The following is a 57,671-nucleotide window of genomic DNA, read 5'->3' on the forward strand; positions in this document are numbered from 1 at the left end:
AACATGGGCACATTCTTATGAACTCCTGTTAAATGCCTGCTTAAGTTTGAAAAAAAGTGGTGTTGATGCCATCGTATTGTGTGCAAACACAGCACATATGTTTGCCAGTGAAATTGAAAAAGAAATTGCATTGCCGCTAATTCATATCGGAACTGAAACTGCAAGAGTCATAACAAAAGAAAAACTCACAACAATTGGACTTTTGGGAACCTCGTTTTCGATGGAAATGGATTTTTATAAAGACCGTCTGAAAAGTTTTGGATTGAACGTACTCATTCCCGAGAAACAGGAAACGCGAAATTACATTCAGCATGTTCTCAAAGAAGAACTTGGAAGAGGAATTATTAATCCCGACTCCAAACAGAACTATATCAATATAGCAAACGAACTTATTTCACGAGGCGCTCAAGGCGTTATTCTGGGCTGTACCGAAATTCCGTTGCTGCTGAATCAGTCTGATTTTTCTGTTCCGGTTTTTGATACCACAAAAATACATTCAGAAGCTATTGTAGACTTTATACTGTCTTAAAATTTAAAGACATTCCCCCACACAGCCCACATTAATAATTTGATAATTGTTTTTATTTCAGAAAGTTATTTTCATAACTTAGTTAGCTTTTAAATCTTAAAACCATGACTAAGAAAGAAATCGCCCGCGACTTTTTAAAACTCGCCGCAAACGGACATTCGCATGAAGCTTTTCGTCTTTATGTCGGCGAAAACTTTAAACATCACAATGCTTATTTTAAAGGAGATGCCGATACTTTGATGCTTGCCATGGAAGAATCAACCCGAAAAAACCCTAATAAAACTTTTACCATTCACCATATTCTGGAAGACAAGAATCTGGTTGCCGTACATTCGCATTTGAAGCAGAGTCCAACAGATATTGGTTTTGCAGTAGTACACATCCTTCGGTTTGAATCGAATAAAATTGTGGAACTATGGGATTTAGGGTCTCCTATTCCCAACGAAATGGTTAATGAAAATGGGATGTTTTAGTTTTTAGTAGGGGTTTACAACTGAAACCGGAAACTACCGCGAAAACGAAACTGAAAACTGAGACCTAAAAAAACACTATAAAACCTCAAATGAAAGCTATTCTAAAATTTTCCTCCATACTATCAATCCTATTCCTATTTGCAAACTATAATCTATCTGCACAGAAAAAAGACAATCTTACTACTAAAATTGATAGTCTACTTAAAAATACTTCTCCTGTTTTTAATGGTACTATTTTGATTTCAAAAAAAGGAAAAACAATATATTCGAAAGTCCGGGGTTTCAGTAATTTTGAAAACAAAAAACCATTAAAAATTGACAGTCCATTTGAGATTATGTCAAACGGTAAACAAATCACTGCTGTTTTAATTTTACTGGAAGTTGAAAAAGGAAAAATAAACCTAAATGCCCCAATCAAAAAATATCTACCGGATTTAACCCAATCCTGGGCCGACTCCATAACAGTTCAGCAGCTTTTAAACCACAGCCACGGAATTACAAATTTGCAAAAAACTCTGGCTTTTATGCCCGGAACCGATTTCAAGTATGGAGATCTCAGTTTTAGTCTGCTTGGCAAAATTGTAACAAACACTACTAAAAAAAGCTATTCAGAAAACGCGAATTTACTTTTCAGAAAACTAAACATGAAAAACACTTTTGCCTATGATACTACTAAAAAACAGAATATAGTGTCAGGATACACCAATAAAAACGGTGTTTTTGAACGGATGAAAAACTCAAAAATCACTCCTGAAACCCTAGGTGCTGATGGGATCATCTCAACTGTAAACGATCTGGTAACCTGGAACGAAAACCTTCATAAAGGAAAAATTCTAAAACCGGAAACCTATCAATTAATGATCACTTCAAAGATTACTTCGCAGCATAATTTCTTCGGAAAAGAAAAAGAAGGTTACGGTTACGGAATTCGAATTATCGAAAAGGAGGCTATAAAATATATTGGTCACACGGGCCTGGGAGATGGTTTTTCTTCTGTAAATTTGTATTTCCCTCAAAGTGATGTGAGTTTGATTATCTTAGAAAATCAGATGAATACAGAGCCTGATCTATTTTATGCTTCTGAATTTAAAATCAAGAATATAGTACTTAAAAGTAATTTGTTAAATTGATAAAAAATGGCAAAAAATAAAACTACAGCAACGGAAAACAGTGTCATTGATTTTATAAATGCGATTGATGACGAAGTTAAAAGAAATGATGCTTTTGAACTCATTAAAATCATGCAGAATATAAGTGGCTTTGAAGCTAAAATGTGGGGACCAAGCATCATTGGATTTGGCAGCTATCACTACAAATATGACAGCGGACACGAAGGCGATGCTCCTCTTGCTGGTTTCTCACCAAGAAAAGCTGCTATATCGCTTTATGTTTATCTTCCGCACGAAAAAAGAGAAGAGCTTCTTTCAAAATTAGGAAAACACAAGTCAGCAAAAGCCTGTATTTATATCAAAAAACTAAGCGATGTTGATCTCGAAATTGTTAAAAAAATGATTGCGATATCGCTTGAACTGACACAAAAACTTTATCCACCACAATAAAAATGATCACACCCTTACTTATTATACTTCTTGTCTTAGGCATTGCAATTTACTTTTTTCTACAGCACCCAAAATTTGGTAAAGCTCCTTCAGGAGAGAGACTGGCTCTGATTCAGAAATCACCTCAATTTAAAAATGGTAAATTCGAAAATCAGAACTTTACACCGGAACTTGCAGAAGGTTATGGATACTCTAAAGTACTTTATGATTTTTTCTTCAAGAAAGTAGACCGAAAGATCCCATCCGACTTCATCCCATCAGTCAAAACCAATTTATTAGCATTAGCTCCTGAAGAAGATGCGCTAATTTGGTTTGGGCATTCTTCCTATTTTATTCAGCTTGAAGGAAAACGTTTTTTAATCGCCCCTGTCTTCAGTGGCAATGCCTCCCCTATTCCGGGTACCACAAGAGCATTTAAAGGAACCGATATTTACACCGTGGAGGATCTTCCCGAAATTGATTATTTACTGATCACACACGATCATTACGACCATCTGGATTATGAAACCATCATGCAATTAAAACCAAAGACCAGAAAAGTAATTTGTTCCCTTGGTGTGGGATCTCACTTTGAATTTTGGGGATTTGCAAATGAAAACATCATCGAGAAAGACTGGTTTGAAAAAATAGAACTCGATCAGAATTTAACGCTTTACACTACTCCTTCAAGACATTTTTCAGGCAGGAGTTTCAAGCGCTGTAACACACTTTGGAGCTCGTTTGTTTTAGAGACCAGAGACTTTAAAATGTATTTGGGCGGCGACAGTGGTTATGATACGCACTTTAAAGAAATTGGGACTCAATTTGGCCCTTTCGACATTGCGCTTATCGACAACGGTCAGTATAATCCTGCATGGAAATACATTCATAATTTACCCGAAGATGTAATCCAGGCCATGCAAGATCTAAATGCAAAAAGAGTATTTCCGGTTCATTCGTCCAAATTCTCACTGGCTCTTCATTCCTGGGATGAACCTTTGAAAAAAGTGACTGAATTAAATGATTTATCTGAGAATCCAATTCCGTTAATCACTCCAATGATTGGAGAAATTGTTGAACTAAAAAATGAAAAACAACCTTTTCAGCAATGGTGGAAAAGCATAAAATAAACCTGTCCTTACAATTAATACAATAAAAAAATGACTTCTTCAGTTTATATCGTACGAAATGCTTTTCCTTCAGAGTTTGAAGAAATTGGAAAATTACTCATCAGCGTTTATTCGCAATTAGAAGGTTTTCCAAAAGAAAATGAGCAGCCCAACTATTATAAAATGCTGGGCAATATTGGCGATTTTACCAATTACCCACAAACAGAACTTTTAGTTGCGACTGATGAAAACAATGCCCTCGTCGGTGCAGTAGTTTATTTTAACGACATGCAATACTATGGCTCGGGCGGAATTGCTACTCAGGAACAAAACTCAGCCGGATTTCGATTATTGGGTGTTGCTACCGCTGCAAGAGGGAAAGGTATTGGTAAACTTTTAACTCAGGAATGCATTAAGAAAGCAGCTTCTGACAAACGAGAGCAAGTGATCATTCACTCGACTTTAGCCATGAAAACAGCCTGGGAAATGTACGAGAAACTAGGCTTCACAAGATCTGAAGATTTAGACTTTATGCAGGGAGAATTGCCCGTATTCGGCTTTCGTTTACTGCTTCTTTCCTAAAAACTATTATGTAACTCAAAAAACAACTCAAAAATGAATACTGCTCTTTTAAACCTACAGCCCGAAATTTTAGAAGATGATTTGACCCAATTAATTCCGCTGCAGGAAAATGATTTTGAAAAACTATATCAAGTTGCTTCAGATCCTTTGATTTGGGAACAGCATCCAAATAAAAACCGCTACGAAAAAGAAGTCTTTCAAAATTTCTTTGAAGGTGCCATGGAAAGCAAAGGCGCTTTTCTTATAGTAGATAAAACTACAGGCGAAATAGCCGGAAGTACCCGATTTTATGAGTACGACCCCCAAAATAAAACTGTTTTTATTGGCTATACTTTTTACGGAAGAAAATTCTGGGGTACCGGATTTAATACGCAGGTGAAGAAAATGATGCTGGATTATGCTTTTAAAGCAGTTGACAAAGTTCAGTTTCATATTGGAGCAGAAAATTACCGTTCGCAAAAAGCCATAGAAAAACTTGGTGCCGTAAAAGTAGAAGAACTAGAAGTCGCCTATTATAATGAGCCATCCCGTCATAATTTTGTCTACGAAATAAAAAAATAATGAAAAGAATAACTGTATTCTGCGGTTCGAGTTTTGGAACCGATGAAATTTACAAAGAGCAAGCAAACCTACTAGGAAAAATTTTAGCCAAACAAAATTTAGAACTGGTTTACGGAGGAGCAAATGTAGGGCTAATGGGAGCTGTGGCCGATGGCGTTTTAAGCGAAGGCGGAAAAGCAATCGGTGTTCTGCCTAATTTTTTAAGATCGAAAGAAATTGCACATTTAGGTTTAACCGAACTAATTGTGGTAGAAAGCATGCACGAGAGAAAGACCAAAATGAATGATTTATGTGACGGTGTCATTGCATTACCGGGTGGCTTTGGAACCCTAGAGGAGCTTTTTGAAATGCTTACCTGGGGACAATTAGGTTTACACAAAAAACCTATCGCCATCCTGAACATCAATGGCTTTTATGATTCACTGATTGAATTAACAAAAGTCATGGTAGAGAAAGGTTTGCTAAAAGAAGTCAATCAGCAAATGCTTTTGGTAAGCGATAACATCGAGGATTTATTAACTCAAATGAAAAATTACGTCCCGCCGACCACCGGAAAATGGATTGATAAAACGCAATCCTAGCGATTTAATTTTTCTTACCTCAAAAAGAACCTGAAGAATATTTCAAAAAAAACTTTTCAGACAAATCATAGTGCTTTTCGAACAAGTATCAGATAATCAATATTTCTAATTTTACAGTATGAACTAAAACACAAAATTATGGATACTTTTATTGTAGATACTAAAACAATTACACTACTACTGGCGACATTATTTACAGGTTTGCTAGCCGGTATATTATTTACCTGGGGCAACGCTGTGACGCCGGGAATTGGAAAACTTGATGACATCGGTTATCTCAGGGCTTTTCAGAACATGAATCGTGCTATCCAAAATCCTTTATTTTTTCTGGTCCTTTTTGGTCCATTATTGTTTTCTTTTGCAACCGCTTATGGTCATAAATCAGATACTATTCTTTTAAAACTGACGATGACAGCTGCAATTATCTATCTTGCCGGTGTTATTCTGGTTACCATTATAGGAAACGTCCCACTTAATAAAATTCTTGATAAAACAGATCTGCTTCATATTTCAATCGAGCAGGCGGCCATTTTAAGAAGTAAATTTGAAGCAAAATGGAACAATCTCCACCTGATCCGGATCATTGCTTCCTTAATTTCTTTTTCACTTTTGATCATTAGCTGTTTACTAAAAAACAATACAGTTCGTTAACGACAAACAAAACCATAAATTTTATAAATTAGAAGTCGGGGAAAAATGAAATTGGAAGTTCTAAATTTCAGCTTTCGCAAGACTCATTTCACATCTAACATCTCACAAAAAAATGAAAACAGAAAACAACCACTTTGCAAAAGCCGAAATGCTGATTAAAAAGCCTGTCTCAGAAGTTTTTCAGGCTTTTACCGATCCGGAAATTACCAGTAAATTTTGGTTTACAAAAGGCTCCGGAAAACTAGTGCAGGACACCACAACCGAATGGACATGGGAAATGTATGATTTTTCACTAACCGTAACCACTCATGTTTTAGAGGAGAATAAAAAAATCGTAATCGAATGGGGAAATGCTAACGAAACAACAACCGTCGAATGGATATTTAATTCGTTAAACGAAAATGAGACCTTTGTTAGTATTACAAATTCAGGTTTAAAAGGAGATACTGATAAAATCATCGATCAGGTTCGAAATTCAACCGAAGATTTTACATTAGTTCTTGCCGGCGCAAAAGCCTATTTAGAACATAATATTCAACTGAATTTAGTTTTGGACAGATTCCCGAAAGGGCTGGAGTAAAGGCAAGAATAAAATTTCAAAACTCAAAACTCAAAACTCAAATTCCAAAACCTGAAACTTGAAACATGAAACAATAAACACGTCCCTATGGAAACAAAGAAACCCGAAAACATTAATGCATATATTGGCAGTTTTCCAAACGACGTACAGGAGATTCTGGAAAAAATTCGAATAACGATTCAGAAAGCCGCTCCGGATGCCAAAGAAAAAATCAGTTATGCAATGCCGGCTTTTGAGCAAAACGGAATCGTAGTTTATTTTGCTGCTTTCAAAAATCATATTGGGCTTTATGCTTTACCGAGCGGACATGATGCTTTTAAAGAAGAACTGTCCAAATACAAATCCGGAAAAGGTTCTGTGCAATTTCCTTTAAACGAACCTGTGCCTTATGATCTAATTGCGAAAATTGTAAAATTCAGAGTGAGAGAAAATCTCGAAAAAACAAAAAAGAAATAACGCCGTACAAACGTAACAGATTTTATTTTACTTATTAAACTTCCCGAAATGCCACAAAACGCCCGAAGGATCATGTAAAAAACATTCGCTTCCCCAGTCTAAATGAACCGTGGGTGTTAATTTTACTCCGTATTTTTTGGTTAGATTAAGTGCTAAAAGCTGATTGTAATAATAATCAACATCTTCAACTTCCAAAAAAATCATAGTGTTTTCATTCCAGCTTTTATCATAGTAATCCTGCAGATAAAAGGCTAAATCGCCAGTTTTGAAAACAGAAAACTTCGGATCTAAAACACCTTCTTCAAAACCTAAATCCCGATAGAAACTTCTGGAAATTTCAAAATCTTTGGCACCAATAAAAGGCCGAATAGATGTTGCTTTGTGATTCATTGTCCTAAATTTTATAAATGAAGTTATAATTTTTGACGAAATAAATTTAAGAAAACCATTCGATTCTATTATCCAACCGGATGAGAAAGTCTGTAAATGATTTCCCAATTTCAGTATTGTATTTACTGTTCAAATCCACAAAAGGCGAAAGAATTATTTTTGTATTACCAAATTGATCTATTTCAATCCCAATAAACTCTCCGCTTCCATTTGAACCAATTCCAATAGTTCTGGTCATTTTTTCAATTATATGGTAACCTTTATTGGTTTCGATAATTTCTTCTAAACTCCACAGATTTATAAATTCTACGCCAATAAATTGATCAATCCCAAAATAGTTTTTAAGATAAAAAACATAATCTTCCGGAAGTTTCAAATTGGCATAAAATTCAACATCATCGATTTTAACATGACTATTTATACTTCTCTTCGGAAAACTATATTTTGCAATTATTTCTTCTAAGTCTTCCATAAGCCAAATTCTCTTTTAAAAATCTATATTATTATAATAAATCGAGAAGGATTTATTATAATGAATTTGAAATTATTCACCAGTCTAAAACAGGTCTCTATTTGTCAAAACCGAGTTGTTTGCGCAAATCCAGATTTAACCCATATTGTTCCTGAATTGAAATTACCTTACGTGAATTTTTATTGATATCACTTCCTGCATTGGTCCACAGAAACGGGTAAAAGTTAAAAACATCGTCTCCTTTTATTTTTGAAACTTCTTCTCTCCATCCTTTCCATCTGCTTCCTTCATAAAACTTATCCAGGTCATTATTAAAACAGAATTCTAAAAACTCTGAGTAAGTAACGTCCAACTGCTCATATTCGAGACTATCCGGAGAAAAATAATAAATCTTACCTAAATCGCTTCCCAGCCCGCCACTATTCAACAAATAAAAGCCTCCTATTGCATCATCTGCAATTAACAAAAAACCGGGTTTCTCGCCAAACTCTTTAAATGACTTTCCTTTGTTCCAATCCGGTAGTGTGCGATTAAATTTAGAACTTCCTGATCCCAAAATCCGAATCCAGCCGTCATCGATTAAAAGTCCGCCCGTCATAAAAACAATTGCCCCCATTGGCGAATGTGTGGTCACCTGCGTTTTATACAAGGCTTCCTTTGCTTTTAAAGCATCGACAGGTAAAATCTCTACTTTATTTTTTGCCTTTTTAATCCCTGCTTCTACCATTGTCCAGCCGGGTTCTTTTTTATCTATAAGTTCTTCTGCACTTTTCATTTTGTTTTGTGCACCCGCGAAAAAAGTGATCAAAATCACAGTACTCATTAACAGTTTTTGTGTCATCTCCTCAATAGCTATATACTTACTTTATCTCTTATCCTTTCTTCAAAATATTCCCCAGACCACGACCAATTTGCTCAATGGCTTCAAGACCTTTTGTTAATGGTGTCGCCGTAAAATCCTCGTAGGCATCCATGGCAGTCTCTTTACGATCGTCTTGCGCATAAACTAAAATCAAATTGTTATTGTCGAATGATTTTTCGAATTTCTGTGGTAGCTTATCAAAAATCGACTGGTACGAAACAGATCCTTTTCTGGACAAATTGAAAACAATCAAATCGGTTGGTTTAATTTCGTCCGAAATCGATTCAAAATCTTCCCAGTTCAAAATACTTTTAAATCCTAATTTGGCATTTAACTTCAATTTGCCTGCAATCTGTAAAATAGCCTGATGCGTTTTATATTCAGAATAAATCACAATTGGAATACTTAATTCTTGTGATAATCTACAGATTTTTTGCAACAATAAGTGAAACCCAACCCCTCTTTCAGAGAAAGGCGGACAAATGAAAACCAATCTTTTTTCCTCAATAAAAGTCTTTTGAAACCTGCAGATAAACAAACATTTATCGACATTATTGATAATCGAATCTACATTTTCCCCGAAAATTTTATCCAGAAACCCAGTTTTTTTTGGCCAGCCTACAATCACGATATCCGACATAATTTCTTTAGAGGTTCTTGCAATTCCACTTGCCGGATTATGATCTATTCGGGCAATGGTATTAATTTTTACTTCGGAAGCCGAGCCCTGAATTACGAATTTATCTACCGCTTTTCGGTAATTTAAAATATTAATTTCCGCCTGATCATTATTCGGAACAATTGTTAACAAGGTCACCGGATTGGATGATTTTTTATCTTTTATCAAAAGTGCAAAATCCAATAAACTGGCTGTAGCCGAAGTTTTGGCTAACGGAATTAAGATATGCTCGTCTAAAATCTGATCGCCATTGGCATCTTCACTTGAAACTTCTTCTTCGCAGATAGCAATCTTTTTAGCCGCTTTCTCAGTTGCAAAAGAGGCTACAATACAAGTTATCAGAATTAAAATAATAGTCCCGTTCAGAATGTTTTCATCTAATATCTTTGCCTTAAATCCTACCAGAATAACAGCCAGTGTTGCCGCAGCGTGCGCACTGCTCAATCCAAAAATAAGCTGTCTTTCTGTTTTTGTATATCTAAAAACGATTTGAGTAAAAAAGGCAGCGATCCATTTTCCAAAAATGGCGACAACGCTTAATGTTGCGGCCACGATCAAAGCAGTTGGCCCACTCAGGATCACACTTATGTCTACAAGCATCCCCACTGAAATCAGGAAAAACGGAATGAACAATGAATTTCCAATAAACTCAATTCTATTCATTAAAGCTGACGAATGCGGAATTAATGGATTTAATGCCAGACCCGCAACGAATGCACCAATAATAGGTTCTACCCCTGCTACTTCTGCCAGAAATGCCGCAAAAAACACCACTGAAAGTACAAAAATGTAATGAGCATGTTTTTCGCTTTCTAATTTCTTGAAAAACCATTTTGCTATTCTCGGAATCACCAAAAACATAATGGCCGAAAAAATGGCTAATGAAACCGTTAGTTTAATCCAGAAAGCCTGATTTAAATTTCCCTGACTGCTTCCCATAATCACCGCCAAAATAATCAAAACAGCAGTATCTGTCAAAATAGTTCCTCCAACCGTTATGGCCACGGCCTGATTTTTTGCGATTCCCAGCTTGCTCACAATCGGATACGCTACCAGAGTATGCGTGGCAAACATACTTGCTGTTAAAAAACTTGCGTTAAAATCGTAATTCAGCAGATAAAAACAGACTGGAAACCCAATCGTTAACGGAAAAATGAAGGTAAAAAAGCCAAATAATAAACTCTTATTTCTATTTGCTTTAAACTCATTCATGTCCAATTCAAGACCGGCAATAAACATGATATACAAAAGTCCGATAGTAGAAAACAAATCAACAGCCGAGTTTTTTGCCAGAATATTCAATCCGTGAGGCCCAATAATTACTCCTGAAATTATAAGTCCAATAATCCCGGGGATGTTTATTTTTTTTAGTAAAATAGGTGACAACAGAATAATAAAAAGTATCAAAGAAAAAATCAATACTGGATTGCTAAGTGGTAATTCGAATTCTTGTAAAAAATGCCTGAAAAATTCTATCATAATGTAATTTTATCTTCTTTATACTCTATTTAATTTTTCGCAAAAAAAAAGCTAAAACTACAATAAAATCTCAGAAGTTATTATTTGCCGATTCTTCTAAAAGCTCTAAAAACGGCTTCTTTAGTGATTGTTTCATTACAAAAATACCTAAAAAAAACACGAACTTTCTATGAAAATGGGATATTACGTAATTAATTTTGTTTCGTTGCCAAATTATTAATATTTAATATTTATTTTAACAAAACTGCAACATTAACAATAGAAAATTAAACGACTTTGCATTATTCAATTATCTTTGTCTTAATAAAAATTGCACAATGGAAGAATGTATCTCTGTTTTTGATATGCTTAAAATTGGCGTTGGTCCCTCAAGTTCACACACTTTAGGGCCATGGAGAGCCGCTGAACGTTTTTTGGAAGAGCTGAAAGACGAATCAATTTTAGACCAGATTAAACGTGTAAAAGTCGATTTATACGGATCACTTTCCTTAACCGGAAAAGGTCATGCCACCGATTTATCGGTGATGCTGGGATTAAGCGGGCAAGACCCCGAGTATATTCCGGTGGAAAATATTGCAGGAATTATTAAAAACATCGAAGAACAAAACGAAATCATTCTGGCGAATGAATATAAAGTTCCATTCTACTTTCTTCAGGATATTGTTTTTAATAAAGACTTCCTTCCTTTTCATGCCAACGGATTAAAATTTACGGCCTATAAAGCCGACGATTCGGAATACGAATCTACTTTTTATTCGATTGGAGGAGGTTTTGTTGTTAAAGAAGAACGTACGAATGCTAAAATCAAGGAAGTTATTAAATGTGCCTTCCCATTCCCGATTCAAAATGCAGTCGAACTTTTAAACTATACCGTTTCAGAGAACAAATCTATTTCGGAAATTGTTTATGAAAATGAAAAATCGATGCGTCCGGAAGCAGAAATTCACTCTGAATTAATGCGCATTTGGAACACGATGTTAGAATGTATGTATATTGGCTGTCATACTGGAGGAATTCTCCCGGGCGGATTAAACGTTCGCAGAAGAGCCTTTGATATGCACCAAAATCTAATAGGTTTATCCAATTATTCGAACCCGCAAACGTGGCTGGAAGAAATTAGAAAAACCGAAGTTAAATTTCGTCAGATCCTAAAATGGGTAAGCTGTTTTGCACTTGCCGTGAATGAAGTAAATGCTTCTTTAGGCCGCGTAGTTACTGCGCCAACAAACGGAAGCGCTGGTGTAATTCCGGCTGTTTTAATGTATTATCTGGTAATTGAAAACCATGATGCAGGCGAAAAAGAAATCAAACAATTCCTAATGGTTGCCGGAGAAATTGGAAGTATTTTCAAAAAAGGATCAACTATATCTGCAGCAATGGGAGGCTGTCAGGCAGAGATTGGCGTTTCATCATCAATGGCCGCAGCAGCACTTTGCGAATTAATGGGCGGATCTCCTGCTCAGGTTTTAATGGCTGCCGAAATTGCTATGGAACATCACTTAGGGTTAACCTGTGACCCAATTGGCGGTTTGGTTCAGATTCCGTGTATTGAAAGAAATACGATGGGCGCCATAAAAGCTATTAATGCTGCCGAACTGGCTCTCGAAACTGATTCTAAAAACGCAAAAGTGCCTTTAGACAAAGTCATCAATACCATGTGGCAAACGGCAAAAGACATGAATTCCAAATACAAAGAAACCTCTGAAGGCGGATTAGCAATTGCCGTAAACATGGCAGATTGCTAAATCTTAATTAGTTGCCACTAATTACACAAATTTCCCGAATTTTAATAAGCATAAGTTAAACACTAATTAATGCGAATCCGGGAAATTTGTGGAATTCGTGGCAAAAATCTAAAGTGAACTTCATGAAAAAGCACTTCTTACTTATAGCAATACTATTTTGCTCTGTTTTCATTCATTCACAGGAACGTTATTTCCTTAATTCAGATACACGTTTGTATACTACAACCAATGAAACTGGTGATTTTCTAGGTTATTTTAAATATGGAGCAGAGATTCAGTTACTTTCGGAAAATAAAAATGGATGGTACAAAGTAAGATCCGATAATTTCTCCGAAGGTTATGTTCCTGAAAAATTTATTGCGACCAGATTAAACGCAAAAGATGTCAAAATAAAAGACCCTGAAAACCCAATTATTGAAGGCAACGACAATTACTATGGCAGCAATCATCTTTTTGTTTTAGTAGCCGGTTTAAAAGCAAGAGCTCTTCCTGACAAAAATTCAAAAATCAGAGAAGTCTTATTCACCGGAGATCCTGTAGCGGTTAATTATCTTCCTAAAAACCAAGACGAATGGGTGAACATACAAGGCCAAATCGACAATAAGTATGCAAAATATACACTTAGAAAGTTCCTAGGAAAAAGACCTGATTTTAATTCTTTACTAAAAGAATTTGACAAACTGAATGTCAATGCAATTACAGAGCGAAAAACGATTGGTGAAAGAATTATAGAATTAGCTTGGAACAGTGACAATACTACACTGGCTCTTGCTTATCAAAGATATTATGAAGTTGTAAAACAACTCAACGACCCTAAACTTCTTGCTGATACCGAACTGAATATCGCGATTACCAAAGGACTTGCCAAACACAAGACACCGGAAGAAATTACAGCTTTCAGCAAAAAAGCCGAATTTGTTTTGAACGGAATAAAAACAAAATCACTCTACTTCTCGCAAAAAGATTTAGTAAAAGCATTTGGAAAACCGCCCAAAAAAGGAACGGTAAGCGATGAATGTGGCATTTACCTGAGTGAGCTTTTTTATTATTATCCAGATTTTGAAGCTTCTGTAGACGAAAAACAAAATAAGGCCGAAATCACCAAGGTTTTTATCAATGCAAACAACAAACTTGTTTTTAGCCCAACGGCCTCTTTAGACCACACCTTATCCGAAAAAGCATTTATCGAAAAATATGGAACTTATATCGGAGCTTCCATAAAAAGTCCGCATTTGTATTCTATCCAGGTGGAAGACAGCGAATTTAGAATTGAATTCAAAGATGGAAAGTTATTTACCATTGAAATAATCATCTATTGCTGATTTCAATCTATAATTATTCAATACTTTTACACATTCAAAAAAACTCAAAAATGTCAGTAGCAAAAAAAGATTATAAAAGAATCACAACAAAGTCATTAATCGAAATGAAAAGCAACGGAGAAAAAATCTCAATGCTTACGGCTTACGATTACACAATGGCTAAAATTGTTGACACCGCAGGAATTGATGTAATTCTGGTTGGCGATTCAGCATCAAACGTTATGGCGGGTCACGAAACGACATTGCCTATTACTTTAGATCAAATGATTTATCACGCCTCCTCTGTAGTTCGTGCTGTAGACAGGGCCTTAGTAGTAGTAGATTTACCTTTTGGAAGTTACCAGTCGGATCCAAAAGAAGCTTTGCGTTCAGCTATCAGAATCATGAAAGAAAGTGGTGGACATGCTGTTAAACTAGAAGGAGGAAAAGAAATTAAAGAATCTATCAAAAAAATATTAAACGCAGGAATTCCAGTAATGGGACATTTGGGTTTAACACCACAATCGATCTATAAATTCGGAACTTACAGCGTTCGTGCAAAAGAAGATCAGGAAGCCGAAAAACTAATCGAAGATGCCAAATTATTGGAGAAAATTGGTTGTTTTGGTATTGTTTTAGAAAAAATTCCCGCACATTTAGCGGAGCAGGTTGCCAAAAGCATCTCCATTCCGGTAATTGGAATTGGAGCCGGAGGCGGAGTAGACGGACAAGTTCTGGTAATTCACGACATGCTGGGAATGAACAATGAATTCAGCCCTCGTTTCTTACGTCGTTACTTAAATTTATACGAAGAAATGACTAAAGCAATCGGTCAATATGCTGCCGATGTAAAATCTGCGGATTTTCCTAACGAGAGAGAACAATATTAATTTTTTTTAAAAGGTGCTAAGGCTCTGAGTTGCTAAGGTTCTAAGATTTTTCTTTAAAAGGCTCAAAGATGCAAAGCGGCAAAGGTTCAAAGGTTTCTTAGTTCCACTAAATAAGCTATTATAATTATTTCTTACAAAGACGCAAAGTCACGAAGAATCAAATTTAAACTTTGTGACTCTGCGTCTTTGGGAAAGATTTAAATGCTACAGGTTTGAATCTAAAATCAAAAATTACCCACAGTCTAAAAATGAAAATTCTTTCCAATAAAAACAACCTCCAAATCCTGCACGAAGACAACCATATCATTGTCATCAACAAGCGTGTGGGTGATATTGTACAAGGCGACAAAACGGGCGATAAACCTTTATCAGATATTGTAAAAGAATATATAAAAGACAAATACAATAAACCCGGAGATGTTTTTCTGGGGGTAATTCACCGTTTGGACAGGCCTACAACAGGAATTGTGGTTTTTGCCCGAACCAGTAAGGCATTGTCGCGTATGAACGAAATGTTTAGCAACCGTGAGACTCAAAAAACGTATTGGGCAGTTGTTAAAAATAAACCTCAGGAAACAAAAGCCAAATTAGTTCACTATCTGAAAAGAAACGAAAAAAACAATACTTCTAAAGCTCATTTAAAAGAAGTTCCGGACAGTAAGTTAGCTAGTTTAGATTATACTGTTTTTAAAGAACTCCAGAATTATGTGGCGCTCGAAATCAATTTGCATACTGGTCGTCATCATCAGATTCGTGCTCAGTTAGCTGCGATTGGTTCTCCTATAAAGGGGGATTTAAAGTATGGTTTTGACCGAAGTAATCCCGACGGCGGAATTCATCTTCATGCCCGAAAATTAGTTTTTGTGCATCCGGTTTCTAAAGAAAATATCACGATCATCGCCCCTACTCCCGACGAGACAATTTGGAATGCCTTATGATTTTATGATTTAATTGTTAAAATTCTAAGTTTTATCGATTAACTTGCATTGGCAAAAAATCAATCGGATTATAAATTATGGACTATAAAAACGACATCGCATACAGGAAAGAAACGTTAAAAAAATTATTGTACAACATTCAAAAAAGCGAGGATCTAATTGTAAAAGCTTTGTACGATGATTTTAAAAAGCCCGAATTTGAAGCTGTTTTAACCGAGACCAATTATGTGATTTCAGATCTGAAAGATACAATCAGAAACATCCATAAATGGGCTGGACGAAAACGCGTTTTACCTTCCCTTCTTAATTTCCCTTCTACCGATTATATTTTTAAAGAACCTTACGGAAACGTTCTAGTGATTGCTCCCTGGAATTATCCATTTCAACTGGCTTTATGCCCTTTAATTTCGGCCGTAGCAGCCGGAAACAGGGTTGTTTTAAAACCTTCAGAACTTACTCCCCATACTTCAGCCGTAATTGCTAAAATTATTGAAAAAACATTTCACGTGAGTCACGTTGAAGTTTTTGAAGGCGGTGTAGAAGTTTCCAACAAATTACTCGCACAACGCTGGGATTATATTTTCTTTACAGGAAGTGTTGCTGTTGGTAAAATTGTCGCCAAAGCCGCTGCCGAAAATTTAACTCCCATAACTTTAGAATTAGGAGGGAAAAATCCTTGCATTATAGATGAAACGGCCAATTTAAAACTGGCTGCAAAAAGAATCGTCTGGGGAAAATTCATTAATGCCGGTCAGACCTGCATTGCTCCGGACTACATTTTGATTCAAAAAAACATGAAAGTCAATTTTATTTCTTTTTTAATAGAAGAAATTCTAAAGGCCTACGGTAAAAAAATAGAGAAATCTCCCGATTTTGCCCGAATCATCAATACCAAAAACTGGGTGCGTCTGGACAGCATGATCGAACGTGAAAAAGTTATTTTTGGAGGAGAAACGGATGCGGAAAACAACTACATCTCTCCCACCCTAATAGAAGAACCTGCCTTGGACAGTCCAATCATGAAAGAAGAAATATTTGGTCCGCTACTACCCATCTTAACTTACGAAACAGAGGCCGATATTCATAATGTAGTCAGTCGTTACGAAAAACCTCTTGCGTTTTATGTTTTCAGTGAGAATAAATATTTTGCAAAAAAACTAATTACCTCCCATTCTTTCGGAGGAGGTTGTATCAACGACACAGTGGTTCATTTCTCAAATAAAAGGCTACCGTTTGGAGGAGTTGGTCACAGTGGTATTGGCGCTTATCACGGTCAGCTTAGCTTTGATGTTTTTTCGCATCACAAAGCTGTCGTAAAAAAAGCAAACTGGCTTGATTTACCTATGCGCTATGCTCCTTACAAAGACAAACTAATATCATTGAAACGGTTACTAAACTGGTTGTGATGATTAAAAACAATTTCGTAATGTTTTGCAGATTTTTATAAGGAATTGATTTAAAATATTATATTTACGCCTCAAATAATCATCTAAAATTTCGGCGATATAAAATAATTCTACCCAGTTAAAATGAAATCTACATCCGATCAGATCAAAGACATTAAAAATCATGGTTATACCTTAGATTTTTCAACTGTTTTCAATCATGCATTTGAAAATTATAAAAAAATAGCTGTTTACGCCGGATTAATGCTACTGGTTTTTTCAGTATTTTTTGGAGCTATTGTTTATTTAGTACTCGCTACAGCTTTTGGTATCGACAAATTAACGAATGCAAATTTCCTTAACATTCAGCCCCAAAATCTATCGCAAATTCAATTGCTCCTTTATATTGTTGGAACGGCATTTACATCGGCAATAATAAGTCCTTTTACAGCCGGATTTTTAAAAATGGCCGATTGTGCAGAAAGAGATGAGGAGTTCAATGTCTCAACCATCTTCTCCTATTACAAAACCAGTCATTTTTCACAAATTTTTCTGGCCACCTTTCTAATTTCATTGTTTAGTGTTATCATCACAACCTTGCTGGAAATTTTAAAATTAAATGCAGTAGGCTTTGTCTTTTCACTGCTCCTTTCCTTTTTCACGTTTTTAACCATTCCGCTTATCGTATTTGGAAATTTAAAAGCGATTGAAGCCATCAAATCCAGTTTCATCATAATAACGAAACAACCTCTGGTATTAATAGGGCTGATAATCACTATTCTTGGAGCCATACTGGTTGGTTTCTGTGCATTTTGTATTGGAGTACTTTTTACCATTCCGTTTAGTTATTCCATGACTTATGCAATATATTGTTCCATTTTTAATATTGATAAACAAGATCCTATTGACTCTATCGGTCAGTCTGATTTTTAAAAAAATAGAAAATTCCTTCAAAAAAGAGCCTAACCTACTCTGATGAAATTTTCAAAAGCTATTTACTAAACCAAACATACCCCCGAATTCTATGGTAGCAAACTATAGTCTCTTCAATTCGTTGATCTCAGGACTTGCCATACTTGGTAGTGCCCTGAAATCAATTATTACGAAGTGGTATGTACTTAATTCCGATATTATATTTTACAACAATCCTAAGCTCATCATGTTAGGATTATCTCTATTTGCTTTCCTGGCACTTCTTGTGTATCAATTTTTTCGGATCAAAGCCAGAATTGGTTACTTCATCGAAAAAAAACCAGAAACAGAAACCCTAAACAAAGAGTATCAACTCTACATATTGTTCTTTGGTATTGCGGTAATTGTAATCGAAATTATCAATGAAATTTTTAAAATAAGACCCAAAAGCTTACTCGTCGTAAATCTATGTATTGGTTTCTCCGTGCTTCTAGTTTACGTTATAATCGACAAAATTCAGTTTTTACGGGAGCGGGTTCAATCCATATTCATTTCTTTTTTCTTTATTTACGTTTTTTATCTTGGGCACAATATCATTTACCACGAAGATGATATTATTCCTCTAATTGTTTTTCTAATTTCCTTTTACTTCTCTTACAGCATCTTAAAACCCATAAAATTATACTGGCTTTATATTGCGTTAGTTTTTACATTTCTTATTGCTACTATTATTTATCAATTGGTTCCAATAAAATCCTCCATTTTGTTAATCAATTACTGCATCCTGATTTTCATTCTTAATCAGGTCAAATATGCTGTTTTACTGAATAACAGTGATAATTTCAGATTCACCAATGAAATTGTACACAAAGGGAATTCACTGACAATTGCCACAAACGATAAAAATGAAGTTTTGTTTTGCAGTGAAACTATCACTTCTATACTAGGATATCTTCCAGACGAAGTTATGGGTTCTAAATTTTGGGAATTAACTAACGAAACCGACTATCCCGATAACCTTAGCAACATAACTCACGAAGAAGATAAACTCTACATCCGCAAATTAAAAAGCAAAAACGGCGAATACAAATACATTCAGTGGAAAGATAAAAAATTTTCTCAGGGCTTAATCATTAGTATTGGTCAGGATGTTACAGAGCAAATTGTCGTTCGGGACCAATACAAAAACCTTATTCAAACTGCCACAGATATTATTTTTGAAATTGATTCTGATGGTTACTTTACCTTTATGAATGACTTTGGTTTTTCGATATTAGGCTATTCTGAAAATGAAATTATTTCACAGCATTATTCTAATTTCATTCATGAAAATTACCAGCGAAATGCCGTAGATTTTTATGAGAATCTGGAACTGAATGAAAATAATTTTCCCACCATTGAAATTCCAATTTTAAAGAAAAACGGAAGAAAATTATGGATTTCACAAAAAATCATTGTTCGAAAAAATGATCTTGGACAAACAATTGGTTTTGCCGGAATAGCTCGTGATATTACTGATATCCGAAATATCGAAAACGAGAAAAAGAAACGTCTCAAGAAAATTGAGTCCTACAACAATTCTACTAACAAATTATCAACTACTGACTTTAGTAAATACAATAATTTAAACACGGTTATAGATTATATCATAAAAGAAGCCGCCACCGTTACCAAAACTAACAGAGTAAGTTTCTGGAAGTACCATAAAGATTTAATTACCTGCAAGAATCTTTTCAGCATCGACAATCAGCATTGTAATGACAAAAATATTCTGGACAAAGGATCCTATCCCATTTATTTTGAGACACTTAAAAACAAGACCATCATAAATGCGCCTGACGTCTTTGATAAGTTCGAAACATCTGAGTTTCAAAAACTTTACTTTACGAAAAACCAGATCAAATCGATGCTGGATGTTCCCATTTTTCTAAACGGACAACTAGCAGGTGTAATTTGTTTTGAAAGCACAGAAGAAAAAAGAGACTGGGATAATGAAGACATCAATTATGCCCGCACCATTTCGGATGTTATCTCCTTGGCCATCTCCTCACAAATGCGTTTAGAGGCCGAAAGAAAATTAGAATTTAAGAGTCAGCTATTGTCTGCACTTTCGCTATGTACCGAGAAATTTTTGATGAGTAAATCGACTCAGGAAATGTTTCAGGAGACCTATAATTTAATTGGTAAAGCTGCCAAAGTAGATCATATGTACTACTATGAAAAAGATTTCACAACCAATACCGTAAGTCAGAAATACAAATGGTCCAGACAAGGTATCGAGCATCAGATTACAAAGTTACAGCGACTTACAAAAGATCACTTACGTGAAATTTATGATGCTGCACAAAATAAAAAAATAGTCAACACACTTACCCGGAAACTCGACGACACCTTTTTCAGACAATTACTGATGGCAAACGAAATCAAATCGATCCTGATTTTACCTTTGTACATCAACGATATTTTTACAGGTTTTATAGGTTTCGACGATTGCACCAAAGAAAGAAAATGGTCTGAAGAAGAAATCTATATCTTTCAGGTTCTGGCAAATAACATCTCATCGGCACTGGAAAGAAACCGAAACGAAACCAGAATTCTTGAAAGTGAAGAAAAGTTCAAGTTAATCGCCAACAACATCCCAGGCACCGTTTACTTGTCAAAATTTGATGCGTTCTCTACCAAAATATTCCTGAATGATGAGATCTTAAACCTTACCGGCTACTCCAAATCTGAATTTATAGAGAATAACTTATCTTTTTTATCTCTTATTCACCCTGATGACAAAGACGAGGTTATCAACAATCAAATCGATAATCTACAAAACGGAATGCCACTGCACAACGTGTATCGCATCAGAAGGAAAACCGGCGAATATATTTGGGTAGAAGAATTTGGAGACGTTATTAAAAAAGGCGATGAAATTGAATTTGTTGGTGGTATCTATTTTGACATTACCAACAAAAAAGAAACCGAAGATGCCATAAAAGCCAAGCAACTGGCGGAAGCCGCCAATAAATCCAAGTCAGATTTTCTGGCTAATATGTCCCATGAAATCAGAACCCCTTTAAACGGAATTATTGGTTTTACACATTTACTGATGAATACGGGTCTGGAAGAAATTCAGGAAAAATACATGACCACGATCAATCAATCAGCACATTCGTTGTTAGATATTATAAATGACATTCTGGATTTTTCTAAAATCGAAGCGGGTAAACTCGAACTTTTTATCGACTTATACGACATTAAAAAAGTACTCGGGCAGGTTTTTGATTTAATCGTATACGAATCCAATCAAAAAAGTCTTCGCTTAGAACTAAATGTTGCACCCGATGTTCCGAAATACATCTGGACCGATATTGTGAGAATCAAACAAATTTTAATCAATTTACTTTCAAACGCCGTTAAATTCACCAATGAAGGTTCAATCAAATTGAATGTTTCTGTTTTAGAGAAAAACAAAAACAACAATTGCACCATCCGGTTTTCGGTGGTCGATACGGGAATTGGAATTCTCGAAAAAAACCAGAAGAAAATTTTCAAAGCTTTTTCACAGGAAGATAGCTCTACAACGCGAAAATTTGGCGGTACAGGTTTAGGACTGACCATTTCAAATCAATTGCTTGCTTTGATGGAAAGCCGTTTACAGCTGGAAAGTAAAATCGATGAAGGAAGTAATTTTTATTTTGATCTAAATTTAAAAACCAGTAATCAGAGCATTAACGACAAATATAAGGCCGAACTTCAAAGTATCAACCTTGAACTAAGTTCAGAAAATCTAGCTTCTAATCATAAAAATATTACCTTTTTGATCGTAGAAGACAATAAGGTCAATATGTTGCTTTTAAAAACAATTATCAAAAATTTGTATAGCGGCGCATACATACACGAATGCGAAAATGGTTATGAAGCGGTGAGTCAGTTTGAAAGTATCAATCCTGACCTGGTTTTTATGGACATCCAAATGCCAATAATGAATGGCTATGAAACCACAAGAGCCATCAGAAATACCATTATCGGAAAAGATATTCCGATCATTGCAGTAACCGCTGGCGCTGAAAAAGACGAACGTAATAAATGTCTGTCAGCAGGGATGGATGATTATATTTCTAAGCCAATAATGAAAGGCAGTGTCGAGGAAGCTTTAGTAAAATGGCTAAAATAGTTTAAAACTAAATCAAGTGATTACTGCGTTATTCCTAAAAAAAATATAAATTCGTACAACACAAATCCTAATCAACTAAAAAACAATTTACTATGAAATGGAAAGGAACACGAGAAAGCGATAATGTTGAAGACAGAAGATCAATTTCTGGCGGAAAAGTTGCCGTTGGTGGTGGAATTATTGGTATTATTATCTTATTACTAAATGTTTTTGGTGGCGAAAATGCCCAAATGATCACCCCAATACTGGAACAAATGCAAGGAGGACAGCAACAAACCGAAGCTGCTGCTCCATTAAGCAAAGAAGACGAAGAGATGGGACATTTTGTTAAATCTGTTCTAGCAAAAACAGAAGACACTTGGGAGAAAATTTTCGCAGCAGAGGGACTTACCTATAAAAAACCAAAATTAGTGCTTTTCAAAGGAGCTGTAAATACAGCATGTGGAGGCGCATCGTCAGCATCGGGACCCTTTTATTGTCCGGGTGACCAAAAAGTATATATGGATTTAGGTTTCTTCGAAGAGCTAAAAAACAAATTTGGTGCAGAAGGAGGTGATTTTGCCATTGCGTACGTTATTGCACATGAAATTGGACATCACGTCCAAACCTTACTCGGAACCTCAGCAAAAATGCATCAGGCTCAGGAAGGAAAAAGCCAGGCCGAAGCCAATAAACTTTCGGTAGCCCTGGAATTACAAGCTGATTTTTATGCCGGACTATGGGCCCATGATAACCAGCAATATATAGAAGCCGGAGATATTGAAGAGGCTTTAAGTGCCGCCAATGCTGTTGGAGACGATGCCATTCAAAGTAAAATGCAAGGACAGGTTGTCCCGGATTCCTTTACCCACGGTACCTCTGAACAAAGAATGTATTGGTTCAAAAAAGGTTTTACTTCGGGAGATATCAAACAAGGAAATACTTTTAATGAAATATAATATTCATAAACCAACCTATTAATAACCAAGTTAGCATGACTTAATTGTCATGCTTTTTTGTTTCCTTTTCTAAACATTTAAACAAATCAACTACAACTAATTGATTTTAAAAATTTTTAGAGGCTCTTAAAAAGCCTTTTTTATTCTGTTCAATGATGATTCTAGCAACTGTAAGCATATTAACAAACTCGACAAGCTGTGTTGTTATTTTTTGCTTTTTGAACAGTAATGCTACAGCTAACATTTTCATCGATTCTATTTTAGCTACTATTTCCTCAAAATCAAAACCTCTGCCGACATAAAAAAAAGTCATCATTGTTTGAAGCTCCTTTTTTAATTCCAAAAAACAATCGGGATCCACACTCATCAGAGAGTCATTGAATTTTAACATAAACTTTTTAGAAGAGAAAGCTACCTCATCAATGTTACTGTTAATATGATCTGAGGCCTGATGAGCGAAAACCAAAGCTTCCAACAAGGAGTTTGATGCCAGTCGGTTTTTTCCGTGCAAACCCGTTCTCGAGCATTCCCCTATCGCGTAGAGATTCTTTATGTTTGTCTGTGAATTTTTATTCACATCAATACCCCCGCATTGGTAATGAGCAACAGGAACAATAGGAATTAAATCTGTTTTAGGATGTAATCCCATTATTTTACAATATTCTGCGATAGAAGGAAAATGGCTGTAGAATTCGTCAAAGTCCAAATGTCTGCAATCTAAATAAACGCAGTCTTTTCCAGAGATCTCCAACTCTTTACTAATCGATTGTGATACAATATCTCTTGTAGCTAATTCCCCTCTGATATCATCTTTGAATATAAAGCGTTTTTGATTTTCATTAATAATATACGCGCCAAAACCTCTAACGGCTTCTGAGATTAAAAAGAATGGATTTTTATTTTCTTCATATAAAGCCGTTGGATGAAACTGTATGTATTCCATATCCTTTATTAAGGCTCCGGCCCTTGATGCTATTGCAATTCCGTCACCAGTTGCGATTTCGGGATTTGTAGTATTCTTAAAAACCTGACCACATCCTCCCGTACTTAAAACAATGATTTTTGCACCTATGTATTTTACCTTATTATTGATTTTATCACAATAAAAAGCACCTGTACATCTCGTCTGTCCCTTTTTTATTTTTGTATTTACATCAATAACCAAATGATCTTCCAAAAGTGTAATGTTGGACAATTGTTTTATTGTGTCAATCAGTTTCTTTTCTATTTCTGCCCCGGATAGATCTCTATGGTGCAAAATGCGATGTTGCGAATGCCCGCCTTCTAGACCCAAATCCCATATTCCGGATTTATTTTTATCAAAAGAAACACCAATAGAAATAAGTTCCTCTAATCGGTCAGGAGCCTGATGTACAACCATTTTTACAATTTCTTCATCACACAGTCCTCCACCTGCTTGTATTGTATCTTGAATATGTTGTTCAAAACTGTCCTTTATACAATCTGTAACCACAGCGATACCTCCTTGGGCCAATTGCGTATTAGAGCTTTGAACTTTATCCTTAGTCATAACTGCAATAGATAAATCCGGTCGTTTTTTTCCAATTTTTATAGCAAAAAACAAACCTGCTATTCCGGAACCAATTATAAGTATATCTATTTTTTTCATTTTGACTGACTTAGATGTTTACGATAAATTGAGCATTCTGTTTATAGGTTTTATGGCCTGCAATCTCAGCTCTTCCTCAATAGTAATTTCCGGACTTTCGTTTTTCAGGCATAAATAAAGCTTTTCTAAGGTATTTATTTTCATAAAAGCACATTCGCTGCAAGCACAGGTATTATCCACATAGGAAGGCGCTGGAATAATTGTTTTTTCCAGTGTTTCTTTTGCGAGCTGATGCAAAATTCCTGCTTCAGTCGCAACGATAAAAATGGTCGCCGAATCATTCTTGATAAAATTGAGCATTCCGGATGTCGATCCAATATAGTGTGCAGTCTCGAGAATATGTCTTTCTGACTCAGGATGGGCGACAATTTTGGCAGTCGGATTTGCATTGTAAATCTCGATAAGCTTATCAAGTGAAAAAGCTTCATGAACAACGCACGAGCCTTCCCAAAGCAGCAAATCGCGGTTTGTTTCTTTTTTAAGATACATTCCTAAATTTTTATCAGGAGCAAAAATTATCTCCTTCCCTTCCGGAATTGCTTCTATAATTTTTTTTGCATTAGACGAAGTACACACCCAATCACTCAGTGCTTTTATCTCTGCTGAAGAATTAATGTAGGTCACCACAACATGATCGGGATAAAATTCTTTTAACGCCTTAAAACGACGGGGATCACACCCATCAGCAAGAGAACAGCCTGCATTGATATCAGGCAAAAGCACTTTTTTATCCGGATTTATAATTTTTGCTGTTTCTGCCATAAAATACACTCCTGCAAAAACAATAATAGCAGCATCAGCAGTAGCGGCTTTTTTAGATAATTCAAGACTATCACCTACAAAATCGGCAATATCCTGTATTTCTTTTTCCTGATAATAATGAGCGAGGATAATCGCATTTTTTTCCTGCCTTAGACGATTTATTTCAGAAATTAAGAATAACTTATCCATAGAGTTACTTTTTATCGATATTCTTAAATTTTGCATTTAGAACACCCTGATTATATTCTTTTGCATTTAACAAAACTGATCTTTAAATTAAAAACTCCTAAATCGAAACTATTCTCTACAATTTTCTTTGCTTTTTATTGGGGTTCATTACAAATTATTCAAACTCTAAATTTTGTATTCGACCTAGGAGAAATCCGTGCTCTACTCTGCAGTACAGCTATTTTATAATTTATTAAATCCTGTTTTTTCTAAACTAAACATCAATTTTGAGTTGTAAAGATATTATTGGACTTCCTGTTATTTCATGATTAAAATCATAGAACGTTATCTCTTTTTAGTTTAACACTACGCTAATTAATTACGTCACAGGAGATTCAGAATTACAATTACCCCACAGTTGAAACTGTAAACTATGATATAAAACAATAAAATCTCAGCGATTTGATAAACACTGAAGGCCTTCATGCCAAACTCAACAGTATCTGAGCTTGATCTTTTCTCCTTCATAAAGACAAGAAAAGTCCCAATAAAAACATTGCTTGTGGTTTCAACCACAAGGACACAATAATAGAACACGATACAGAATCACAATGCGCAATAACACCACTACCCCACAGTTGAAACTGCGGGCTACGATATACAAACAATAAAATCTCCAGGATTTCCACAATTGAATAAAGTGGAATTTATAAAAATTGACGTTTTCAGTTAAACGCACAAAAAAAGCCTTGAATTACTTCAAGGCTTTAAATTTCTGGGTGGCTGACCGGGTTCGAACCGGCGACCCGCGGCACCACAAACCGCTACTCTAACCAACTGAGCTACAACCACCATTTTTCTGCTTGTGCATTTCTGCTTAGCGAGTGCAAATATATAACTAATGTTGAGTTCTACAAAGAAAAAAATGAAAAATTTATAGTAAATTTTCTAAACTATTGACAGCCAAACACCTTTCAACAGTAAAACCTTCAGCAAAATCTTTACCAACAAGCCTTCCTAAATCCTTCGCACGATAATCTAAACTTTCAAAAAAGTTTTTACTCGTAATTGGCGTTGCAGGTTCTTTCGAATTCGGATCATAAAACTGCGTTTTGTATGCCGAAACAGCCTCTACCTTTTTCTTTTCAAAACCTGTAATATCCACTACAAAGTCTGGCACGATGTTTTTCCACTGTATATAATGGTACACCACCTTTGGTCTCCAGGCTTCCTGCCCTTCTCCATCTACCGAGGTTTCGATTTTTGCCAATCCAGACAAGAAGCAGGCATCTGACACTAATTTACTGCCTTTGCCATGATCAATATGACGGTCGTCAATTGCATTACACAATACAATCTCCGGCTTGTACTTTCGAATCATTTTGATTACCTCCAGCTGATGTTTTTCATCATTCGTAAAAAAACCATCACGCATACCTAAGTTTTCACGAACCAGAACCCCTAATATTTTTGCGGCTTCTTTTGCCTCTGCATCTCTAGTTTCAGCTGTACCACGCGTTCCTAATTCTCCACGTGTTAAATCGACAATACCCACTTTTTTACCAAGTGATATTTCTTTTAAAATTGTCCCGGCACAACCCAATTCTACATCATCCGGATGTGCCCCGAAGGCTAATATGTCTAGTTTCATAATTTTTAATATCTATGTCAAAAATCAATTTCAATTACAATTCTGAAAATCAAAACTGATCTTTCATCTATTTTCTTTACTCTATTCTCTTTTTTCTTTTTTAATTATGCTTTGTTTCAGGTTTAAAGTTTCAAGTTTAGTTGCAGTCGCATTATACAGTCTCAGTAACTGAAAACTGCGACTGAAAACTCATAATTCATAACTTCTAACTCATCACCCTCAACACTCTTTTCATCGTCATCGATTTGTTCACGCTTTCCTCCCATTCCTTTTCGGGAACACTTTCTTTGGTAATACCGCAGCCCATATATAAAATTGCAGTATTCTCCTGAATTTGCATGCTTCGTAAATTTACGTAGAAATCAGAACTAATCTCATCGTGAGCAAAACTGCTGTTTAATTCTCCCAGAAAACCAGTGTAGAAAGTCCTGTTGTAATTTTCATTTTCTATAATAAATGCTTTTGCTTTTTTCTTTGGCAAACCACAAACTGCAGGGGTTGGATGCAGCGTATCGATTACTTCTTCCAGAGTCGAATTATCTTTTAAAACTCCTGAAATATCTGTTTTAATATGCCAGATAGATCCTGCTTTCACGCTATAAGGTTCTGTAATATCAACTGAAGAAGCGACTTCCCGCAATCTCTTGACAATAAAATCGGTTACATATTGCTGCTCATCTTTTTCTTTTTGCTGCCATAAGATATCCGTTTCCAATGCCGCTTTCTGAGTTCCGGCCAAAGCCATCGTTTCAAAAACATTTCCATTGGCTTTCAGCAATCGCTCCGGTGTTGCTCCCATCCAGAAACCAATTTTTGGATGAAAAAAAACATACGATAAAGTCGTGGGATACAATTGAATCAAATGCTGAAAAGTAGTGACAAAATCAAATTCAGCTAAGGTCACCTTTTCACTTCTGGACAGTACTACTTTCTTAAACTCATCATTCTTAATTGCCTGAATTCCTTTTGAAACCAAAGACTCGTATTGTGTTTTGGCTTCAATATCAAAACCTGCCCCTTCTATTTCTGTATTCTCAAATGCAATTTCTTCCTGCTCTGTTGTTAAAATTTCAGACTCATTCTCCGGAATCAGAATCAATTGTTTTTCATCAAAAGAAGCAAAAACAAAACCTTTTTCTTTATAATCTGAAATTTTATGTAATGTATCATCATGCTGTAAAAGCGCAAAAACACTATTGGAATTTGGTTTAGAATACATCACAAAAGGCAGACGTTTTTCGTGCTGTACTTTAATTTTAGAAAAAAAATCATTCATATTTCCTATACTGTTTTCTTTCTGTCCAAAACCATATTCGTCAATTTGCAAAGCGAAATCAAATTTCCGGCTTCATCAGTAATTTTAATCTCCCACAGATGAATACTTTTCCCTTTATGAATGATTCGCGCTGTTCCGAAAACCCACCCTTCTCTAATACTTTTCAGATGGTTGGCCGAAATTTCTATTCCGCGTACTTCTTGTTCGTTTGGATTGATAAAAAAGAAGGATGCTGCACTCCCGACACTTTCAGCCAGAGCAACCGAAGCACCACCATGTAACAAGCCCATTGGCTGATGAACAGAAGGATTTACAGGCATTTTTGCAGTTAAAAAATCAGTTCCTGCGTCAACATATTCTATTTTCAGCGTTTCCATCAATGTGTTTTTCGAAAACTCATTACAGTGCGCTAAAATCTGTTCTTTCGTATAATTCATTAAAATAGACTTTAAAATCGTAAAATTAAAGAAAAGATGAGATACAAATTCGAAAATCACATTCTAAAATTAAAATTCAACTTCAAACATGTAAGTTTTTTGCTATTTTTACAAAAACATTAATATTGATCTGTTGCAAAGATTTTTTTATGCCACAGATTTTCACAGATTAAAATATTTCTTCAAAGAGTAAAAAAGCTTTTTAATCCTTTTAATCTGTGGTAAAAACGAACCCATTCAAATGCGTCAATACTTTATACTTCTTATTTTCGGATTACTTATAACTTTCAGCTCTTGCCGAACTGATTTTGATACCGTTGCCAGTTCCGGAGATTTGAAGTTTTCAAAAGACACCGTTTATCTTGATACTGTTTTTAAAAATATTGGCTCAGCTACCTATCAGCTTAAGGTGTACAATAAAAGTAAAAATGACATCTCGATTCCAATCATCCAACTCAAAAATGGTTTGAATTCAAAATATAGAATGACGGTTGACGGAATGAGCGGAAACAATGGAAAAATCTTCAAGGACGTCACACTTTTGTCCAAAGACAGTTTGTATATTTTTGTAGAAACAACCGCAGATATTACAGATGCAAATCCAACCGATTTTTTATATACAGATAAAATTCAGTTTGACAGCGGCGCTAACCTTCAGGAAGTAGCTTTGGTCACGTTGATTCAGGATGCTGTTTTTCTTTATCCAAAGCAAAATCCCGACGGAACAAAAGAGAAAATCAAAATCGAAGGCAAAGAAGTTGATGGTTTTTATCTGGATGACAATGATCCTGTAAACGGAAATGAATTGCTTTTTACCAAACAAAAACCTTATGTTATCTACGGATATGCAGGAGTTCCTAAAAACAAAACCGCCACTTTTGAAGCGGGAGCACGTGTATTTTTCCACGCCAATTCAGGACTTTATATTGATGACAAAGCTTCTTTACACATTAACGGAACAACATCCGTAACTCCTAAATTAGAAAATGAAATTATTTTTGAAGGCGATCGCTTAGAATCACTTTACGATAATATACCTGGGCAATGGAACTCGGTTATTTTTGCAAACGGAAGCACCAATCACACTATAAATCATCTTACCCTTAAAAATGCGATCATTGGTTTAAATTTTAAAAATCCTGACGCCGCTTCGACTATTGAAATCAAAAATACGCAAATTTACAATTCTGCCGAATACGGGATACTAGCCCAAAATGCCCGTATCAACGGAGAAAACATCGTGATTAACTATGCCGGTCTTGCAAGTTTGTCCTGCGTATATGGCGGGAGCTATAAGTTCACGCACTGTACTTTCAACAACAGCTGGTCAAACAATTCGCAATTTGCAGTTAACCTCAGCAACAGTCTTGCCAATGCTGTTCCAGCAACAAATCCGCTCACACAGGCAACTTTTAACAACTGCATCATTTATGGATCGGGTACCAACGAATTTAATCTGAGTAAAAATACTACGACTGCTTTTGTCTATCAGCTTAACAATTGCTTAGTAAAATTCAGCAGTTCTACGACCAATCCCGATTATCAATTTAAAACAGACACTGCACACTACAACCAGATCATTCTAAACGAAAATCCAAAGTTCTTTAATGTATCTAAGAACCTGTTCAATATTGACAATACTTCTTCCGCTTTCGCGAAAGGAAATCAGATCTATAACACTCCTTTGGATATTATTGGAAAAACCAGAACTTCTCCACCAGATTTGGGAGCATATCAGAGTGCGGCATTTTCGAAGTAAAGACGATCCAAAAAAACATTTTCTTCGCTCGCAAAGTCGCTAAGACGCATTTTTTTTTTTACTTTATGCATCTCCTTTTTAATTTGCAGCTGTTTTTTATGTAGCTTTTTTTTTAATGTCTAAGGATTTTAGCCAGACTTAACAAAACTAATCCGCTTACATTCGCGGGCAAAAAAAGTAAAAAACTCAGGGCCTTTGTGCCTTCGTGGCAATTTCCCCAACCGTAAGAAAAACTATCTTAATTTAAACATCCCTTAACGCAACGTATTCCATAAAGTAGTAAATTTGAGACAATTAATAAATTCAAACAAAAAACATCCATTTATTAAAAACCAAATTTAACTACCGCTATTTATGAAAAAAATCTACTCTTATGTATTATTATTCTTTATTACAGCGACATTTGCTCAAATCCCTACCGGCTATTACAACACAGCAACAGGCACGGGTTACACTTTAAAGACACAATTGTACAACATCATAAAAGGACATACCAATAATGGATATGCCGGTTTGTACGTCACTTATCAAACTTCGGACGTTGATAATTTTTACGAAAACGACGGAACTGTTTTAGACATGTACTCTGAAAATCCATCCGGAACCGATCCTTACAATTACAGCACAGGAACTACACAAAGATGCGGGAATTATGTGGTAGAAGGTGACTGCTATAACAGAGAACACATCATTCCGCAATCTGTTTTTAACGAACAATCACCAATGGTAGCCGATGCACATTTTATCACTCCAACCGATGGAAAAGTAAACGGAATCCGATCCAACTATCCTCACGGAACTGTGGGTACTGCAACTTATACTTCTCAAAATGGCGGTAAATTGGGTTCAAGTTCAGTATCCGGATATTCAGGAACCGTTTTTGAGCCTATAAACGAATTCAAAGGCGATATTGCCCGAATGTATCTCTACTTTGCTACACGTTACGAAAATACCGTTGCAGGTTACTCTTATCCGATGTTTGACGGTTCAGGCGACAAGGTGTTTACCACAGCATTTCTAAACATTCTTCTAGCATGGAACGCACAAGATCCGGTAAGTGCGAGAGAAATTGCCCGAAACAATGCTATTTACGCCCGTCAAAATAATAGAAATCCTTATATCGATCATCCGGAATATGTCAATCAAATTTGGGGAGGAACACCTTCTTCAGATACTCAGGCCCCGACTGCACCGACAAGTTTGGCTTCCACTTCAAAAACAGCTACTTCCATTACGCTTTCGTGGACTGCCTCTACAGATAATTTAGCCGTTACCGCTTATGATGTTTATGCAAACAGCGCTCTAAAAACAACTATTTCCGGTACAACCGCTACAATTACAGGCCTGACTGCTGCAACAGCTTATTCTATTTATGTAAAAGCAAAAGATGCTGCGGGAAATATTTCTGCTTCAAGCAATACCATTTCAGTAACAACCGACAGTAACGGAACCGGAAGTACGACAGATCTGCTTTTCTCTGAATACATCGAAGGATCCGGAAACAATAAAGCACTTGAACTTGCTAACAATACCGGAACATCAATAAATCTATCGGCATATACCATAAAAAAACAAACTAACGGTGCAGGTTCCTGGAGTACAGGTTTGGCTTTAAGCGGAACATTAACTACTGGAAGCAAATTTGTTATTGTATACAACCAGATCTCTTCAAGCTGCTATGCAACCGGTTCGGCTAATATTTCGACAACAGCAACTGAATTGGCTTATAACGGAAACGATCCTATAGGCCTATTCAAAAATGGTATTTTGATCGACATCATCGGAACTTTTAATGGCGGAACGGCCAATTTTGCAGCCGATGTTACTTTAAGAAGAAAAGCAACCGTAACCGCACCAAGCGCCACTTTTAATCTGAGTTCGCAATGGGATTCATTTGGAGTGGATACCTGTTCGGACTTAGGGGCCAAATCAGGAAACGACGGTACTCTTAAAGTATCGGAAGAAGTTTTCACCGAATTAAAAAGTCTTACTATATATCCGAACCCGTCTCAGGGTAACTTCACGGTTTACTTTAATAATTTAGAAGCACCCTATTCTATCGGGATAATTTCAATATTAGGTCAAAAAGTGTTTGAGAAATTAAACACTACAGATTCATTATCAACGATAAATAATATACCCAAAGGTGTGTATATTGTTCGTATTAGTAAAGGTTCTGAAAATTTCAGTAAAAAAATCGTAATCAACTAATTAAACACGAGTGCTTACTAAATAAAGCAGCGGCAATATTGCCGCTGCTTTTTTGTTATAACATTTTTTTTATACTATGCTCGCAAAGTCGCTAAAATGTAAAGTTTTGTATATATCGAACTTAAAAAATAGACTTTACACCTTACCGACTTCGCGAGATTAAAACACTAATAACAATTGCACCGACTTCTAAAAGGAACTCACCTCATTTATATGGTTTAAAAAGCACCTTCATTTTTTTTCAAAAGAGTTTATTTTCAAATTTGCGCTTGCTATTTATTTACACTAAATTTGCACTTCAATACAACAAACTACACATCACAATGATCCATTTCTTTGAAAACCAAAGCAAAACTGTTTTTGCAGTACAAACGCAAAACGAAATTTCGGCTCAAGACATTTCAAAACTAAACTGGCTTTTTGCCGACTCCAATAAGATCGAAAAATCCGCACTGACGGATTTTTTTGTTGGCCCTCGTGCCACTATGATCACTCCATGGAGTACCAATGCTGTAGAAATCACTCAGAACATGGGTATTACAGGCATTATCAGAATTGAAGAATTTCATCCGGCAACAGCTGATTTTTCAGATTTTGACCCAATGCTCTTTCAAAAATTCAGCCAATTAGATCAGGAAATTTTCACGATCAATGTGCAACCGGAACCTATTCTGGAAATTGATGATATTGCCACTTACAATAAAATAGAAGGTTTAGCTTTAAGCCAGGAAGAAGTAGATTATTTAGACAATCTTGCTGTAAAACTTGGAAGAAAACTAACCGATTCTGAGATTTTTGCTTTCTCACAAGCCAACTCAGAACACTGCCGTCACAAAATTTTCAACGGAACTTTTGTAATCGATGGAGAGGAAAAAGAAACTTCTTTATTCAAATTAATTAAAAAAACATCACAGGAAAACCCTAACGATATTGTTTCTGCTTACAAAGACAACGTTGCTTTTGTAAAAGGACCAAAAGTGCAGCAGTTTGCACCTAAAACAGCTGACAAACCAGATTTTTACGAAATCAAAGAATTCGATTCTGTTATTTCATTAAAAGCCGAAACACACAATTTCCCAACCACTGTAGAACCTTTCAACGGAGCAGCAACAGGATCAGGAGGAGAAATTCGTGACCGTTTAGCCGGTGGACAAGGTTCATTGCCATTGGCAGGAACTGCGGTATACATGACTTCATATTCTCGTTTAAATGACGAAAGAAAATGGGAAAATGCGGTTGAAGAAAGAAAATGGTTGTACCAAACACCAATGGATATTTTAATCAAAGCTTCAAACGGAGCTTCTGATTTTGGAAATAAATTTGGTCAGCCGTTAATTACAGGTTCAGTTTTGACATTCGAACATTCAGAAAACGACCGTAAAATTGGTTACGATAAAGTAATCATGCAGGCGGGTGGAATTGGTTACGGAAAACTGGATCAATCAATCAAAAAGAAACCACAAGAAGGCGATAAAATTGTAATTCTTGGTGGAGAAAACTATAGAATCGGAATGGGTGGAGCTGCAGTTTCTTCTGCAGACACCGGAGCTTTTGGTTCAGGTATTGAATTAAATGCCATCCAACGTTCGAATCCTGAAATGCAAAAGCGTGCTGCCAACGCCATCCGTGGTTTGGTAGAAAGCGATCACAATCCAATTGTTTCGATTCACGATCACGGAGCGGGAGGACACTTAAACTGTCTTTCAGAATTGGTAGAAGAAACGGGAGGTTTAATCGATTTAGATAAATTACCGGTTGGAGATCCAACACTTTCAGCTAAAGAAATTATCGGAAACGAATCTCAAGAAAGAATGGGATTGGTTATTGCCCAAAAAGATATTGATATATTACAAAGAATTGCCGACAGAGAGCGTTCTCCAATGTATCAGGTGGGAGATGTAACGGGAGATCACCGTTTTACATTCGAATCAAAATCAAATGGTTCTAAACCGATGGATTATGCTTTGGAAGATTTCTTCGGAAGTTCTCCAAAAACGGTAATGACCGATAAAACGATCGACAGAAAATATGCCGACGTTGCTTACAACGCAGGAGATTTTGAAAGTTATTTACAAGACGTTTTACGTTTAGAAGCGGTTGCATCAAAAGACTGGTTAACGAATAAAGTAGACCGTTGTGTGGGTGGAAAAGTGGCTAAACAACAAAACGCAGGACCGCTTCAATTGCCTTTGAATAATGTTGGGGTTATGGCTCTGGATTATTTAGGTAAAGAAGGAATCGCAACTTCTATTGGCCACGCTCCTATCACCGCTTTGATTGATCCGGTTGCAGGAAGTAGAAATGCTATTGCAGAATCGTTATCAAATATTGTTTGGGCACCAATTAAAGACGGTTTAGGCGGCATTTCATTATCGGCCAACTGGATGTGGGCTTGTAAAAACGAAGGTGAAGACGCTCGTTTGTACGCGGCTGTAGAAGGCTGTTCAGAATTTGCAATCGAATTGGGAATCAATATTCCAACAGGAAAAGATTCACTTTCGATGAAACAAAAATATCCAAACGACGAAGTAATCGCACCGGGAACGGTAATTATTTCGGCTGGAGGAAACTGTATCGATATTAGAAAAGTAGTAGAACCTGTTTTACAGAAAAACGGAGATTCTATTTATTATATCAATTTGTCTCAGGATGATTTCAAATTAGGAGGTTCTTCTTTTGCACAAATCAGAAACACGATTGGAAAAGAAACTTCTACAATTAAAGATGCATCTTTCTTCAAAAATGCTTTTAATACAATTCAGGAATTAATTGGTGACAACCAAATCTTAGCCGGACATGATATCGGAAGCGGTGGTTTAATTACTACTTTATTAGAATTGTGTTTTGCAGATGTAAATCTTGGAGCGAAAATTGACTTCTCGGCTTTCGCGGAAAAAGATTTATTGAAAATCCTTTTTGCGGAAAACATCGGACTTGTTTTCCAGGCAAAATCAGATGCAGCGGTTGAAGCTAAATTAAATGCTAATAATATTGAATTCTTCAAAATTGGTTCAGTTCAAAGCACACCAAGTTTGGAATTTGGAATTTATAATTTGGATATTGCGAAGTACAGAGACATCTGGTTTGAAACTTCTTATTTATTAGATCAGAAACAATCTAAAAACGGAAGAGCTCAGGCACGTTTTGAAAACTATAAAAATCAGGTTTTACAATATACTTTCCCAGCCCATTTTACAGGAAAAAAACCGGAAATAGACAATTCTAAACCAAGACCTAAGGCAGCGATTATTCGTGAAAAAGGAAGTAATTCTGAGCGCGAAATGGCAAATGCAATGTACCTCGCTGGTTTTGATGTAAAAGACGTTCACATGACCGATTTAATTTCTGGTCGTGAAACTCTTGAAGACATTCAATTTATTGGTGCTGTTGGAGGATTCTCTAACTCAGATGTTTTAGGTTCTGCTAAAGGTTGGGCCGGAGCTTTCTTATACAACGAAAAAGCAAAAACGGCATTGGATAATTTCTTTAAAAGAGAAGATACTCTATCTGTTGGAATCTGTAACGGTTGTCAGTTATTTATGGAATTAGAAGTTATCAATCCAGAGCATGAAGTTCATGGAAAAATGCTTCACAATGAAAGTAACAAACACGAAAGTATCTTTACCTCGGTAAAAGTACAGGAAAACAATTCGGTAATGTTATCGACATTGGCCGGAAGTACTTTAGGAGTATGGGTTTCTCACGGAGAAGGTAAATTCAAATTGCCTTTAGCTGAAGAAAACTACAACATTGTTTCTAAATATGCTTACGAAGGTTATCCTGCTAACCCTAACGGATCTGATTACAACACGGCAATGCTGTGTGACAAAACCGGAAGACATTTAGTTATGATGCCACACATCGAGCGTTCAACCTTCCAATGGAACTGGGCACACTATCCAAAAGACAGAAACGATGAAGTTTCGCCTTGGCATGAAGCTTTTGTCAACGCCAGAAAATGGATTGAGAAAAACTAAAAAATATATTTTTATTATGAAAAGCGCCCGAATTGATCGGGCGTTTTTTTTTGCCACGAATTTTCACGAATTTTTTTTTAAAAAATTATTTACTAATTACAAATAATTGAGTCCACTTTTAAAATCATTTCAATCCTTTAATCTGTGGCAAAGAATTACTTTCCCACAATCTTGTCATTCCGAGGAACGAGGAATCTTCGCGAGAAACTCGACAAAGATTGTCAACTATTCTGGGCGGAACTACTTGCGAAGATTCCTCGTTCCGAAATGACAAACTTTGCCTAAATTGTTGTTATACAATAAATCGAGATTATTTAAAACGTCTCTAAGACTAATTTAATAGTATCTTAAGGTACTTTAATAAACTGTTTTTACTGCGATAAATATCTTTGTGTCATGAAAAAATGGACGCCAAAATTATCGCTTTTACTACTCTTATTCTTTATAAGCCAAGTTACGTTTGCACAAAATTCTTCTGTAAAAGGAACTGTTTCTGACGGAAAACTAGCCATCGAATTTGTCGATGTCGTTTTAAAAAATACCGCCGACTCTACAAAAGTAGCCGGATATGCCGTTACAGATGCTTTGGGAAACTTTTCCTTAGACCATCTTGCTTCCGGCGAATATCAGCTTCAATTCAAGCTAATAGGGTTTAAAACGGTTACTCAAAAAGTAAAATTTACAGGTGCTCCACTTTCTGTTGGAACCATAACTTTGCAAACCGATGCTAATCTATTAAACGCCGTTGTTGTAAATTCTCAAAAAAAACAAATCCAAAAAACCGACGAAGGTTTTATTTTTAATGCAGTTTCCAATTTGACGCAAGCAGGCGGAACTGCAACAGATATGCTAAAAAACATTCCAACAGTTGCTGTTGATGCAGACGGCGGAATCACTTTGAGAGGAAAATCTCCAATGATTTTAATCAACGGAAAAAACTCCGCCATTACCAATATGGATCAGATTGCAGCAAGCAGTATTGAAAGCATTGAGATCATAAGTAATCCTACAGCCAAATACGATGCAAATGCAGAAAGCGGTATCATCAACATCAAACTCAAAAAAAACAATCAAAGCGGTATGAATGGCGCAGTGGTTTTGGGAAGCGGATTTGGAGCCAAAGGAAGATTAAACAGCTCTGTGCTCTTAAACCATAAAACAGACAAATGGAATTTTGGACTGGGATATGACAATCGTTTTGCCGGAAGAACTAAAAAAATAAAAGGCGAAAGAACCAATTTCCTGATCGATGACGAGCATTACATCAATCAAAACCGAAGTGACCAGCGTACAGAAGGTTTACAAAATTTAAAATTCAACATTGATTTTTCTCCTAACGAAAACAACAGTTTCGCCTTTGAAGCTTTGGGAAATATGGAAAGCCAGGACAATGACGAAACTTTATACACGCAGGTAAACAACAGCGCCAATCAGTTTTTCTCGAGCAATAAAAGACATTCTCTGGAACTCGAACGTTCTAAGGTGGCCGAACTTGCTTTTAACTATGACCGAAAATTTGCCGATGACCGAAAAAGCCTGAATGCCAGTATTACCTCATCTTTCAACAAACACAGAGAAAACACTGATATCGATACCTATCAATTCGATCAGTACTACAACCTGATTGGTGATGCTGCATGGCAAAGAACACACAATTACGAACACGAAAATATCTCGAACGCTATTATTAATTATGCGCTTCCGGTTTCCGAAAAATCAATCTTAGAGACAGGCTACAAAGGAACTTTTCGATTTTTTGATTCCGATTTTCAAAGTGCCGATCAGACTAATGGAGAATACATTGTAAATCCTCTGGCCAGTAACGGTTTTAAATTCAACGAGCAAATCAATGCGGTTTACGGAATGTTAAACTCTTACATTGGCAGTAAAGAAACTCCTAAATGGAAATACAATCTAGGATTGCGTGCAGAACAGGTTTCAAACAATGGAAAAACCCAAAACAACAGCGACAACTTCTCGAATCATTATATAAAGCTTTTCCCTTCTGCTTCGTTACAGATGAATTTAGCTTCAGATGAATTTCTAAAAATGGGATACAGCAAACGTATCAATCGTCCGGACTTAGATAATTTAAATCCGTTTATTGATATTACTGATGCTTTGAATCCGCATGGAGGAAATCCGTATTTAAAACCGGAAATCATTCATATCATCGAAACCGGCTATTCCAAAGAATGGTCTAAATATTCATTTTCAACCAATGCTTTTTACCGAAACGCAACCAACACCATTAGACAATATGCAGAACTTCAGGACAACGGAGTGGTTCTACAGCAGCCCCGAAATATTGGAAGCACCATTACTTACGGCCTTGAAACTATTTTCAGCTTAAAACCAATTGGCTTTTATGATACCAACATTAGCATTACTGCTTTCCAACAAAATATAAACGCTTCTAATCTGGCTCAGGATGTGGTAAACAATGCCTTTAGCTGGTACGGAAAAATGATCAATAATTTTGTTCCATGGAAAGGCGGAAAACTGCAAATCATCGGAAATTACAATTCGGCTCTCGCTACCGCACAGGGAAAAAGGATTCCGATTTATAATGTTGATATGGGCTTTCAGCAAAAACTGGGCAAAGGCAACGCCCGTTTAGGTTTAGTGGTAACCGATATGTTTAACACGCTCGAAAGCGGCTTTAAAAACAACACGGCCCTGTTCAGCAACCATCGTACATCAAAATCAGATACCCGTGCTTTGATGGTGACTTTTGCCTACACTTTTAAATCCGACTTTAAGGAAAAATTACTGGAAAATCAGTTTTCGACAGAGTAACATTACATTAAAGTAAAAAAGTTCATTCTTGTAATTTGGATTCATTTTTCTAGTAAAAATTGAACTATATTCGCCAAAAAATTCGTGCCCCGGATTTTTTGGCAGCTCCAAAACCCTTAAACCTACATAGAATGAAAACCCTAAAAGTATTTCTTTTTACTTTATTATTTATTGCCGTAAAATCACATTCCCAAATTCAGGTAGACCGAATCACGTACAAAGTTCGCGATCATTTTATCACTACTACAATTGGTTACCCGGTTCCGGGAACTTTTTTGGTGACAGGACAAAAACAACCTTCTACAATATTAAATCCGGACGGAACAGGAATTATTCAGTATGAAGATTTAACCCAAAAAAAGATCAACTGGGGAATTGAATGTACCGAAGAGGGTATTCCGATTTTTAAAGAAGGTTTCAACAGTGCTTCTTATACTTTCTGGTACCGCACCAATGATAGTGAGGAGTGGAATTACACTCAATTTTCCATCCATTTTGCCAAGAAAAAAATGTTTCTGATGGGAGAAAGAGTAAAAGAATATGCCGATTATAACGTGCAGTAATTACTACACAAAAAATCAATTTTTCTTGATTTTTCTAAATTTTACTACAAAAAAGAAAACGTTTTCGTAAATTTTCTAAAGTAGTTATAATTTTTCCCATAAATTTCCATAAATATAAAAATTATCCCTAATTTTTATTTAATTTGCGATAAAATTCAACATTTTAAACATGGTTTCAATCACACGCCTTTTTGATTTTCCCTATTATCAACAAGAAACTTATAACCTTCAGGTTGCCTTAGCAACTAAAAAAAACGGAGTCTGGGAAAAAACATCTAGCCAGGAATATATCGCAAAAGCAAATGCTATTTCAAGAGCATTATTGCGCATGGGTGTTCAAAAAGATGATAAAATTGCATTAATCACTTCTAACAATCGTACGGAGTGGAATATTATGGATATTGGTATCCTGCAAACCGGTGCACAAAACGTACCTATTTACCCAACCATTGCCGAAGAAGATTACGAATATATATTAAACCATAGTGGAAGTATTTTCTGCTTTGTATCGGATACAGAAGTACTTGAAAAAGTAAATGCGATCAAAGCAAACGTTCCAACTCTAAAAGAAGTATATTCTTTTAACGAAATTGAAGGCTGCAAACACTGGTCTGAATTATTAGAGCTTGGAAAAGACGATAGTAATCAGAGCGAAGTTGAAGCTAGAAAAGATAGCATTCAACCAGAAGATTTAGCAACTATTATTTACACTTCCGGAACAACAGGAAGACCTAAAGGAGTTATGCTTTCTCACAAAAACATTGTTTCTAATGTTTTAGACAGTGCACCAAGAATTCCGTTCGATCCGGGAAAAAGTTCTGCATTGAGCTTCCTTCCTATCTGTCATATCTTCGAAAGAATGATTCTGTACATCTATCAGTATTATGGTATTTCAGTTTATTTTGGTGAATCGATTGACAAGATTAGCGATAACCTGAAAGAGGTTCGTCCAAATGTAATTACGGCTGTACCAAGGCTTCTGGAAAAAGTTTACGATAAAATTTATGCAAAAGGGACTGAATTAACAGGCATTAAGAAAAAACTATTTTTCTGGGCTATTGATTTAGGACTAAGGTACCAACCTTACGGAGCCAATGGCGCCTGGTACGAATTTCAGTTAAAAATTGCCCGCAAACTTATTTTCAGCAAGTGGAAAGAAGGTTTGGGAGGAAACTTAGACTTAATGGTTTCAGGAAGTGCTGCATTACAACCGCGTTTAGCGAGAGTTTTTGCCGCTGCTGAAATTCCGGTAATGGAAGGTTATGGTTTATCTGAAACATCACCGGTAATTGCTGTAAACGACCAAAGAAACAGAGGCTTTAAAATTGGAACTGTTGGAAAACCAATTCGCAACGTAGAAGTTAAAATTGCCGCAGATGGTGAGATCCTTTGCAAAGGACCAAACGTAATGTTGGGTTACTATAAAGATCCTGAAAAAACGGCCGAAGCTTTACAAGACGGTTATTTTCATACAGGAGATATTGGAGAAATTGACAGCGAAGGTTTCCTTAAAATTACAGACCGTAAAAAGGAAATGTTTAAAACTTCGGGAGGAAAATACATTGCCCCTCAGTTGATTGAAAACGCCATGAAGCAGTCTCGTTTTATCGAGCAGATTATGGTAATTGGTGAAGGCGAAAAAATGCCTGCTGCTTTCATTCAGCCTAACTTTGAGTTTGTAAAAGAATGGGCTAAAATTCACAAAATAACTTTAGGAAGTACCGACAAAGAAATTAGTACCAATGCGCAGGTTATCAAACGTATTGACGAAGAAGTAGAAGGAATCAACGAAAAATTCGGACACTGGGAAAAAATCAAACGTTTTGAATTAACTCCTGATGTTTGGTCGATCGATGGCGGACAACTTACTCCTACCCTAAAATTAAAACGTAAAATCATCAAAGAAATTTACAAAGATCTTTACACTAAAATATACGGCCAGAATTAATAAATCAAAATAATAATAACCAAAGCTAAACGGCTGTCTCCCAAAGACAGCCGTTTTTTATTTTTGATCAAAATCTATCTTCATACCCATTACTACTACCTTCCTTTACTCTCCATTTTATATGGTAAATTCTCAAACAGAAACTGTATCAATATACCTTTTTAAGCTTTACCATTTATACGAATAACAACCAGTTATTCGGTCATTCGACCAGTTATTTCATCGTTCTGCCAGTTATTTAAACCTCCTGTTACTATCTATAGCAGTGGGTTAAATTCGCGTAAATTTTACATGCAAAAATGTAAAAATACATATAACGTAATTACTTTTTTCAAGCATTAAAAAATTACACATCTTTTAAAATATGACAAAGCACTTTTTAAAATAATCATAACTTCTAAAAATAAAGCGGAATGAACACTCCAATATTACCCTTGACAATTAATGTAAAAAAGAAAACCGTCTATGGTCTTATAATCTTTTTTTGTCTTTTGTTACTTCTCAGCATCAGTTTCTTTTGGGAAGGATCCAGGCATCTTTTCACAGAAAACTACTACTGTCCCGAACTTCTAATCATTGGATTAGTGGGTACTATTCTCCTTTTAATCCAATTATATCGTCTTATTAAAATCTTACAATTAACTAATGGTTTTGCAAAATTATCTGATTCAGGCATTGAATTTTTTGAGAATAAATATTCAGGAATAGGTTTGGTTCCGTGGAATGCCTTAAAAGGGTATAGTGAAGAAAAAAAAACATTGTGCATTTATGCCAAAGAATCAGAGATTTTCATCAATAAAATTACTGATATAAGAACTCGCAAAAAAGCCATTAAAAAGAGCATTGGTAATCGTCTCTTATTTTCCCTAAATCTAACCTTAATAGAATATGATGAAATAACATTAAAAAAAATATTGCACAAAAAAATTGAAGAAAATAATATCGAAAAAGATTCCATATCGATTCATGATTAACTTATAAAATACATTGTTTAAATCTAATACATAAAAAAAGATGATATATTATTACCAAATTAAATATACACCACTGACAGCTAAACTTATACCTAACGAAGAATGCCCGGTATGTGGTAAAAAAAATAGTCTCGAAGTGGTACTTTACATGAGATACCTGAGATCATTAGTTCCTTTTTTTGGAATGGGAAGGGCAACTGAAGTTTATTGTACCTCATGTGATCATGTCATAAAAGATCCGAGTGCTCCATTTTATGCAAAAAAGAACTACTCGCCTGCAATTATTGAAGCCATCAAGAATATCAGAACTAACCACAAACGAACATGGTGGCAGTTGATATACCCATGGACCGTTTGCTGGGCAATCCTCGGAATTGCAACCTATGGGTTAATAAATCAGGAAATCAGAAAGAAAAACACTCTAAACAATGAAGAATTTTTAGAGCATCCTATGGTTGGTGATATTTACAAAGTAGCTATTTATCCCCAATTTACAGATATAAAAACTGTCGGGCAACAGCAAGTATTGACCTTGTTTAAATTAAAACAGATAAATGGAGATACCCTTTCGATGGTTTGCAACAAAGAACATGCTATAAATTATGGTCTTGAGGAAAGTGATTGGGAAAACTTATCCAGAAACGATGATGCATTTGAAACTAGAATCTATAAGATTAGTTTTAAAAAACTTATGGACACGATCTCAGAAAGACCGATTTGGCAATACTACAACAAAACTACTCTGGATTCTATTCGTAAAAGTTCCCGCGGAAATGCTGCAGTCAGTCAATATATCGGTCAATTACACCGTTCGGGTGGCGAAGTAAATATAATTGAAAGACCTTAACCAATAATTAAAAATAAAGTTATGTACGAAAAAAACAACGTTGCTGTCGCAATATTAAATGGTAAACTGGAAGAAGCTCATGAGCTTATGAAAAACGGAGAACAACTATCAGGTCAATATGTAAAAAATAATACTTCCAGAATATTTGAGATCCTAATCGACAAAAATGCGATCGATCTAATAGACCTTTTAATTGTAAACGATTTTATAAAGACTGATATTTATGAATATGATAGTTTTGAAAATTCAATCTTTTCAAGTATTGCTTACCTATCCAACTCTGGTAATGTTGCTATAAAATTTGTAAATGAACTTCTAAAAAGATTCAAAAATATTAACGACGAAGTAAATGACCAAACACTTTTAGGATATTGTCTTATGGAGGGTACTGATCCAGCTATTATCGAAGAACTGATTGAAGGAGGCTGCAGGGTTGATTACAAAAATAATGCAAACGAAAACTTTATTTATCAGGTAATCAATGAGTACAGACTGAGTTCTGAAACAGGAATGAATTATTTAGAAATTCTCACGAGAGAAGGTGTAGATATAAATCAAAAAAACATAGCTGGAGTAACTCCACTTATGCTTGCTGCAAAAAAACGGAAAGAAAGCTATTTAGAAATTCTGTTACAGAACGGAGCAAGTGCAAATGAACAGGACAACAACGGCAATAATACTTTTTACTACGCTGTAAACGAACAATTTGATTATGAAGCACTAACAAAATTACTTGAGTATGATTCAATTGACTTTGACATTCAGGACAAAAACGGCAACAATCTATTTTGTGAATTTTTACGCATGATGGAAAATGACGATAATCAAATAAAAATATTAGAAAAATTAATTGAGGCTGGCGCAAATTTTGAACAATCTGGTTCATATTACGGAAACACAAAATCGGGATACGACTGGCTAGCTGAAAAAAAATCATCAATATTAGAATTCGCCTTAAAATTAAATAGTTTAGACCTGGATTTTCAAGATAACTTAGGAAATACTTTACTACATAAAGTCTGTTCTTATGACTTAAACTATGATAGAGAAGCTGCAAGAGAATTATACAAAAAAACGAAAGTGTTATTAGAAGCAGGCGCAAATCCCGATATCACAAATAATAACAATGAAACGCCTCTTACACTAGCACAACAGGACAATTTGAAAATTAAAACTGTAGAATTACTAATGTCAAATAAGTAATCTTAGTAACAAAATGTAAAGTCTACTCTAATAAAAATTGAATTAAAAAAATATAAGAATATGTCAATGTCATTTGTAATTGCTTGCGAAAATGGTAATAGAAAGATAGCAGAATTATTACTGCAAAATAATGAAATAGATGTAAAATATACTGATGAAAAAGGCCGTACAGCTTTACATTATGCCGCATATAACGGTTATCAGGACATAGTAAAAATTTTAATAGAAAAAGGTGCTGATATAAATTATGAAGATCATGACGGAGAAACCCCAATTTATTTTGCCTGTTTGCAAAAACAAAAGTCTGTCGTGATTTTTTTGCTGGACAATGGCGCTAAAGTCGATATCAACGATAAACTGGGAAATAGTTTTCTACATCTTACTGCTCAAACAGGTCAATTAGAATTAATTCAAAAACTGATTCTTAAAGGGGTAACAATTGATGCTGAAAACAATGCAGGCGATACTGCTCTTTTAATTGCTTCCGGTTTAAGAAACAAGGAAATTGTACAAACATTAATTAATGAAGGAGCAAATATAAATGCTACAAATAAAAATGGGAGCACTCCTTTGATCTACGCAGTTAGAACCAAAAACATTCCCATAATTACAATATTATTAGAAAGCGGAACTGATATTAATTACGTCAATCAATCTGGCGAAAGTGCCTTATTAATTGCCTGCTACGAAACCAACCGAGCAATTGCTAAATTATTAGTTGAAAAAGGGGCTGATTTATTCACCGTTTCTAAAAATGGCCTTTCCCCTATTTGGTATGCCTGTTCTAATAATCAAAAAGAAATAGTTAGTTTGTTTTTAGAGAACGGCCTAGATGTTAATTTTAGTAAACCAATTGCCGGAAACGAGGATTCAATGAATAGTTATTTAGATTGGGTCATCTCAGCAAATAATCTGGCTTTTGACGACGATTTAGCACTAAACAATTACGAATACGGAGGAGAAAGTTTATTGCATATCGCTGTAAAAAACGGTAATCTAAGCATGGTAAAGTTGTTAATCGATAACGGAGCTTCTATAAATATTCAGGACGAATCAGGAAATACCCCTTTGCATTATGCTGCCGCAAATGGTAAAAAAGACGTTGTTAAATACCTATTAGACAACAATGCTGACGTAGGCTCTGTAAACATAAAAGAACAAAAAGCAATAGACTATTCTAATATAAAAGGCTTTAATGAAATTACTGAAATGCTTTTAAAACTAAGCCCTTCAGGTACAATTCTAACTTCAGAAAAGCCAACTGCTTTGGAAACAAATCCAATTCATACAAACGATCTGGCTTCGAAAAAACAAGCTTTGATGGATTTAAAGGAATTATTAGATGCTGAAATTTTATCACAAGAAGAATTTAACTTTGAAAAAGAAAAAATTCTGAATAGAAGTAACTAAAAACTGTTGGGATCTTTAATTAAAACAAAAATTGCCCCGCTATGGCGGGGCAATTTTTTAATTCTGAATTATTGTATATATAAGCCTTGTACAAAGCGGACTTACGTTTAAGCGTTATGGTTGAATTACGATCTCTTTTGAGATATTTTACTCCTTTTCGCATTTAAAACAGCCAATCCATATTCGGTTATTGTACTTTCCTGTTCTTCAAGAACGGTGTTCTTCCAATGCTTTGTCACTAAATTGATACTACTTATTTTATCCATAAATTTCATTTTTATCTCTTTTAATTTAATCTTCTCTTATAACGAGATTTCATTTCACGAAAACTTTCTTCAATTGACCAATGCCGTTTTCGCCCATCGGAATCCTGATTCATTTTCTTTGATAAATCTTTAAAATTGAAAAAAAGATTTCCTGATTTAGAATGTTTCATTGGCTCTTCATTTTGTTTTTCTGCAAAGCGCTCTGCCTTTATGATTTCTTTCTTCAATTCAACAAGCACCTCAGCTTTATTAGAACATTCAATCTGTATTGCCTCTTCAGTTCTACAGTATTCGTTAAACTTTTTAAAAGGACGTGGCTGAAAATCAACCATAATCGCCGCCAAATTTATCGCATCAATATTCGATAGATTTGTTTCTCCTTTAAAGAAGGTTTCGATAGGTCTGAACTTATCTTTTTGCTCCTTAAACTTATTCTTTTTGGTGTGATCGAAATCTAAAGAGAATAAATTTCTAAAAACATTTAAATCATCCTTTGTTGGGTTGTTCTCGAAAATAAGCCAACAAAAATCACGTAGCTTTCCACGAGAAGGATTGTACAAATAATCAAAGTTTTCTCCGTTTTTTTCTATCTCATATTTTATTCGAATCGCTTTTTTATACTTTTCTAATGTATTCGTTTTCATAATATTACTTTTTTTTAGGAATTTTCGAGAATCTCAAAAATCTACTGACCAACTATCACCTGAATGATATACAGCGTTCCTGGACTCTCGCTCCGTTCCTTCGTCTAGTGAACTCTGATTCTATTTCTTTTACTAAAGCAAACAGACGCTCCTTAGACCTATTTATAGTTGTACGACCAAAATGATGGTCAAACGTATTTTTTTTACTCATTTGCTAGAATTATTCAAATTATACAATTTTGCTTCTTCGACTAATTCTAAACGTTTAATTCCAAAATCAGATTTTCTAACTTTACACATTCTACCATCTGAAACATGATGAAAAACAATGCCTTCAATATCATACTCCGATAAGAAGTTCTTCAAATCCTCGAACTCGAAATTTGGATTTGGAAAATCAAAAACTTCACTTCCGTGTTTAATCAGTGTATGCTTTTCTAATTTTTCAGGATTCCCCTGTACCTTAGGTCCACATAGTTCGAATGTTCCATCTGTTTTGATCTTTAAATTATCAAAACCTTCAAAGAAAAATCGATCTTCAGATTTCGAACGATCGCATTTTAGCCAATGCGGATGATGTCCTGTAATGGTATCTGCTTCCTGGCATGCAATCGCACCGAAGGGAATTACACGTCCTTTTTTGGCGTCAAATCTTTTAAATAATTCTCCGTTAATAATCGCAGCAGCCGAGCCATCAAACTTTCTTGTAGCAATAGCCTCTCCGGTTATAACCCATTTGTTTTCATCACAAATTTTATTAATCACTTTTGCCAAATCCGTAGGGTCTTTTGCAAATAATGTGCCTATCTTTTTCATTTTTTTTGTTTTTTAAATTAGACTTGTTTTTTTCTTTTCTCGCAAAGTCGCTAAGCCGCAAAGTTTTATTTTTTGCTCCTTTGTCCCTCTGTACCTTTGCTCCTTTGCTCCTTAAAAACAGACACAAAAAAAGCACCCGATTAAAGGTGCTTCATGAGATCTAACAAGATATGACTATCCTATTGCCTGTATTCATGCACCTGTATGATCAAACGTTCCGAGTAAAAAACGGCGTTTGATAATTTTGTGATATATGTGTTTTTATTAAAGTCCATTTTGTGTATTGTATTATAAAATCATTGTTATTAATCGAAACTCGTTCTCCGTGTTTTCTTCGGCAAAGATAATGTCAAAAAAATCATACTTCCAAATCCTTCAATCATGCAACTACTTGAATTACAAATAATTAAACACTTAATTTGAGCCATAAAAATCCCTGTCCGCTTATCGAAGCAGCTCTTTTTTCAAACCAAATGACTGTTACTCATCAGATTATTTTTCAAGACTATATTTTGGTATTTTTATAATTCATTAAACATTTAATGTGTTATTTTTTTAATTATTTTTTCGTTCATACTTATTTGTACTTATTTTCCGTTATTTTACACCTTACTGAGTTCTCGCTAAAAACAAAAAAAGCGCCCTGATGAGGACGCTTTTATATATTTATGTTGACTTTGTAACTACCATTTACACTTCAATTCATTAAAATACATATCACATCCAGAGCCTTTAGCAGGGGCAAATCCCGCCAAACGATCACTGTATAGTCCTACCGACCAATTGATATTTATATTTTTCATTTCCATTTCAGGAGCAAAAGTAAGTGTTTTTATTAACATAATTTAACATTTGTACCTTGTTAGTACTAAAATTTTTATCGCATGCTAACAATTTTAGTCTGAATCTTCGTTTAAAAAAACCAACAAAACGGAATCGTTTTATGCGTAGGTTTTATCAATCTGACTTAAAACGGTCGGATCCTGTATTTCATTGTCTTTTGCAAACATTAAAACTTTAGACATTACTTCTGCTGATTTTGGATCATCGTCTGCAAATGGAAGGAACAAACGACCTCTATGCTGCGAGTGAATTGGCAACACCGACAAATATTTGCCCGGAAGCTGATGCACTACCGCACTTCCTAAATGTATGCTATATTCTGCCATTTCCCCTTTTACTATGGCATAACTTCCTGTGATTTCTACATTTTTCACTTTAAACAAACGTAACGTTTCTCTCAATAAAACAGCTCTCATTTCGATAGAAGAATGACTGGCTTCAGGATCAACACCTCCTACGTGTGCTACACTAACCACCAAATCGATATCACGCATTACTTCAGAGAAAATCCTTGGATTTATGTCTTCAAATGCAATGTTTTTATAGTCCTTTAACGAATGAAATTCAATGGTTTCTAAAGTTGCGCCCTCTACATCTGCCGGCGAAAACCAATCGGCCATAGCATACATCTTTACCTGATAGCCTTCTTTATGAAAAACTTTCTGCAGACCTTCTTCATAATCTACTTTCCATCCTCTGGTTTTCAATAAAGCCAAGGTTTGCTTAGGCTGTACCTGATGTCCGGCATAACGTCTCGAAATTGCTTTTTCTTTTAATTCATCCGGAGTTGGAACATACAATTCTCTGAATACTTGTTTAAAAGGCTGCTGCAATTTGTTGTCAAAACAGTAGCTTTGATAATCAATCCAGGCGTTATTTTTATGCAAATCATCACAATGCGCAATTCTAAAAGTCTGCTTCTCATTTAGTGCTATAACTTCACCTAAAGCTGTAACCAGATTCCCATCAATATAAAAACCTATTTTAGCATCATTTGACACAAAAACTAATTTTTCAAGATGTTTGGAAATGATTGGATGCTCAAAAAGATTCTGCATTTCGGCAAACAAAAATTCATCGCCACGAATCATACTTTCTTCCAGTCCTTTTCTTGAGCGTGTCCATTGCTCACGCATGGTTTTTCTGTAATTGGTTAATTCCAGAATCGCTTTGTCTTTTTTATACTTTGGCGGAATTGCTTTTATCTCTTTATCTCCTTTAAAGGTAACCAGATCTGCTTTTCCTTCATTATTGATAACTAAACTTACCGTTACATCATCTAATTTAATCTCTGTTTCTTTTGATAAGATGTTCTGCACCTGTTTTGTCTCCATTGCCCAGGTTAGACGAACAGGGTCCGGATAGCCTGCATTTCGAGCCAAATTTTCAAGTGCAACTCTTATAGCCAAACCTTCGCTGGCTTGTTTCATCGAACCAAATTCTTTGCTTTCTTTTTTAAATTGCTGCAAATATTCATAACGTGCCAGAATATCTTTTTCAGGGCCTGTTTTGCTTAAAGGCACTAATCCGTAGACTCTTAAATAATCCTGATCTCGTTTGTCTTTTACTTTGGCCGTCACCTCTCTAATTTTCAAATCTCCTGTAATGGTATCAGCATACAATCGTGCACGTCTGTGTCCGTTTCCGTCTGAAACATATTTCGCTGATTCGTATAAAAGTTCCCATTTGGCTTTACCCAATTGTTTGTAAGCCGATACGAACCAATCTTTATCTACCGCACCATCTTTAAAATCCTGCAAATCAATTGAGGAGAATTTCGCCATTTCGCTTTCCAGTTCCGCATTTACGGCATTGTAGCTTGCCGTTTTGGTATGTGCATGAAACCACCAGATTCCTTCATCAAGACCTTTCCAATCTAGATAATTACTGATTAATTTTTGCCATTGCGGTGCATATATAGCTGTTTGAATCAATCGTTCTTCTGATATTTTGGCTTTTTTAATAGCTTCATTAAAAACCTCCTGTGTATCTGATTCTATCGGATAACATCTTTTCAATAAATAACTAAACAATTTTTGTTTGGTTAAATCGGTGTAACTCCACGAATAAATATATCCTTTGTACAAACTTGCTTTTCCGAGTGCAGTAAGCATTTCAACCAAGCGGTTGATTCCAAAAATTTTCTGAAAACTTTGAACCAAATGAGTTACAGCAGTGTTGGAATCTCCCCTTTTAACCTCGATATCCAAAAATGTTTCGCGAATTTTATCAACCATCGGAACTAAAAACGGGAATTTTTTAATGAGTTCTTCGCTTCCAAAATGTCTATAATGTCTGGTTTCACCAGTTAAAACCGAAATTCTTTCACTTTCTAAAATACCTTCGTACAATTCACCTTCGGTAATTATTTTTTGTTCGAAAGCCACGGCATACAAATAAATTGGCGGTTTGTTTAAACTTATATTTTGTTCTAATCCGTTTAACTGTCTCCATCTGTACAGATTCCAAATCTTATCATTTTGCTCCTGTGTTAAATCATCTAAATTGATTTTATTCAAGTAAATATCAAAAAAGTTCTGGTTTTGCCAGCCATTCCCACGATCTGAACTGTAATAATACTCGTCTTTTGCAGGCTTGTACTCAAATTCCAATACCGATTTTGGAAGATCAGCATACAAAGTACTACAGGCATCAATTAAGAAATCTGTTTTTTCTTTAAAGGAGTATTTTAACTGTAAAGCATTCAGAATATTTAAGATTGCATTGTCCCAATCATAGCCTCTTTTGTTTTGGTGCGGCAATAATTCTTTATAATAAAAAATATGTTTTTCGAGAAAATCACGCCATATTTTTCTGTCGGAGCTGCTTATTAACGTAAGTAAAAATAAGTCTCTTTCGGCCAGACCTGAGTTTTCAAACCAGCCGGACCAAACCTCATACAAAGGGTAATTTGTTGCTGCTAATTCTGAATTCTTTTCGTCTTTTAGATTTTTTATTGGTCGGAAACTATTCCCCAATAAAATTGTCAATTTGCTGTTGTCGTAGTTTTCGACTTCGTATTCGTAATTTTTGTTGTCTTCATACAATTGGTACAACTTCGAAATTTCGGTCTTAATGTGCGACATCGATTTAGAAAAACCGTATTGTTCTGCCTTAACCGCTTTGGCATACAGGGAATCTGTCTCTACTTTTGGTAGGCCATAAGGAGAAAGGACATTTGGCGTGTAAAAACCATATCCGTTTTCGGCACTTAAAATACTTTTCTTTTTTGACGGTTCAAGCTGTTCGATAAATTTGGTTTCTTTCTCGGTGATTTTTGGTCTTGCCGAGTAAGCTGTAACCCAATCGTTAACTTTATCTGTCAGTTTGCTATTTTTCTGAAGTTGCAACATAATGTCTAAAGCCGACATACGTTGCTCCATATCACCTTTTTCTAAAATTTTATCTACAAAAGAAGTCACTTTTTGATCTTCTTGTTTTAACAATATTGCTGTTAGGTTCTTCTTTAAATTAGAATTTTTACGTTTATACAATTCCTGAAAAATTGCCAGTTCGTCTTCTGTTAACGTCAAATTACTTAAAGTTGAGATAGCCGAAGCGACCAAAGATTCTCCTCTGTCTTTTAAGATTCTCAATGCAAAACTTCTTTGGAAATCTGTTGGTGCCTTTTTTTCTTTTCCGCTATTGCTTTTAAAACTGTAAAATGAATAGCAGTAATAATCCCCCAGAATCTGACGGGTTAATTTCTCTCTTAAATTAATAGAAAAACCTTCAAACTGATTTAAAATAAGTTCTAATCTTTCGTTATTGTCTCCTACCAAATTAATCGCTGCAGAATACAAAGTATCTTTTTCGAATTTTACATTTAACCATGAAAATACTTTGCCTTCAAATGTTTTTTCTTTTACGGTTATCGTCTGCGCAAGATTGTACACCTTATTAAAGAAATCAGGATAATCTGTATTCGCTGTATAATACTGCGACTTAACATTAGCCTCCAATAATGCGTTCATTCCTGGCACTGCAAATGCCAGTACCTGCAGATTTTCGTCGTCTAAAGCTTTAAAATAAAGAGGCATTTCGATGTAAGGATCGCCCGTTTCTCCTGCAAATTTTAGCGCCAGAGATTTCTTTTCGATCGAACCTTTCTCTAGTAATTCCTTTAGATACGGAACTGTTTTTTCGACATCAAAAACACCCTGAACCCAAAGTGCCATATAAACCTCGTTATTATTCTTGCTTTGAATACCGGCCGGAATCGTTTCGGGATTAGAGAAATACCCCGAAGCGAGATTGATGATGTTTCGAACTGTGGTTTCTTTCTCAGAATCCCACCCCAAGCCAGTCCAGGTATCTATTCCGCGAACAACAGATGAAAAACGGGTGAGTTTATTGTCGATGATTACTTTGATCATGTATTGCAAAGCACCAATACTGGTTTCATCAAGAGCTTCTAAAACGGTCTGACGTAATCCTTCCTGACGCTGTGCCGCCAATAATAGTTTTTCGACCAATTCCCAGCTTTCTTTTTTCTCACTATTTAAAAGCGCTTTGATAATATTACGGGAAACCTTTCCTCTTGAATCTTTGTTGAAAATGATATCTTCAAAAAGCTGAAACAGGTTTTCTCTATCCAAATCAATAGCAGCAGAACAAATCGTGTACTGATTTTTAGAATTTGAGACTTCGGTATCAAAACGAATTTGTTCTTCGATACTCAAATCATAATAAACGGTATCACCATCCTGATAACTATAGATTTGTGAAGGATGAAGCAGAGATCGCAGAAAATTTACCCGATTAATTAATAAGTGTTTTTTATTATTGGGTGCTCTGAAAGAACGTCGGGTATAACCGTCCTGATACATTTTCATTGGCAGTCGGTTCCAGGCTTCTTTAACATAAACAGTGATTTCCTTTCCAAAAAAGTAAACCAAAAGTTCGTGGTAAGTATTATCTTCCCACATATCGTCTTTTACCCATTTCTCAAACGCTGTAGCTTCTTTCGAACCTAAAGAAATATAGGTCCCGTAATAATTGTCTTTGAGTTTTAAAAGTGCCAGACCAAACTCGGCTGCTTCTTTTTTAAGTTTTGTTTTTGATAATAATTTAGAAACCAGATTGCTGTTTGCTATTTCTTCCAGTTCCTTTTTGAATCGCTTAATTGGATTCTCAATTATCTTACCCTTGATAAGATCTTCTATTTTCATACTGTATTATTTTAGATTATTATATTGTGAGTTGTGAAATGTGAAATGTGAAATGTGGAATGTGGAATGTGGAATGTGGAATGTGAAAAGTGAAAAGTGAAAAGTGGAATGTGAAAGGTGGAGGTAGAACTTTATTCACTTCTTACTTTTCACTTCTTACTTTTCACTTCTTACTTCTCACTTCTTACTTCTCACTTCTTACTTCTTACTTCTTACTTCTTACTTCTTACTTCTTACTTCTTACTTCTTACTTCTCACTTCTCACTTCTTACATTTAACATTTAACATTTAACATTTAACAACTACCAGTAGCTTCCCGCCAGGAACGTAAGCCTGATAAAAGTGACGGATTTGTTTTTGGATAAATCGATTTCCTCGGTTAAAGTTTCCAACTGATCGTCGTCATAGAAAATGGCATATAAACCGTCTTCAAAAGCTACGATGGCATTTTCCTGCGCTTTGACCAAATCAACTTTGTTGTGGTTGTAAAGTGCTCCAAAACCAACTTTTCCCGTATCGGTTAAAATGGGAAGGTAATTTTCTTTTGGAAGATGGATTTTGTCTTCGTCCTCAAACTCAAAGGAAGAAGAATGAAACAACTCTACCTGATGTTTTACGATTAGTTCTAAGAAAGTACGAACAGTAACGATTGAAGTGGTAGTATCTAAACTGATAGTTTTTTCCTGAAGTATAGGATATTTTTTCCCTAATTGCCTGACTGATATATTTATATTCATTTTTTACTGGCTTTTATTTGAAAGTGTAAAATAATAAATTATAAAATATGCCGGCTTAAAAACAATGTATTTTATTGTTAAAAAAAGTATTTTAACATACTTGTGCATTTAATTTAAAAAAAAATACCCTGCGAATTAAAACTCGCAGGGTTTGGGTAATTATTACTGTATTTTTCTTAAGTTTTTTTACTTTAAAATTACAAACGGACTTTAATTTGCTTTTATCACACTAATTTTTTCAAGCGTAACTTTAGCATCTCCGCCTCCGATCTTTTTGATAATAATATCATAACTAGAATCTGAATTAATTAAGTCATCCGAAATGTAATAAGAGTAGTTAAGTTTTACACCATCTGATCCAATTTCGTGGCTATCTCCGGTTCCATGATCATGAGCTACTCCGAAGAAAGTCATTGTTCCTACGTACTGATCTTTTTTTCCGGGATAACGCAAATAAACCGTATAATAATCTTTTGGTTCTTTGTAAACCACTACATCAAGATTCAGAATTATTTTAGAATTGGCAGTTTTAAAAACTCTATTGGTGTTTTTCGCAAAGGTATTGCTTACTTTATGGGTAAAAGCCGAAGTGCCTAATACTTTGCTCACTTTTTGCTCCCAGATCACTTCTTCTTTTGAATCCTGAAATGAAATTTTAGCTTTTGCTGCTTGATTAGCCGCTACAACCGGAGTTTTAGATCCGTAAAGTAAATCATCGTATTTATAATCTAAATTGTAAACTGTATTGTATACTTCCTCCATGGTATACGTCACACGACTTCCGTCGGGATTTATAAACTGATACTGCCACGGATCTGCTTTTAGTTGCTCTAAGGTAGGGCGCTGTCCGTAAATCGAAACGTCCCAGGAATCCCAAATACGGTCGACCATACTGTGATGCAGCCAGAAAACAGGATCAAATCCGGCCGACTCTACATTGGCCATTAAACCTGAAGTAACTTTTTGGTAGATTTCGTTGTAATACGTTTCACTTGGCTGTGCATATCCGCCCCCAATAAGATTGTGCATATAACCATGAGGGGCGCCCTCAAGGCTTCTACTAAATCCCGCATCGCCTGTAAAAGAAGGATTTGTTTTTAATTCTTCTAAAGCCAGCTGAATCTGATTGACCTGATTCGGCAAAATTGGTTTTCCATTGTTCAAAATGCTGTATCGCGCCGCAGTATAAAGAGAACCGGACTGTTCTCTTAAAGGTTCTGCCATCACATTCTGAGACACCGACTTACTGCCATAATTCCAGTACGGAAGCGCAAAATCTGCTTTTCCGGACAGGTCGCGAATAATTTTTTCTAAATGCCAAATGTAGAATCTGTGCCATAATAAGAAATGTAGTTTCGCATTTGGTGTTCCGTTATGCGTACAATCGGCCCATGCCCATAACTTATCATTGATGGTCTGATATTGCGGACAAAGCTTATTGGGACCTGTAATCTCTTTGGGAACACTGTGAATCGCTCCCTGATAATACCAGGAAATTCCTTTTTCGCAGCCTGCTTCACGCATTTTCTTAAAAGCCACATTCATCGCTTCCAGATTCGCTAATCCCTGAGGCGTATTAACGTTCCATCGAATGTATTTCGCATTATTTCTATTTTGACCATAGGACATTCCCATAGTCAAAATAATACAGATTAAAATGGTAATTTTTTTCATTTTTTTTGTTTTTGGGTTATTAATAAATTGGTAGTTCGCATTAAAGCACTTCGACTTCAAAAGTTAAAATCTGAGCGTACTTGGGGTTTGCTTTGTCGTAGATTTTAAATTTCACCGTTCCGTTGCCTATTTTGTTGGCAGGAATTACATGGATGGCAATAAACCCCTGCTGATCCGGATTAAGTTTATTAAAAGAGGATCCTTTTGGAATCCCAATCTGGCAGGCGCCGTGCTGACACATCGAGCAATCCCACTCCTTTGGGAATGTATTCGATACGGTTTCCCAAACCAGATAAATGGGTTTATTTGAAATATTTTCGACCTTGATTTTCGAAATGTCAAGCCGTTTGTTTTTCAGCACACTTTCTTTATTGACAGCAGTTCCTACTACAGAAAACGTAGGTTTGTTTTGCGCAAATGAGATAGAAACCGAAAAAAGGAGTATCAAATAAAAGTGCAGTTGTTTCATAGCCTTTGGTTTAAATTTTAATTAAAAACAGCAATAGCCGTTTCGTAAACTTTCTTTTTTGAAATAGGATCAGTAAAATAGTATATCAATTGTTCTGTATCTCCCACATTTTCCAGGGAAACGAGTATTTCCAGACTTTCTCCCGCATGAAGTGCGGCTGTGCATCCGTTAGCCGATTCTGTTAGAGCGGTCTCACTTCCAAACCTCAGCTTCAGTTTTG

46 protein-coding genes and 1 tRNA gene (2 of these 47 running past the window's edge) are annotated in these 57,671 nt (G+C 35.5%); 29 read left to right on the forward strand and 18 right to left on the reverse strand.

Annotated features, from left to right (window positions below):
- From AC3IS6_RS20275 to AC3IS6_RS20325, 11 genes are all read left to right on the forward strand, one after another.
- Positions 1-529, forward strand: partial view of an aspartate/glutamate racemase family protein gene (locus tag AC3IS6_RS20275; RefSeq protein ID WP_489162026.1) — the 3' portion only. It extends 152 nt beyond the left edge of the window; the window shows 529 of its 681 coding nt (coding positions 153-681); its start codon lies beyond the left edge, outside the window; its stop codon occupies positions 527-529.
- 104 nt (positions 530-633) lie between these two features.
- A complete protein-coding gene (locus AC3IS6_RS20280) occupies positions 634-1,002 on the forward strand; it encodes a nuclear transport factor 2 family protein (protein ID WP_489162028.1) in 369 nt (122 codons plus the stop codon).
- Between the two features lie 89 nt (positions 1,003-1,091).
- Complete coding sequence (locus tag AC3IS6_RS20285; RefSeq protein ID WP_489162029.1) at positions 1,092-2,132, forward strand: serine hydrolase domain-containing protein; 1,041 nt, start codon at positions 1,092-1,094, stop codon at positions 2,130-2,132.
- Between the two features lie 6 nt (positions 2,133-2,138).
- Entirely contained in the window at positions 2,139-2,561 is a 423-nt protein-coding gene (locus tag AC3IS6_RS20290; protein ID WP_489162030.1) for a DUF1801 domain-containing protein, read from the forward strand.
- A gap of 2 nt (positions 2,562-2,563) precedes the next feature.
- Positions 2,564-3,670, forward strand: a complete 1,107-nt coding sequence (locus AC3IS6_RS20295; RefSeq protein ID WP_489162031.1) for an MBL fold metallo-hydrolase — start codon at positions 2,564-2,566, stop codon at positions 3,668-3,670.
- Positions 3,671-3,700: 30 nt separating this feature from the next.
- Entirely contained in the window at positions 3,701-4,231 is a 531-nt protein-coding gene (locus AC3IS6_RS20300; RefSeq protein ID WP_489162033.1) for a GNAT family N-acetyltransferase, read from the forward strand.
- A gap of 33 nt (positions 4,232-4,264) precedes the next feature.
- On the forward strand, positions 4,265-4,792 hold the full coding sequence (locus AC3IS6_RS20305; RefSeq protein ID WP_489162035.1) for a GNAT family N-acetyltransferase: 528 nt from the start codon (positions 4,265-4,267) through the stop codon (positions 4,790-4,792).
- Positions 4,792-5,373 (forward strand): LOG family protein, encoded by a 582-nt coding sequence (locus AC3IS6_RS20310; RefSeq protein ID WP_489162037.1) that lies wholly within the window; start codon positions 4,792-4,794, stop codon positions 5,371-5,373. The genes AC3IS6_RS20305 and AC3IS6_RS20310 overlap by 1 nt, the downstream gene beginning before the upstream one ends.
- A gap of 138 nt (positions 5,374-5,511) precedes the next feature.
- Positions 5,512-6,024: an anthrone oxygenase family protein gene (locus tag AC3IS6_RS20315; protein ID WP_489162039.1), complete on the forward strand. Its 513-nt coding sequence runs from the start codon at positions 5,512-5,514 to the stop codon at positions 6,022-6,024.
- 112 nt (positions 6,025-6,136) lie between these two features.
- On the forward strand, positions 6,137-6,604 hold the full coding sequence (locus tag AC3IS6_RS20320; RefSeq protein WP_489162041.1) for an SRPBCC family protein: 468 nt from the start codon (positions 6,137-6,139) through the stop codon (positions 6,602-6,604).
- A gap of 87 nt (positions 6,605-6,691) precedes the next feature.
- On the forward strand, positions 6,692-7,060 hold the full coding sequence (locus AC3IS6_RS20325; RefSeq protein WP_489162043.1) for an iron chaperone: 369 nt from the start codon (positions 6,692-6,694) through the stop codon (positions 7,058-7,060).
- A 27-nt stretch (positions 7,061-7,087) separates the two neighbouring features.
- Here the strand turns inward: AC3IS6_RS20325 and AC3IS6_RS20330 are convergent, their stop codons facing one another.
- From AC3IS6_RS20330 to AC3IS6_RS20345, 4 genes are all read right to left on the reverse strand, one after another.
- Complete coding sequence (locus AC3IS6_RS20330) at positions 7,088-7,450, reverse strand: VOC family protein (RefSeq protein ID WP_489162045.1); 363 nt, start codon at positions 7,448-7,450, stop codon at positions 7,088-7,090.
- Positions 7,451-7,496: 46 nt separating this feature from the next.
- Positions 7,497-7,922, reverse strand: coding sequence for an SMI1/KNR4 family protein (locus AC3IS6_RS20335; protein ID WP_489162047.1), 426 nt, complete (start codon positions 7,920-7,922; stop codon positions 7,497-7,499).
- A gap of 97 nt (positions 7,923-8,019) precedes the next feature.
- Positions 8,020-8,697 carry a DUF2625 domain-containing protein gene (locus AC3IS6_RS20340; RefSeq protein ID WP_489162048.1) on the reverse strand — a complete coding sequence of 226 codons (678 nt, stop codon included), beginning with the start codon at positions 8,695-8,697 and terminating at the stop codon, positions 8,020-8,022.
- Between the two features lie 97 nt (positions 8,698-8,794).
- Positions 8,795-10,942, reverse strand: coding sequence for a cation:proton antiporter (locus AC3IS6_RS20345; RefSeq protein WP_489162049.1), 2,148 nt, complete (start codon positions 10,940-10,942; stop codon positions 8,795-8,797).
- Between the two features lie 317 nt (positions 10,943-11,259).
- Here AC3IS6_RS20345 and AC3IS6_RS20350 point away from each other — a divergent pair, with 317 nt between their 5' ends.
- The 8 genes from AC3IS6_RS20350 to ypfJ all read left to right on the forward strand — a co-directional run bounded on the left by AC3IS6_RS20350 (position 11,260) and on the right by ypfJ (position 23,216).
- Positions 11,260-12,687, forward strand: a complete 1,428-nt coding sequence (locus AC3IS6_RS20350) for an L-serine ammonia-lyase (protein ID WP_489162050.1) — start codon at positions 11,260-11,262, stop codon at positions 12,685-12,687.
- A gap of 122 nt (positions 12,688-12,809) precedes the next feature.
- Positions 12,810-14,009, forward strand: a complete 1,200-nt coding sequence (locus tag AC3IS6_RS20355) for an SH3 domain-containing protein (RefSeq protein ID WP_489162052.1) — start codon at positions 12,810-12,812, stop codon at positions 14,007-14,009.
- A gap of 50 nt (positions 14,010-14,059) precedes the next feature.
- A complete protein-coding gene (gene panB / locus AC3IS6_RS20360) occupies positions 14,060-14,878 on the forward strand; it encodes a 3-methyl-2-oxobutanoate hydroxymethyltransferase (protein ID WP_173964950.1) in 819 nt (272 codons plus the stop codon).
- Positions 14,879-15,126: 248 nt separating this feature from the next.
- Positions 15,127-15,816: an RluA family pseudouridine synthase gene (locus AC3IS6_RS20365; RefSeq protein ID WP_489162053.1), complete on the forward strand. Its 690-nt coding sequence runs from the start codon at positions 15,127-15,129 to the stop codon at positions 15,814-15,816.
- 77 nt (positions 15,817-15,893) lie between these two features.
- A complete protein-coding gene (locus AC3IS6_RS20370; protein ID WP_489162054.1) occupies positions 15,894-17,222 on the forward strand; it encodes an aldehyde dehydrogenase in 1,329 nt (442 codons plus the stop codon).
- A gap of 123 nt (positions 17,223-17,345) precedes the next feature.
- The gene (locus AC3IS6_RS20375; RefSeq protein WP_489162055.1) at positions 17,346-18,134 is read left to right on the forward strand and encodes a DUF2189 domain-containing protein; all 789 of its coding nucleotides are present in this window, start codon (positions 17,346-17,348) and stop codon (positions 18,132-18,134) included.
- Between the two features lie 91 nt (positions 18,135-18,225).
- Positions 18,226-22,278, forward strand: a complete 4,053-nt coding sequence (locus tag AC3IS6_RS20380; protein WP_489162057.1) for a PAS domain S-box protein — start codon at positions 18,226-18,228, stop codon at positions 22,276-22,278.
- Positions 22,279-22,370: 92 nt separating this feature from the next.
- Positions 22,371-23,216, forward strand: a complete 846-nt coding sequence (gene ypfJ, locus AC3IS6_RS20385; RefSeq protein ID WP_489162059.1) for a KPN_02809 family neutral zinc metallopeptidase — start codon at positions 22,371-22,373, stop codon at positions 23,214-23,216.
- A gap of 106 nt (positions 23,217-23,322) precedes the next feature.
- On the opposite strand, the gene nadB is transcribed toward ypfJ, so the two are convergent.
- The 6 genes from nadB to AC3IS6_RS20415 all read right to left on the reverse strand — a co-directional run bounded on the left by nadB (position 23,323) and on the right by AC3IS6_RS20415 (position 29,140).
- Complete coding sequence (gene nadB, locus AC3IS6_RS20390; protein WP_489162061.1) at positions 23,323-24,846, reverse strand: L-aspartate oxidase; 1,524 nt, start codon at positions 24,844-24,846, stop codon at positions 23,323-23,325.
- 18 nt (positions 24,847-24,864) lie between these two features.
- Entirely contained in the window at positions 24,865-25,797 is a 933-nt protein-coding gene (gene nadA / locus AC3IS6_RS20395; protein WP_489162062.1) for a quinolinate synthase NadA, read from the reverse strand.
- A 757-nt stretch (positions 25,798-26,554) separates the two neighbouring features.
- A tRNA-His gene (locus AC3IS6_RS20400) sits at positions 26,555-26,628 on the reverse strand.
- An 82-nt stretch (positions 26,629-26,710) separates the two neighbouring features.
- The gene (gene bshB1 / locus AC3IS6_RS20405; RefSeq protein ID WP_489162064.1) at positions 26,711-27,427 is read right to left on the reverse strand and encodes a bacillithiol biosynthesis deacetylase BshB1; all 717 of its coding nucleotides are present in this window, start codon (positions 27,425-27,427) and stop codon (positions 26,711-26,713) included.
- A gap of 205 nt (positions 27,428-27,632) precedes the next feature.
- A complete protein-coding gene (locus AC3IS6_RS20410) occupies positions 27,633-28,703 on the reverse strand; it encodes a chorismate-binding protein (protein ID WP_489162065.1) in 1,071 nt (356 codons plus the stop codon).
- 5 nt (positions 28,704-28,708) lie between these two features.
- Complete coding sequence (locus tag AC3IS6_RS20415; RefSeq protein WP_173964940.1) at positions 28,709-29,140, reverse strand: PaaI family thioesterase; 432 nt, start codon at positions 29,138-29,140, stop codon at positions 28,709-28,711.
- A gap of 241 nt (positions 29,141-29,381) precedes the next feature.
- Between AC3IS6_RS20415 and AC3IS6_RS20420 the strand changes: the two genes are divergently transcribed.
- The 10 genes from AC3IS6_RS20420 to AC3IS6_RS20465 all read left to right on the forward strand — a co-directional run bounded on the left by AC3IS6_RS20420 (position 29,382) and on the right by AC3IS6_RS20465 (position 46,831).
- Positions 29,382-30,899: a hypothetical protein gene (locus AC3IS6_RS20420; protein WP_489162067.1), complete on the forward strand. Its 1,518-nt coding sequence runs from the start codon at positions 29,382-29,384 to the stop codon at positions 30,897-30,899.
- A gap of 354 nt (positions 30,900-31,253) precedes the next feature.
- A complete protein-coding gene (locus AC3IS6_RS20425; RefSeq protein WP_489162069.1) occupies positions 31,254-33,110 on the forward strand; it encodes an endonuclease in 1,857 nt (618 codons plus the stop codon).
- Positions 33,111-33,433: 323 nt separating this feature from the next.
- The gene (purL, locus tag AC3IS6_RS20430) at positions 33,434-37,087 is read left to right on the forward strand and encodes a phosphoribosylformylglycinamidine synthase (protein WP_489162071.1); all 3,654 of its coding nucleotides are present in this window, start codon (positions 33,434-33,436) and stop codon (positions 37,085-37,087) included.
- Between the two features lie 396 nt (positions 37,088-37,483).
- Complete coding sequence (locus AC3IS6_RS20435) at positions 37,484-39,886, forward strand: TonB-dependent receptor domain-containing protein (RefSeq protein WP_489162073.1); 2,403 nt, start codon at positions 37,484-37,486, stop codon at positions 39,884-39,886.
- 131 nt (positions 39,887-40,017) lie between these two features.
- On the forward strand, positions 40,018-40,449 hold the full coding sequence (locus tag AC3IS6_RS20440) for a hypothetical protein (protein WP_489162075.1): 432 nt from the start codon (positions 40,018-40,020) through the stop codon (positions 40,447-40,449).
- Positions 40,450-40,618: 169 nt separating this feature from the next.
- Complete coding sequence (locus AC3IS6_RS20445) at positions 40,619-42,397, forward strand: AMP-dependent synthetase/ligase (RefSeq protein WP_489162077.1); 1,779 nt, start codon at positions 40,619-40,621, stop codon at positions 42,395-42,397.
- A 413-nt stretch (positions 42,398-42,810) separates the two neighbouring features.
- Positions 42,811-43,371, forward strand: a complete 561-nt coding sequence (locus AC3IS6_RS20450; protein WP_489162078.1) for a hypothetical protein — start codon at positions 42,811-42,813, stop codon at positions 43,369-43,371.
- 40 nt (positions 43,372-43,411) lie between these two features.
- Positions 43,412-44,218 (forward strand): hypothetical protein, encoded by an 807-nt coding sequence (locus AC3IS6_RS20455; RefSeq protein ID WP_489162080.1) that lies wholly within the window; start codon positions 43,412-43,414, stop codon positions 44,216-44,218.
- 21 nt (positions 44,219-44,239) lie between these two features.
- Positions 44,240-45,421, forward strand: coding sequence for an ankyrin repeat domain-containing protein (locus tag AC3IS6_RS20460; protein ID WP_489162081.1), 1,182 nt, complete (start codon positions 44,240-44,242; stop codon positions 45,419-45,421).
- Positions 45,422-45,481: 60 nt separating this feature from the next.
- Positions 45,482-46,831 carry an ankyrin repeat domain-containing protein gene (locus AC3IS6_RS20465; RefSeq protein WP_489162083.1) on the forward strand — a complete coding sequence of 450 codons (1,350 nt, stop codon included), beginning with the start codon at positions 45,482-45,484 and terminating at the stop codon, positions 46,829-46,831.
- 125 nt (positions 46,832-46,956) lie between these two features.
- Here AC3IS6_RS20465 and AC3IS6_RS20470 read toward each other — a convergent pair whose 3' ends face one another.
- The 8 genes from AC3IS6_RS20470 to AC3IS6_RS20505 form a co-directional block, all read right to left on the reverse strand.
- Entirely contained in the window at positions 46,957-47,097 is a 141-nt protein-coding gene (locus AC3IS6_RS20470) for a hypothetical protein (RefSeq protein ID WP_173964925.1), read from the reverse strand.
- A 20-nt stretch (positions 47,098-47,117) separates the two neighbouring features.
- Positions 47,118-47,741 carry a hypothetical protein gene (locus AC3IS6_RS20475; RefSeq protein ID WP_489162085.1) on the reverse strand — a complete coding sequence of 208 codons (624 nt, stop codon included), beginning with the start codon at positions 47,739-47,741 and terminating at the stop codon, positions 47,118-47,120.
- Positions 47,742-47,948: 207 nt separating this feature from the next.
- A complete protein-coding gene (locus AC3IS6_RS20480; protein WP_489162087.1) occupies positions 47,949-48,557 on the reverse strand; it encodes an RNA ligase 1 family protein in 609 nt (202 codons plus the stop codon).
- 941 nt (positions 48,558-49,498) lie between these two features.
- Complete coding sequence (locus AC3IS6_RS20485; protein WP_489162088.1) at positions 49,499-54,571, reverse strand: DUF4132 domain-containing protein; 5,073 nt, start codon at positions 54,569-54,571, stop codon at positions 49,499-49,501.
- A gap of 302 nt (positions 54,572-54,873) precedes the next feature.
- A complete protein-coding gene (locus AC3IS6_RS20490; RefSeq protein ID WP_489162090.1) occupies positions 54,874-55,308 on the reverse strand; it encodes a hypothetical protein in 435 nt (144 codons plus the stop codon).
- A 210-nt stretch (positions 55,309-55,518) separates the two neighbouring features.
- Positions 55,519-56,982, reverse strand: a complete 1,464-nt coding sequence (locus AC3IS6_RS20495) for a tyrosinase family protein (protein ID WP_489162091.1) — start codon at positions 56,980-56,982, stop codon at positions 55,519-55,521.
- A 40-nt stretch (positions 56,983-57,022) separates the two neighbouring features.
- A complete protein-coding gene (locus AC3IS6_RS20500) occupies positions 57,023-57,451 on the reverse strand; it encodes a hypothetical protein (protein WP_489162093.1) in 429 nt (142 codons plus the stop codon).
- 17 nt (positions 57,452-57,468) lie between these two features.
- A protein-coding gene (locus tag AC3IS6_RS20505; RefSeq protein ID WP_489162095.1) for a cupredoxin domain-containing protein crosses the window boundary here: on the reverse strand, positions 57,469-57,671 show its final stretch. Its footprint extends 658 nt past the window's final position; the window shows 203 of its 861 coding nt (coding positions 659-861); its start codon lies off the right edge, out of view; it ends in the stop codon at positions 57,469-57,471.

Source organism: Flavobacterium sp. KH_035, from assembly GCF_057839565.1.

Coding starts and splice junctions, on each gene's coding strand:
- AC3IS6_RS20280 (WP_489162028.1), top strand. CDS start 634: ATGACTAAGAAAGAAATCGCCCGCGACTTTTTAAAACTCGCCGCAAAC.
- AC3IS6_RS20285 (WP_489162029.1), top strand. CDS start 1,092: ATGAAAGCTATTCTAAAATTTTCCTCCATACTATCAATCCTATTCCTA.
- AC3IS6_RS20290 (WP_489162030.1), top strand. CDS start 2,139: ATGGCAAAAAATAAAACTACAGCAACGGAAAACAGTGTCATTGATTTT.
- AC3IS6_RS20295 (WP_489162031.1), top strand. CDS start 2,564: ATGATCACACCCTTACTTATTATACTTCTTGTCTTAGGCATTGCAATT.
- AC3IS6_RS20300 (WP_489162033.1), top strand. CDS start 3,701: ATGACTTCTTCAGTTTATATCGTACGAAATGCTTTTCCTTCAGAGTTT.
- AC3IS6_RS20305 (WP_489162035.1), top strand. CDS start 4,265: ATGAATACTGCTCTTTTAAACCTACAGCCCGAAATTTTAGAAGATGAT.
- AC3IS6_RS20310 (WP_489162037.1), top strand. CDS start 4,792: ATGAAAAGAATAACTGTATTCTGCGGTTCGAGTTTTGGAACCGATGAA.
- AC3IS6_RS20315 (WP_489162039.1), top strand. CDS start 5,512: ATGGATACTTTTATTGTAGATACTAAAACAATTACACTACTACTGGCG.
- AC3IS6_RS20320 (WP_489162041.1), top strand. CDS start 6,137: ATGAAAACAGAAAACAACCACTTTGCAAAAGCCGAAATGCTGATTAAA.
- AC3IS6_RS20325 (WP_489162043.1), top strand. CDS start 6,692: ATGGAAACAAAGAAACCCGAAAACATTAATGCATATATTGGCAGTTTT.
- AC3IS6_RS20330 (WP_489162045.1), bottom strand. CDS start 7,450: ATGAATCACAAAGCAACATCTATTCGGCCTTTTATTGGTGCCAAAGAT.
- AC3IS6_RS20335 (WP_489162047.1), bottom strand. CDS start 7,922: ATGGAAGACTTAGAAGAAATAATTGCAAAATATAGTTTTCCGAAGAGA.
- AC3IS6_RS20340 (WP_489162048.1), bottom strand. CDS start 8,697: ATGAAAAGTGCAGAAGAACTTATAGATAAAAAAGAACCCGGCTGGACA.
- AC3IS6_RS20345 (WP_489162049.1), bottom strand. CDS start 10,942: ATGATAGAATTTTTCAGGCATTTTTTACAAGAATTCGAATTACCACTT.
- AC3IS6_RS20350 (WP_489162050.1), top strand. CDS start 11,260: ATGGAAGAATGTATCTCTGTTTTTGATATGCTTAAAATTGGCGTTGGT.
- AC3IS6_RS20355 (WP_489162052.1), top strand. CDS start 12,810: ATGAAAAAGCACTTCTTACTTATAGCAATACTATTTTGCTCTGTTTTC.
- panB (WP_173964950.1), top strand. CDS start 14,060: ATGTCAGTAGCAAAAAAAGATTATAAAAGAATCACAACAAAGTCATTA.
- AC3IS6_RS20365 (WP_489162053.1), top strand. CDS start 15,127: ATGAAAATTCTTTCCAATAAAAACAACCTCCAAATCCTGCACGAAGAC.
- AC3IS6_RS20370 (WP_489162054.1), top strand. CDS start 15,894: ATGGACTATAAAAACGACATCGCATACAGGAAAGAAACGTTAAAAAAA.
- AC3IS6_RS20375 (WP_489162055.1), top strand. CDS start 17,346: ATGAAATCTACATCCGATCAGATCAAAGACATTAAAAATCATGGTTAT.
- AC3IS6_RS20380 (WP_489162057.1), top strand. CDS start 18,226: ATGGTAGCAAACTATAGTCTCTTCAATTCGTTGATCTCAGGACTTGCC.
- ypfJ (WP_489162059.1), top strand. CDS start 22,371: ATGAAATGGAAAGGAACACGAGAAAGCGATAATGTTGAAGACAGAAGA.
- nadB (WP_489162061.1), bottom strand. CDS start 24,846: ATGAAAAAAATAGATATACTTATAATTGGTTCCGGAATAGCAGGTTTG.
- nadA (WP_489162062.1), bottom strand. CDS start 25,797: ATGGATAAGTTATTCTTAATTTCTGAAATAAATCGTCTAAGGCAGGAA.
- bshB1 (WP_489162064.1), bottom strand. CDS start 27,427: ATGAAACTAGACATATTAGCCTTCGGGGCACATCCGGATGATGTAGAA.
- AC3IS6_RS20410 (WP_489162065.1), bottom strand. CDS start 28,703: ATGAATGATTTTTTTTCTAAAATTAAAGTACAGCACGAAAAACGTCTG.
- AC3IS6_RS20415 (WP_173964940.1), bottom strand. CDS start 29,140: ATGAATTATACGAAAGAACAGATTTTAGCGCACTGTAATGAGTTTTCG.
- AC3IS6_RS20420 (WP_489162067.1), top strand. CDS start 29,382: ATGCGTCAATACTTTATACTTCTTATTTTCGGATTACTTATAACTTTC.
- AC3IS6_RS20425 (WP_489162069.1), top strand. CDS start 31,254: ATGAAAAAAATCTACTCTTATGTATTATTATTCTTTATTACAGCGACA.
- purL (WP_489162071.1), top strand. CDS start 33,434: ATGATCCATTTCTTTGAAAACCAAAGCAAAACTGTTTTTGCAGTACAA.
- AC3IS6_RS20435 (WP_489162073.1), top strand. CDS start 37,484: ATGAAAAAATGGACGCCAAAATTATCGCTTTTACTACTCTTATTCTTT.
- AC3IS6_RS20440 (WP_489162075.1), top strand. CDS start 40,018: ATGAAAACCCTAAAAGTATTTCTTTTTACTTTATTATTTATTGCCGTA.
- AC3IS6_RS20445 (WP_489162077.1), top strand. CDS start 40,619: ATGGTTTCAATCACACGCCTTTTTGATTTTCCCTATTATCAACAAGAA.
- AC3IS6_RS20450 (WP_489162078.1), top strand. CDS start 42,811: ATGAACACTCCAATATTACCCTTGACAATTAATGTAAAAAAGAAAACC.
- AC3IS6_RS20455 (WP_489162080.1), top strand. CDS start 43,412: ATGATATATTATTACCAAATTAAATATACACCACTGACAGCTAAACTT.
- AC3IS6_RS20460 (WP_489162081.1), top strand. CDS start 44,240: ATGTACGAAAAAAACAACGTTGCTGTCGCAATATTAAATGGTAAACTG.
- AC3IS6_RS20465 (WP_489162083.1), top strand. CDS start 45,482: ATGTCAATGTCATTTGTAATTGCTTGCGAAAATGGTAATAGAAAGATA.
- AC3IS6_RS20470 (WP_173964925.1), bottom strand. CDS start 47,097: ATGGATAAAATAAGTAGTATCAATTTAGTGACAAAGCATTGGAAGAAC.
- AC3IS6_RS20475 (WP_489162085.1), bottom strand. CDS start 47,741: ATGAAAACGAATACATTAGAAAAGTATAAAAAAGCGATTCGAATAAAA.
- AC3IS6_RS20480 (WP_489162087.1), bottom strand. CDS start 48,557: ATGAAAAAGATAGGCACATTATTTGCAAAAGACCCTACGGATTTGGCA.
- AC3IS6_RS20485 (WP_489162088.1), bottom strand. CDS start 54,571: ATGAAAATAGAAGATCTTATCAAGGGTAAGATAATTGAGAATCCAATT.
- AC3IS6_RS20490 (WP_489162090.1), bottom strand. CDS start 55,308: ATGAATATAAATATATCAGTCAGGCAATTAGGGAAAAAATATCCTATA.
- AC3IS6_RS20495 (WP_489162091.1), bottom strand. CDS start 56,982: ATGAAAAAAATTACCATTTTAATCTGTATTATTTTGACTATGGGAATG.
- AC3IS6_RS20500 (WP_489162093.1), bottom strand. CDS start 57,451: ATGAAACAACTGCACTTTTATTTGATACTCCTTTTTTCGGTTTCTATC.